Origin of the sequence: Terrilactibacillus tamarindi (genome assembly GCF_009718825.1) — a bacterium.
GTDB lineage: Bacteria > Bacillota > Bacilli > Bacillales > Sporolactobacillaceae > Terrilactibacillus > Terrilactibacillus tamarindi.
In genome coordinates, this window is the sequence record NZ_WNHB01000015.1 from 1 (window position 1) to 57671 (window position 57671).

Sequence of the window (57671 nt, forward strand, 5' to 3'; positions counted from 1 at the left end):
CCTCCTTTTTTATCATTTATTTTTGTCATGGAAAACGAATAATACCATAACTAAAATGAATACGTCAATTAATTTATCCCTATTGTGTCACTCCACTGATTATGACTCAATGCGAAAACTAGTATCGTTAAATGTTAGAAAATCCGTCCAATTAGACAAAAATATTAAAAGAAGCCGCACGAATTTCGTGGGGCTTTTATAAAAGCTTCATATAATAAAAAAACAAGCCCAATTAAGGACTTGAGAAAAAAGGGGGAGGAATTAATATTTGTAACTTATAGATACAATACCCTTTTTTCTTTCTATTAATCTATTAATTACGGGAAATTTTAGTAAATAATCAGATATTTAAAAGTGGAGCAACTCGGATTACAGGTGCAATCCGAGATATCACTGATGCAATTCTTACCTAAAGTAGTGCAATAGCGTCATAGGTTGGGGCAATTCTACTCGGTGGTGATGTTGTTGCGACCTGAAGCTGCGCAATTCACCTCTGAAGCAACGCAATCACGGTACGATCATGATATAAAACAATTGATCTAACAGTTTACTACATGATTAAAAACAATAAGTAATCTACCATTAATAATTAATACCTACATTACGACATGAAGGAGAGTGCGCTGTGAAGGAAATAAAAATGAAAGGATGGATACAGTTAAAGAACTTAATATAGAAAAACAGTAAAGAAACCCAGCTAATCTTCTCATGTGAAGGTAGCTGGGTTTTAAATTTGGATGTACAAATTATCACTTAAAATAAGCCAAATTATCTTTATTTATACTTTATTTGCGAATTCCTGTCTCCTTTGCTAACTTTTTATACGTTTCTGTTTCATTTTGTATTGATTTTGAAAAACCTGCAGAGTTTAAATAAGCGGGTTCTAGTTTGATTTTTTCTAAATGCTTGATAAACTCCTTATCTTTTTCCATTTTTGAGATTGCTTTATCCCACTTTTTAACGATTTCATCAGGAGTATCGGCTGGTAAAGACAAACCAGTCCACCAATTTACTGTTAATCCATCCAATCCTTCTTCTTTTGTGGTAGGAACATTCGGGAAAATAGGATTACGTTCTGATGATTGAACCGCAAGCAATTTAATTTTTCCTGCTTCAACAAGAGGTGCAAACTCTCCAACCGTATGGACCGACAATACGACGTGTCCTCCTGCTACCTTCGCTGCAGAGTCAGCTGCACCTTCAGATGAAACTATTCGTGTTTTGCTATAATCAACACCTATTGATTGTAGCCATTGAGCTACTGCAAATGCCGAAAATCCAGCGGGTCCCACAGATGTCCAAGTTAATTTATTAGGATTCGCTTTTACCCATTTTGAAAAATCTTTAAAGCTATTCCATTTAGCATCAGTCTTTACTGCATAAGCAGTTGTTCCTGCTGCAATCCGGGCAACAAATTTATTATCACTAATCTTTATAGTTGGATTTGAATTTCCTGCTTCATACATCGTTGTAGAGGAATTATTATTAACGAGTACAGTATAGCCATCCGGTTTAGCCTCTTTTAATGCATACTGTGCGCCAATGATTCCGCCACCGCCTGGTTTATTCGTTACAACAATAGGCTGACCCCACTCTTTGCTTAAATAGTCTGCAACCGAACGTGCTGCTAAATCTACGCCTCCACCTGCTCCAAATGGTACAACAAGCTCAATTTGCCTAGTCGGATAGTTTATATCTTTACTACCCTTATCACCGGTTTCCTTATTAGTAGTTTCAGTTTTTGTGGAGCATCCTGAAAGAATAATCCCAACAAGCATTAATAGAGTGAGCGATAACATGAACAATTTTTTCATCATAAACCTCCACTCGTTTTTTATGAGATTTCCATTTGTTCTCCTGTTTCTTGTAAAATTCTTCTTTTCGTTCTTTTCATTAGAATGATAGAAACGATCAAAATAATCACAGCCAATAGTAGTATGGTTAGCGAGATAGGCCGTTGAACAAAGATGGATAGTTTTCCTGATGACATTTCCAACGATTGTAAGAAATACGTTTCTATTTTTGGACCTAGAACCAGGCATAAGATAAACGGAACAATAGGCCAACGAAATTTGTTAAATAAATAGCCCAGTACGCCAAATATAATAGCAACGACAACATCGAACATACTATTTCTTACAGAATATGCACCAACAAAACTAATTAAGAGAATAATTGGAGCCATTATGCCAAATGGAACATCTGTGAGCTTTGCCCACAATCCTACCAAAGGCAGATTTAAAATTAATAGAATGACATTCCCTACAAACATACTCGCTATAATCGTCCATACGATTTGACCATTTTGTTCAAATAATATCGGTCCAGGTGTTAATCCATAGATCATTAGCGCAGCAAGTAATACAGCTAATGGTGGTGATGAAGGTAATCCCAATGACAGCAGTGGGATAAATCCTCCTGAGCTTGTTGCGTTATTGGCCGATTCGGGGCCTGCAACCCCTTCAATCGCACCTTTCCCAAACTTCTCTGGATTTTTTGAAACTTTTTTTTCTAAATCATAAGCCAAGAATGCAGTAATCGTCGCCGAAACTCCTGGCAGGATGCCAAGAAAAAAGCCAAGTACACTCCCTCTTAAAATCGGGAAGCTGCTTTGTTTTAAGTCGTTTTTACTCGGATAAATATTTCTAATTTGTACAGGTTTCTTAGGTACCTTTAAAGAACGATTTTCTTCAAGTCCTTTCAATACTTCGGCAATGGCAAATAAACCAATGATGATGCTAATCATCTCAAATCCGCCAGTCAGGAAACTGAAGCCAAAGTCGAATCTTGGTTGTCCTGTAGTCAAACCAATACCAACCAAGGAGAATAAAAAGCCAAGTAAGCCCATAATCGCTGATTTTTTCAGGGAAAAGCCTGTTAAATTAAAAAGTATCAATAAGGCAAATAACATTAATGTAAAGTACTCAGGTGGTCCAAATTTTAAAGCCTGGTTTGCTAGGAAAGGAGCAAAAAGGATAAGACCTACCAAGCCAATAATACCCGCTATAAAAGATCCAATCGCTGCAATTCCAAGAGCAGCACCTGCTCTTCCCTTTTTTGCAAGAGGATACCCATCCAGCGTGGTTGGCACAGACGACGATTCACCAGGGATATTCATCAGGATGGCAGTCGTTGAACCTCCATACATAGATCCATAGTAAATTCCAGCCATCATCATCAAGCCTTGAGCAGGGTTAAGAACAGTTGTCACTGGCAAGAGAATCGCAATCGCTGATGTTGGACCAAGCCCGGGAAGGACTCCGACTAAGGTTCCAAGCAAAGAACCAAGCAGGACAATGAGCAGGTTGGAAGGAGTTATGACTTCACCAAATCCATTTAACAGATATATGACCGATTCCATAAGAAACTTCCCTCCTTTTTTAAAAAGTAAAAATTCCACTTGGAAACGGTGTCTTAAGAAATACAATAAACAGCAAATAGAAAACACCAGTAATCGTCCCTGCTATCAAGATGGATTTGATCCAACGATATTTTCCAATAATTTTTATTAAACAAGCAGCTGCTATTAATGTGCTGACTACATAACCAGCGAACTGGATTAGCAAGCAGTAAAGAAACAGTATTACAATAGAAGAAACTAAGATGAGAAGAGTTTTTCCAGTCGGTAGCTCTGCTTTTTTCTCATCGGTTTTTCTTTCAAAAAACAACGCTAACCCGAATACCACAAGAAGAATACCAATTAAACCAGGAAAGACATGGTCACCTATCAATAAATCTTTACTATAAGGGAACAGCGTTTTAGCTTCATGTAGGGATAAGAGACCCAACAGTATCACGATGAATCCACTAATTTTTTTCTCGGTAAATAGCTTAAAGGTCATATCCTACCCCCTCTTTTATTTTTCTTAAGGCCTGTTTAACACTTTGTAATGGTTCTCAATACATTTCCTTAATTTGGAAGAGTCATGTTTTTGTAACATTCCGATTTGCCAAGTGTTCCATCCAGGAATCGTACAACCGATCAGGTTTTTGGATGTTTCCTCTCAGACATGATTAAAAAGACTAGTAAGATTTTCATTAAGGTATCGCTACTATTGGAGCTGGATTAATCTGGTTCTTTTTTTCGTTTTGTATAGATTCGCAATTTACTGATTCTGTGGCTGCTGCCTTCAAGATCAGCCTTGACTAAAGAAGCATCAATCACTTCGACATCGTACCGTTTAACATTTTGACTGATCAATACAATTTGAATAAAATTGTTTAAAAATTCAGCACTATGTACACTCAGACTTCGCTCCCCCTCTAAATCTATGTTACACAGAAAAAATAATTCATTTCCCTGAAGTATTTTTATGACCCTATCTGAAATAATATCAGCTAGTCTTTCTTGAGATTATTTGGTTTATCCAGCAATATGGGGAGTAATGGTATGTTCTGCCATGGTCGCCGAAGTGGTGCAATTCCTCTTCGAAGTGGCTTAATTCCTCTTCGAAGTGGCGCAATCCTTCTTTGTAGTGGTGCAATTCCTCTCGAAGTCGTGCAATCCTTCTTTGAAGTGGTGCAATTCCTCTTCGAAGTCGTGCAATCCTTCTTTGAAGTGGTGCAATCCTTCTTTGAAGTGGTGCAATTCCTCTTCGAAGTCGTGCAATCCTTCTTTGAAGTGGTGCAATCCCTCTTCGATGCGGCTCAATTCTTCTTCGATGCGGCTCAATTCCTCTCCGATGCGGCTCAATTCCTCTCCGATGCGGCTCAATTCCTCTCCGATGCGGCTCAATTCCTCTCCGATGCGGCTCAATTCCTCTCCGATGCGGCTCAATTCCTCTCCGATGCGGCGCAATTCCTCTCCGATGCGGCTCAATTCCTCTCCGATGCGGCTCAATTCCTCTCCGATGCGGCGCAATTCCTCTCTGAAGTGGCGCAATTCCTTACTGAAGTGGCGCAATTCCTTTCCTAAGCTTCTCAATTCCTTTCCGAAGCGGTGCAATTTCTCTCCGAGCACTAGCCCATCACACCCCAACCACGCTCAACTTCAATTTAAAATTCCTATACAGTCTCTATAAATTCCTCCATTACACGACTCCAACCACTGGCTTCTGATCTTACAGTATCCAAGAATTTTTGTAGGGCTGGTGATTTCCATTTATCCTTATGGTAGAGCATTTGTGTGACAAATGGTTTTTCCGATGGAGGGGTAATTTGTCCAGTTATTTTTCCGGAAATGAGCTCTTTTTTTACCGTCATTAATGGCAACATCGAAACCCCGAGTCCACTCATGACACATTGTTTGATTGCTTCCACACTCCAAAATTCAAGCGTATCATCTCCAACAATACCTTCCTTTTTAAGGATCTCTTCAAAGTATTGGCGATAGCTGCAGCCTCTTTCCGTATATAAGAAGGTATCTTCTTGACTAAATTTATGTTCCTTCCCTAAAGAGATATTAGCCGGAAAGAGAAAGACCATGGGTTCTTCCACTAAGATCTCTGCCTCTAAGTCCACCTCTTGTTTTTCTTGATCAACGATAAAAGCGAGATCGATATTCCCATTTCTGAGTTCATTTCTTAGCTCGTAACAAGAGCCTGTTTTTAGCATGATCTTCACGTGTCGATATTTTTGACGAAAAGTTTTTAAAATGGGGGGCAAACGATAAATCGTTAATGATTCTGATGCACCTATCACGATATTTCCTTTTGGTTCTTGTTCTGGTGCTGTTATTTGTGTTGCTAGTTTTTCTAGTTCGATCATTTTCTTGGCGTAAGGAAGCAAATGCTCTCCGACTTCTGTTAATTTTATTTTTTTACCAAGACGATTGAATAATGGCTGACCCAATTCTTGCTCAATGGATTGAATATGTGACGTAATGGTCGATTGTGCATAGCCCATAAAGTCAGCGGCTTTGGTGTAACCACCTTTTTCAACAATGGTTTTAAACGTTACTAAATGGCGAATTTCCAATGTCATGTTCACCTCGATCGTTATTTTCGATTGTTTTCATCATTACTATCTATTTTACTGATGACATCCTACTGATTACAATAGGAATAAGTTATCAAATAAACATAGTAGCGTCTAAAACGTAAGGGCCCTTTCAATAACAACAATATAGTGTTGACGCCGGTACTCTATGTTAGAGAAGGAGAAATTTTAATGAAGAAAAAATTAGGACCTTTATTATTAAGCGGATTATTAATCGGCCCCATTCTCGGTTCGGGGATTATTTTATTACCTCCACTGATATATAAAACGACTGGAGATTATGCCATTGTAGCTTGGATCATGATTCTCACCATTGGATTTCTATTTGCTATGCTTTTTGGTAAGTTAAGTGTCGCCTTTCCAAGTGAAAAAGGAATTGCGCATACAGCGGAACTGGCTTTTGGTCCTCTTGCCAGTAAGTTATCAGCTTGTTTTTTTATTGGAGCAACCTTTATTGGACCCATGGCTGTTTTAATGACGGCCAGTGTCTATATTCATCAACTGTTCCCAGGTTTTCCTTCATATATCTATGGATTCATGCTTCTTCCTATTTGTGTAGGGATTTTGCTCACGAATATTCGGTTTATTAGCAAAGTATCCTTTATCTTTGCAAGCGTTGCGGTCATTATTTTACTAAGTGGATCTATCGTAGCTTTGTTTCATGAAAAAAATGCCGCCGTTTTCGAAACGAATTTTCATCTAGGATCGTTTGGCTACGGCATTCTATTATTGTTTTGGGCATTAGTCGGTTGGGAAATGATCGGTAATTATAGCTTAGAAGTCAAAAAACCTCAATCGACCATACCTCGAGCCATTGTTCTAAGTTCTATTGTGGTTACTTTGGTTTCAGTGTTAGTTGCGCTAGCCATTCAGCGTGTCCCTGAATCAAATCATGTTGGAGATACAATTATTGGAATTTTAACGCCCCTCTACGGTAACTGGGCAGGACCACTCATTTCATTTATAACGATTGTTCTTTGTATCAGTACTTACTTACAGGTCATGGGAAGTGTAACAAGATTAATTGCTAGCATGACGCAAGATACCCGATGGATATCCCTCCTTGCCTATCGAAATAAACGGAATATCCCAATTACAGCCATTCTTGGATTGAGCTTGATCCATATATGTGTCTTGGTTCTTGTTTCACTTGATCTATTAAACATCCAAAAAATCGTCGCTGTCGCCAATGCCTTCTTTTTATGTAATGCCTGCTTTGGCATTGCTGCAGGCTGGAAACTCCTTGACGGATGGTTATATAAAGTCATCACCACTGGATTATTGGCTTGTTTTTTAGTCATTCTCGCTTTTTCATCGCTATGGGTAATTGGCATCATAGCTTTGATCTTAGCAAGTTTTACTTTAATTCATTTAAGAAAAAGGAGTTGTTTGACTTCGTGATTTAGTTGTTAATTCTGATGTCCTAACATCAATCAGCAGCATACTCTAAAAAGGAGTTGCTGCTTTCTTTTTGACTATCGTCAGATGCAGCTTTACTTTTATTCTTCTTAAACCAAATAACTTTACTCTCTTAATGTAAAAAAGAGCAGGAAATCTTGCCTGCTCAATTTCAATCCATTTATCACCTTCAAAACTACTTTTACTTGAAAATATGACTACATACAATCTATTCAATGAAATAAAATCTTTATTCCTTCACAATATTCAGAGGTATTTTACCTTCCAAAACGTCTATCACAGCATCTGCAGTTAATAAGCCCACGTCATGATATATTTGATAGGTTTCAGCTGCAGTGTGAGGTGTTGTTACAATATTAGGCAAAGAAAACAATGGATTGTCTTTAGCAACAGGCTCATCTTCAAACACATCAATAGCTGCAAAACTCAACTTTTCAGAGTTTAAAGCCCAGTACAGTGCCTGTTCATCTACCAAAGCACCTCTCGCCGTATTGATAAAATAAGCCTTATCTTTCATCTTTTTAAAATTTTCTTTATTCATGATATGATAGGTCTCTTTAATACTAGGTAAATGCATGCAAATGATATCACTTGAACGTAATGTCTCATCTAAAGATAACATTTGAACATGATACTCTTTGGCCTTTTCAAAATTTGGATATTTGTCATAGGCACATAGATTAACATCAAAACCTTGCATTTTTTTAGCTACCATTTGGGGGATGTTCCCAAATCCTAATAGACCTATAGTCTTCCCGGATATCTCATTTCCTACAAATCTCTCCCAGTATCCCTTTTTTGTCGATTCATTTAGATTGGGAATATTTCTTAAAGCAGAAAATATGAGACCGATGGTTAACTCTGCGACACCGTTAGCATTTAATCTTGGAGCATTAGTTACCGTGATACCCCGCAATCTAGCTTGATCTAAATTAATATTATCAATCCCTACACCGAATCTTGAAATAACTCTTAGCTTCGGTGCTATTTGAAAAATATTATCATCCCATGTGTCAACCCCAGCAATAACTGCATCAACATCAGGAACATATAGTTTTAATTCTTGATCAGTCATAGGTCTGCCGTACGGATTTTCGATAACTTCTAAACCATGTTGTCGTAATTTTTCTTTTGCTTCTTTACAAAGTACAGAATAATTTGTTGCCGTTACTAATACTTTTTTACTTGTGGACATGTTGTGTCCTCCTTTTTCTATTTAACTTTTATTGGTTTGACTTCACCGAGTAAGAATAAATAGTTTAGTGCACCCAATATGACTAGAACAGCTGTTAATAATAGAGCTGGAACAAAAGATCCTGTAAATTGCACAATAAATCCAGTAATGATCGGTCCTAGAAGTCCAGCCATATTTGAACATGTATTCTGTATGCCACCTAAAGTCGACGCCATATTTTTTGGAGCAATTTCAGCTGGCATAGCCCATACTTGGGATCCTGCAAACGTTAGTCCCGCATATGATAAAGACATCAAGGTAATAATTATCCAGTTTGTATCTATTAATGCTGCTACACCAATCGTTGTAGCTACTATTAATCCACTAACCAAAAAGGTCTTTCTTACACGAGTAACAGCCATGCCTTTTTCATACAATTTGTCTGAAAGCCACCCCGCGAAAAGTTGAGAAAAAATAGCAACCAAAGGTGGAATCATAGAGACAAATCCCATGGTCATCATTTTCATCCCTCTTTCTTGGATGAGATAGGATGGGAACCATGTGATAAAAAAGTAAGCTGTATAATTAATAGAAAAATGTCCGAGACACAAGGCCCACACATTACGGTATTTTAGTAACTGATACCACTTTAAAGAAGGTTTTTCCCCTTCTATATCATCCTTATCATGACTATGAGTCTGACCCTCTTTGATATAATCCAATTCTGCTTGGTTAATATACTTATGTTTTTCGGGATCACGATAATAGGCAAGCCAGATAACAATCCAAACGAAACCTAATAAACCAGATAGTAAAAAGGCAGCTTTCCAATCTAAAATCGTGACAATCCAAACGATGAATGGCATAGCTATGGCCGTTCCAAATTTAGAGCCGCTATCAAAAATAGATGCTACTCTAGCTCTCTCTTTATCTGGAAACCATTTTGCTGTAATTCCTGCGTTACAAGGATATGCCCCTGCTTCACCCATTCCTAGTAATATCCTTAATCCGAGTAATGATCCAAATCCTCGTGCGAGTCCCGTCAACATCATGGCTATCGACCACCATGCCACCGATATAGCTAAGCACAACCTTTGGCCCACTTTGTCTGCAAACCATCCAGATGGGATCTGTAATATTACATATGACCAAAAAAATGAAGATAATATAATTCCCATTTCTCCTTCTGATAGATGAAAATGACTAGATAATGATGGGGCTACTACGGAAAGAACCGTACGATCAATATAATTTATCGATATAACACCCCACATTAAGATAGCGATATTCCACCGTACCCTCGTTCTTTTAACTAGAGTATTTTTAGTAGACATAGGTTTACTTCCTTTCCTGTTGATGACATTTTGGTGTTAAAACCATTTTCTTGTATTGATTTGAAAGCGCATACAATTGATTGATTTCTAATTGATTTGTTAAAGAAAATTGACGATAATCTTGCGTTCTAGTATAAAGTCCACAGGTTAGCCCATCTAGAGTTAGGCTATATTTCGCATTGGCGGGATACATCTGCTTTTCGATTAGAGAGGATATGCTTAAGAAATTTTCTAGACTCTCCGCTAATTCAAGATTTGAATGCCAATTTTTTAATAACCAAACATATAACTCAGGGTGAAAATTAGCCATAATACCACTATAACCTGCAGCACCTAGTTTTATAGATTCTAATAATGTGGCCGAATTAGCATTATAGATTTTCAATTGTGTTCCTTCAACGGCCTCTAATTTGGCTTTAATATTTCCAATATCACAACTCGTATCTTTCAAGAAATAGAATCTCCCAGTCTCTGCACACCATTTTAATAATTCTGGAGACATGATTCTTTTGTATGGAAAGGGGCATTCATATAATCCAAGAGAGATATCTTCTGGGATATGTTTTAGTAAATTTTCAGTATTTCTTTTCCATACTTCATCTGATTCAGCTTCTTTCGCAAGGCGGTTTGTGATCAGAACAACAGCATCTACACCTTGTTTGGCCATGCCAACAACATCCTTCAATTGTTCACCGAAATCATCTGACACGTGACCTGAAGCAATAACAGGGATTTTTCCGTTAACCTGATTCTTTACAAAAGATGCGATTTTTTCTCTTTCTTCACGGGTAAGTTCAAACATTTCACTCGACTGACATACTGCAAATAATCCACTCACGCCTCTTTGCATATACCAATCGATAAGTCCCGATAATGTTTCATAATCAACCTCATTTTCTTTTGTAAATGGCGTTAACATCACTGGCCATACTCCATTTGGAAACGTATTAATCATCCCTAACACCTTCTCTATCTATTATTTTAATTCTTAAATTGTCGTAAAACTTTCATCAACGGATTATCTCTTTGACTAAAAAAGATACATAAATCTTTATAATGACTATATAGCTCATGATAAATATCAACATTCTCTTTGATAGGTCTATAACATATCTGGCTTGTTTTAGACATTCTTTTTGATGCCTCATAAATGGAGCCATAGCCTCCTTTTTCAATACCAGCGGCGGCTGCCCCATACATAGCAGAACCAAGTGCAGGTGTCTGCAGTGATCGACCTACAGTGATTTCCATATTTGTTACATCAGCATAAATTTGCATCAGCATATTATTTTTTAATGATAAACCGCCACATGCACGAAGTACCTTAATATCAATGCCGCCATTCTGAAAACTTTCAATGATATGCCTCGTGCCAAATGCCGTTGCCTCAATAAGAGAGCGGTAGACCGCTTCAGGTTTTGTTCCCAACGACAGGCCAATGATCGCACCGGATAAATCATCATTAGATAGCAGTCTGCTTCCATTCCACCAATCAAGCGCCAATAACCCACTTTCACCTGGTTGTAATTTTAAGGCTTTTTCTTCTAATAATTGGTGGATATTGATTCCTCGTGATCTGGCTTCTTTTTCATAGTGAGCAGGGACACATTCTCGCGCAAACCAATCAAACATATCTCCAGTAGCAGATTGACCGGCTTCGTAAGCATAGATACCTGGAAGAATCGCATCTTCAACAACAGAGGATATACCTGGGATGAACCGTTCTTTATCACTCAGTACAATATGACAGGTTGACGTTCCCATGATCATAACCATCTCATTTGGATGTGTGACATTGAGCGCTGGAACAGCTACGTGAGCGTCGATCATTCCAACGGCTACTGCGGTACCAGGCTCTAGACCCATAACTTTTGCAAATTTTGAAGTAAGGCCTCCAGCTTTAGTTCCAACAGGATGAATGACAGTACTCATTTTTTCTGTAACCACGTGTTCAAGACGAGGATCTAGCGCTTTAAAAAAAGACGTCGAAGGAAAACCTTCTTTTTTACTCCACATCGCCTTATAACCACTAGTACAACTGCTTCTTACCTCTTTTCCTGTCATCTTAAGAACAATCCAATCTGCTGCTTCAATAAATTTATAAGCGTCTTGGTAAATATCCGGTGCTTCATTTAGTATTTGCCAAACTTTTGGGATAAACCATTCCGAGGATACTCCGTTGTTAAAACGCTTAATAAATCTCTCTCCTCTTTTTCGTGCAATTTGATTTAATTTATCAGCTTCAGGCCATGCCGCATGGTGTTTCCATAGCTTCACCCATGCATGCGGATTATCTTGATATTTCTTTTTTTGGCAGAGGACATTTCCTTCCTTATCAATAGGCATCATAGTACAAGATGTGAAATCTATACCAATCCCAATCACTTGGCTTTTATCAACCCCTGATGTTTGCATGATGTCTTTGACCGTAGAGATGAGAACATCAAGATAATTATCAGGGTTCTGCAAAGCCCAGTCTTTTCCCAATGGTTGATTTGATCCTGGTAGATACTTATCTATAACGCCATCTTCATATTCTTTCACTGATGTTGCGATCTCATCACCATTAGATATGTCAACTAACACGGCTCGGCAAGATAAAGTTCCAAAGTCAAGTCCAATCGTATATCGAGTTGTCATAAAATATAATCCTCCACAAATTGTTATTTCCCATATAATGGCCCGAAATTAGCACATGCCCGAAAATCCGCACTTTCTAAATCACTTGTTCCAAATGAATTCCAAACACTTGGCCTAAAGATAAGTTTCTCATCTACGTTATGCATCGTTACAGGAATTCTCAATAGGGAAGCTAATGTAATCAAATCTTTTCCAATGTGTCCATAACTTATAGCACCATGATTGGCTCCCCAGTGATTCATAACTGAATAAACATCTTTAAATGCTCCTTCACCTGTTAATTTAGGGGCGAACCATGTTGTTGGCCATGTTACATCTGTACGTTCATCTAATATTTGGTGAATATCTTGAGATAATTGAATCGTATAACCTTCGACTAATTGAAGAACTGGTCCTAAGCCATCGATTAGATTAATCCGACTCATAGTAACTGGCATTTCCGCATCAGTAACAAATTTAGACGAAAACCCACCACCACGAAAATATTCTGTATTTCCTGGATACCATGTGGTTGCTTTTAAACACTTATCTACTTCCTCTTTTTGTATCTCCCAGAAAGGTTTTAATTGAGGTTTGCCTTCTTTTTCTAATTTCCCACATGCATCAAGTGCAGCTGAGCCAGAGTTAATTAGATGTATGATGCCTTCCTTCGCTTTTCCTTGTAGTGTCTTTCCTGTCACTCGCTTGACACTTTCAGGACTCCAAAATGTACGTACATCAGCAAAAAGTTGTGGCGTATTCGTTAGTAGATAGTTGAATAACATAGACACCGCATTTAGGCTGTCATTCTCTGTTGCAAAAATATAAGGAGCTCGGATTCCATTCCAGTCAAAAGAAGAATTTAAAATGGCTTCAGTAAAGTCTCCATTTGGAAAGTGATCAGTCCATTGTCTTTGTCCTTGGAACCCACCAGCTAATGCAAAGTGACCCTCAGCTTCTTCTTCAAAACCCAGATTAGCTAAACGAGGATTACCAACCATTAAATCACGTGCAATAAGCGTCATTTTTACGACCATTTCCCAATCATCATTCTTTTGCTCTCGAGTACGTTGATTTTGTAATTTATTCTTATCATCTCCCTCTTTACAATGTTCCTTTGTCCATTTCAGTGCCTTTTTATATTCTTCTTGATCATATATCTCTTCTTCGATACGGCGGATAAACTCAGACATATCAACATATTCATTTCTCATCCCTAAATATTTTTGAAAGAATGAAGGTTCAACAGCTGAACCAGCAATCCCCATGGATACACTCCCCATAGCTAGATAGGAGGTACCTTTCATCAAAGCCACTGCGAGACCGGCTTTAGCAAATTGTAATAATTTTTCTTGTACATCTTGCGGTATTCGATCATCACTTATATCCTGAACATCTTGACCGTAAATTCCAAAAGCCGGAAGCCCTTTCTGATTATGTGCTGCTAAAGCTGCGGCTAGATACACTGCCCCGGGTCTTTCCGTCCCATTAAAACCCCAAATCGCTTTTGGTATGGATGGATCCATATCAATGGTTTCTGCTCCATAACACCAACAGGGTGTTACGCTAATCGTTAACCCTACATTTTCTTTTTTGAATTTCTCTGCACATTCCGAAGCTTCACGAACACCACCTATGGTCGAATCAGAAATGATACACTCGACGGCTTCTCCATTTGGATAACGAAGATTGTTAGATAGTAATTCTTTTACTGACTGTGCCATGGTCATTGTTTTTTCTTCAAGGGACTCACGGATACCTCTCCTTCTACCATCAATAATCGGTCTGATACCAATACGTGGCATCATTCTGTTTAATGTATTTCCCATATATACTCCCCCATAGTTAAATTCAAGATTGAAACGTTTCATATTTAATTTGTATGCGCTTTCAAAATGATTATTATAAATTTTTTTAATTTGGAGTGGATATTGAATCTTTCATAATAAATTCCGCTTCTAATTTAATCACTTTTGTTGGTATCGTAGGATCATTCAATCGATCAATCACGAGTTTCGCCACGTAATCTCCTAGTTCTTTCATAGGTTGACTAACAATTGAGAGGGAAGGTTTTATGACTTTAAAAATAGGTAAATTATCAAAACCAACCACAGAAATATCACTTGGTATTTTTATATTTGCTTCATTTATGGCTTGAATGACACCTAATGTCATATCATAATTTGTCACAAAAATGGCTGATGGTCTATTCTCTAAACTAAGTAGATCTTTGCACAACATAAATCCACTGTGCATATAATAATCCCCAAATTTAATTAATTTCTCATCTACTTCCAAATGATATTTCTTGTGCATTTCTAAAAATCCATTCAATCTTTCCTTAGCTGTTGATACCTTTTTAGGCCCGCAAATAATAGCAATTCTTTTATGCCCTCTTTCAACTAACGTTTCAACTACTTTCTTTGAGATATCAAAATTATTGACTACAACAGCGTCACATTGCATATCAGGTAATATACGATCTACAAGAACAACGGGTATTTTTTTTAGTATGATTTCCTGAATTTCAGAGATGGTTTCTCCTGATGGTACGACAATTAGCCCATCCACTTGTTTTTTCATTAATAGGTTGATTTTTTCTCTTTCGACTTTTGGGTCTTCTCTATAATTACAGATGATGACACTGTATCCAAATTTCGATAAATACATTTCAGTATATGACATTAAATGTGTACAAAAATAATTCTTCATTGATGGAATAATAATCCCAATGGTTTTAGATTCGTTTGTTTTTAGTCCTCTTGCCATTTCATTTACTTTAAAATCTAATTCACGAATGGCTTTATCAATCAACTTGCGGTTTTTTTCGCGAACTTTGCCACCATTAATGTATTTTGAAATTGTTCCAAGTGACAAACCTGTATACTTTGCTATATCTTTAATAGTGGTGGCCATGACCATCCTCCTCTCTTAATAAGGTGAAACGTTTCATGTTGCTATGTATATTAAATAGTTCTAAAATGATGCTAACGAATTTAAAATCAACTATTCATTATTTAAAATTTGTCTACGTAAGTACAATTACAAAGTCTATTCTTAGTCGAAATTGACATCGTTTTCACCAATGAACCATAACCATATTCATCACGAGGAGGGAAAAACCATGTTTAACGAAAATCACATCATCCTACCCGCAGTTAATAAGATGAAAGACTTTGAAAAACTTATGCGTATGCCATTGAACTATATTATCATTCTCGATAGTCATATCGCCCAATTACAGGCGATGGTGAAGATGGCTAAGCAGTACAACAAAAAAGTCTTACTCCATGCCGACTTAGTGAATGGGTTAAAACATGATGAATATGCAGCTGAATTCATTTGTCAGTACATCCGTCCACACGGTGTCATTTCGACTAGAGGGACCATTCTTTCTGTGGCAAAAAAGAGAGGATTAATGACCGTTCAGCGCTTTTTTTTACTAGATTCATTGGCATTGAATACGAGTTACCGAACGTTTGAGAAAGTCAATCCCGATATGATTGAAGTATTACCTGGGCTCGTGCCTAAGATGATAAAATCGATCAAGCAAAAAACAGGGCGTCCGATCATTGCTGGAGGTTTAATGCATACAAAAGAAGACATTCAAAATGCCTTTGCCGCAGGTGCCACCGCTGTTTCAACATCCGATAAAACGTTATGGCTTCAAGATTAGATAAGATGATCATTGATGCCATCGTCTAAAGTGTCAACTCATTCCTTTAAACAAAATAAACATTCTCAAAAAGTCAAGTGACAATTTTTAAAACTTTTGTATTGACAACGCTTACATTACTAAGCTATCATGTAATTAAGTTAATAAAATGTGAATTTTGAGAAATGAGCTCACAGCAAGATATGTTTAAAGGTCTTTTCCCTTTAATCTGACTGTTGTGGGTTTTTTTCATGCTTTAGTAAGGTAAATGAAAGATACTGGGAAGAAAAATCAAAGTATCACAAGGAGGAACAACATGTCAGCCTATTTTGCAGAATGTGTAGGTACGATGATTCTCATTATTCTCGGAGGCGGCGTTTGTGCTGGTGTCTCTTTAAAACATTCTTTCTCTCAAGGTTCAGACTGGATTGTGATTGGATTTGGTTGGGGCCTCGCCGTAACAATGGGTGTTTATGCCGTGGGATCCATCAGTGGTGCTCATCTTAATCCTGCTGTTACCTTAAGTTTCGCGTTAATCGGGCAGTTTGCTTGGGGTCAAGTACCAGGCTATCTCCTAGCTCAATTGATCGGAGGGTTTCTCGGAGCATGCATTGTCTATCTTCATTATTTACCCCATTGGCGCGCGACGAAAGAACCTGAAGTGAAGCTCTCCGTCTTCTCCACTGGCCCTGCCATCCCGCAGACTTTTTCTAATTTGCTCAGTGAGATTATTGGAACTTTTGTCTTAATCCTAGGTTTATTGACGATCGGAGCGAATAAGTTTACGGAAGGTTTAAATCCTTTGATTGTTGGCTTTCTCATCATTAGTATTGGCTTATCTCTTGGAGGAACCACCGGTTATGCCATTAACCCAGCTCGTGATTTAGGGCCGAGACTCGCTCATGCTCTCCTACCTATCGCTGGGAAAGGTCGTTCAAATTGGCCTTATGCTTGGATTCCTATTGTAGGTCCACTACTTGGCGGGAGCTTTGGGGCCTTATTCTATCAAAGCGTTTTTTTAAAAAAGACTTCTAATCTATTTTGGGTTACCGGCGGCCTTCTTCTTATAATTATCATTGCAGCTTATGTTATAGAGAAAAAACGAGGTGCACGCGTGAATACAGCTGAAAACAGTCAGCCCCATTCTTTATAGATTTTAAATCATCTTTATTTCAAGGAGTGAATATACATGAAAAAGAAATATATTTTATCGATTGACCAAGGCACAACGAGTTCAAGAGCCATCATTTTTGATCACGAAGGGCATATCATTCAAGAAGCACAAAGAGAATTTACACAGTTTTTCCCAAAACCAGGATGGGTTGAACACGATGCCAATGAGATTTGGTCTTCCGTCATTGCTGTCATTGCCGAGGCCATATCGACAAGTGAGGTATCACCAAAAGATATTGCAGGTATTGGTATCACGAACCAACGTGAAACTGCCGTGGTTTGGGATAAAACGACAGGTCACCCTGTTTATCATGCGATTGTTTGGCAGTCTAGACAAACATCGGATATTTGCCAAGAATTAAAATCTCAAGGACACGAGGATCTTTTTAAAAAGAAAACAGGCTTAATTCTCGACGCCTATTTCTCTGGCACAAAGGTCAAATGGATTTTAGATCATGTCCCAGGCGTAAGGGATCGGGCAGAAAAAGGAGAACTCCTTTTTGGAACAATTGATACATGGCTTATATGGAAACTCTCGGGAGGCAAAGCGCATGTGACCGATTATTCCAATGCTTCAAGAACGTTAATGTACAATATTTATGACTTAGCGTGGGATGACGAGTTGCTCGACATTTTAACCGTTCCTAAACAGATGCTTCCAGAGGTTAAATCATCCTCGGAAGTCTATGCCAAAACGGTCGATTACCATTTCTTTGGAGAAGAGGTCCCTATCAGTGGGATTGCTGGTGATCAAAACTCTGCCCTCTTTGGTCAGGCCTGTTATGAAAAAGGGATGGCAAAAAATACGTATGGCACGGGATGCTTTATGCTTATGAATACGGGGGAAAACCCTGTTCAAAGCGAGAATGGCTTACTTACAACCATTGCCTGGGGCATTGATGGCAAGGTTGAGTATGCTCTAGAAGGAAGCATTTTTGTTGCGGGTTCAGCCATTCAGTGGTTAAGAGATGGTCTGCGTATGATTAAAACATCTCCTGAAAGTGAAGCTTACGCATCCAAAATCCAATCAACCGAAGGAGTTTACTTTGTTCCCGCCTTTGTCGGACTGGGTACACCTTATTGGGACACAGATGCACGAGGGGCCATTTTTGGTTTAACTCGGGGAACAACGAAGGAGCATTTTATTCGTGCGGCTCTCGAAGCACTTGCTTACCAAACAAAAGATGTATTGAATACGATGGAAAAAGATTCAGGCATTCAAGTCAAACAACTGCGAGTGGATGGCGGCGCCTCGCTTAACAATTTCCTAATGCAATTCCAAAGTGATATCTTGAATGTTCCCGTTGAAAGACCAGAGATAAATGAAACAACAGCTCTTGGTGCCGCCTATTTAGCCGGCCTTGCCGTTGGATTCTGGTCTGATCGAAAAGAAATTGCCGACCAATGGAAAATTGCGAAATCCTTCACAGCCACATTAACAGATGCTGAAAGAGAGCACTTATACACTGGGTGGCAAAAAGCCGTTCAGGCAACACGCGTGTTTAAGTAAAAGTTTTTATAAGCAAAACAGTTGTGACATTTTACACAATCAACTATACTTTAATTACAAGTTAATATCGGTCAAGGATACTGAGAGACCACAATACACGATGAAGAGTTTACACTTTTTCATGGCGTATTTGTGGTCTCTTTTTTCTTACTAAAATAAATTACGAGGTGACGAATCATGACATTTTCATCCCATGAACGTTCAAATATTTTAAAAGAAATGGCAAGCCAAGAATTAGACGTCTTAGTCATTGGTGGCGGCATTACAGGTGCAGGGATTGCTTTAGATGCCAGTGTTAGAGGTCTTCATACAGGCGTCATTGAAATGCAAGATTTTGCCGCAGGAACATCAAGTCGTTCGACCAAACTCGTTCACGGTGGTCTACGCTATTTGAAGCAATTCGAAGTCAAGCTTGTTGCAGAAGTCGGAAAAGAAAGAGCCATTGTCTATGAAAACGCCCCCCACGTAACAACACCAGAATGGATGCTCCTCCCTTTATATAAAGGTGGAACGTTTGGTAAATTCACAACATCTATTGGACTCAGAGTCTATGATTTTCTCGCTGGTGTCAAACACAGCGAACGCCGATCGATGTTAAGCAAAAAGCAAACGTTAGAGAAAGAACCTCTTCTCGACCCTAATGGTTTAAAAGGCGGCGGATACTATGTTGAATACCGAACGGATGACGCCAGATTAACCATCGAGGTTATGAAAGAAGCCGCCATCAAAGGCGCCAAAGCCGTCAATTATGCTAAAGCAGTAGATTTAATTTATAACGGTGACCATAAATTAATTGGTATGAAGGTCATTGATCAATTAACAAATAAAAGCTATCGTATTTACGCCAAAAAAATTGTCAATGCCACAGGTCCTTGGGTCGACACGTTGAGGGAAAAAGATCACTCAAAAAATAATAAATATTTACACCTAACAAAAGGCATCCACATTGTCATTGACGGCGAACGGTTTCCTATGAAACAAGCGATCTATTTTGATACAACCAATGGTGATAAACGGATGATCTTTGCGATCCCCCGTGATGGAAAAGTCTATATTGGGACGACAGACACAACATACACGGATGATCCCATCAATCCACGCATGACAGCTGAAGACCGGGATTATCTATTAGATGCGATAAATGGCATGTTTCCAAGTGCAAAATTAACACCATCGGACGTTGAATCAAGCTGGGCAGGCGTAAGACCACTCATTCATGAAGAAGGAAAATCACCTTCCGAAATTTCACGTAAAGATGAAATCTTCTTATCAGATTCAGGACTCATTACCATTGCTGGCGGAAAGTTAACGGGATACCGAAAAATGGCAGAACGTGTGGTTGATCTCGTTGTAAGTAAGCTCGAACAAGAAACAGGAACCCATTATCCAGCTAGTACAACAAAAAAAGTAAAGCTTTCCGGTGGACACGTCAATGGCTCTGCTCATTTCCCTAACTATATAGAAGAAAAAGTTAAAGAAGGTGTAAACCTGGGATTATCCTCGGACCAATCTGAGGCACTCGTAAGACGATATGGTTCAAATATCGAATCACTCTATGACATCATAAGAACAGACATTAATGAAGCTCAAAATTATCAACTACCTCTCGATATTTACGCCACTATTAAGTATAGTATTGAACATGAAATGGTAGCAAAACCCGTCGATTACTTCAATCGACGAACTGGATCCACCCTTTTCTCCATTGAATGGGCAAAAAAATGGAAATTGCCTATTATCGACTACATGGCTGATGTATTCAAATGGGATGACGACAAGAAACACTCCTATACACTTGAACTTGAAAAGGCCTTTGAAGAAGCTGTGGAACCAGAGGGAAAACAAACAAAGGAGGAGTTATTGAGTAAAGTGGAGTGAATATCAGAAATTTAAACCGATAGCAGCAGCCTCTCTCTAGAGGTAGGCTGCTTTTTTTTATTAATTTTTAAAAAACTTTTCCTCCCTCTCACCATTTCCCCCTCCTCCCTGCGACTTATAGTATAAAGGAGGTGATAAACATGGCCACAGCAGATGTACTAAATAGCACTCTTATCCTGTTGCTTGATGGTGGACTGGACGAAAAAGGCAAACAAATCTACAAAAGAAAAAGCTTCAGAAACATTAAACCTTCCGCCTCTCAAGATGCACTCTATGCGATCGCGCAAGCTCTTGCTCCACTCCAAACGCTCCCCTTAATCGACATCGAGCGTACGGACGTTTCCCAGCTTCACGAGTAAGATTTAATCACTAAAAAGAAAGGAGGTGGAACTCATGAAAACACTTCAACTCCAATTTGAAAATGCGACAGGCGGCACAGTAAGTATCACCCTTGATAATCCCACTGAACCTGTCAATCCGGCAGCCATCCAAGCTGCACAAGACACCATCATCGCACAAAACATCTTCACCTCAACAGGTGGTGACTATGTCAAAGTAAAAGGAGCCAAAATTATCGAACGTAATGTCACAGACATTGCTTTAAGCTAAATGAAGAAAGAGGGGTTCGCGGTCCCCTCTTCTTTCAATTTAAAGAAGGAGGTTAGAATAATGGATCAATGGATCGCTATGGCAAAGGATGTCGGTTTCCCCATCATGGTTACCCTATATCTGCTTTACCGGATCGAGGGAAAGCTTGATGAACTTAACCGTTCCATCCAAGAGCTCCCTGCCTCATTAGTCCAGAGACTACCAAACGATAAAATATCATGAATATAGCCTCCCATTAGATGGTCATAGACAATCTAATGGGAGGCTATTTAAATACTTCAATCAGTGGGGTTTTCTTCATTCCCAACTGTCCTTTCACCATGAACAAAAATATCAGATATGTCCTTTTTCGGTGCCTGACACCATTATGTCAGCCACTTTTTTCTTATCGTTATTTAAAAAGAAGATGGAGAAAATAGAAAAAGCAAAAACCACCAAACCAATTGTAACGAAAGTAAAATTAAAACCCGATTTATCGTATAGTGAGCCTATTAAGGAAGAAAATGCAATCACTCCGATTTGTCCTGATATCTGAAAACCAATGAGATAAATGGTTGCAGATAATCTTGAATCAAAGTTTTTGGCAATATATTTAAACACAGCAATGACCAATAGCGGAGTTTCAAATCCATGTAACAGTTTGATCATTGATAATCCAATGGTACTGTCAACCATAGCTGAACCAACAATACGTGATGCCATAATCATCCCAGCTAAGGTAAGCGTTCGCTTTGCACCAAGTTTATTGACAATAAATGGTGCAACAAACATCATGGCTGATTCAAGGAAAACTTGGAAGGAATTGAGATATCCATAAAAATGATAACCTGTTTCAGCATTAGGAAAATGTTTTGTAAAAAATATTGGAAATAGCTGTTGATCATAGATAGTGTAGATACAAGAAGTTCCAAATAAAAAGACAATTAAAAACCAAAACTTTTTAAGTTTAAACGTACTGGCAATGCTTTTTAAATCCAATTCTGATGTTTCCTTTTTCTCTTTTTCACTAATCTCTATTTTGTAGAAACAATTGATAATGAAAAAGACAACGCCGGCAGCCGAAGCTAGCCAGAAATTCAAATGTGGATTGATACCCAATGCGATCCCGGCAACCAACGCACCAATGGCATATCCGAGTGATCCCCACATTCTTGAGGTGCCGTATTCGAAATCAAATTTACGACTTAACTTTTCTGTGTAGGATTCAAGTAAACCTACCCCTCCAATGAAAGCTGCACCAAGATATATCGCGCCAAGTATAGCTCCAACAATAAAGGTTGAGTTTAACAAAGGTTCGTAGACATAAATTAGAAATGGTCCTGTGCCAATCAGAAGAATGTTCTGAAACCATATTAAATGTTTCCTAGTTCCAAGTTTGTCTTCAATCACACCATAAATAAGCATGAAGATTAAAGCTACCGTTGAATTTATTGAATAAAGGGTTCCTGTTTGAAGTCCAGATAAACCAAGCGTCTCATTAAGCCAAATGGCATAAAATGCCCACCAAACAGACCAGGATACAAAAAAGAAAAATAGATAGCCAGACGTAAACCAATAGTTTTTACTTCTCATCATATTCATAACCTCTTGCTCCTTCCGTTGATTAACCCCTAAGAGTATTAGAAAACAAAATTCAGCAGTATCAATGAATGCGGTTACAAAATTACGAAAATTGTAAAGTTAAACTTCAAACAGTATGGGTTTTCTTCATCCACCACTGATTGAAAGCCTAAACCAATCAAGCTCATGCGGGCAGTTATCCCTCATCTAGGAATGCTCGTTTACACTCATTACCTTAATGTGAGGGTCAAGCCTCGGCATTAAGGATAAATTCTTTTAAAACGCTTTTTGAAGATTAAAACGGTTGTAAGACAAACGGTATGGCAGCGCTTCCATATCACAAGAATACATTAGCTTTCTTAATATGTCAACGGGTTGACACGTTATTACAAGAAAATTTTTGAGACAAGTACTGCCGTTCTCTCAGACATACAAATAGCAAGATACATTTGAACTGTTTTAAAATGCGGTACCATAGCACAAGTACATTCTCAATCCCTTGCAATTTATCATAAAAAAGAATGAAATTAGGAAGGAAATGATTATTCGGCAATAAAACTAGACTCCTAATTTAACTGGAGTCTAGTCAAAGATATTTATTCATTTCTATTTCAACCTTTTGTCCCCGTTTTCCTGCGATAAAGATACTGCTGCCATTGAAACCGAATAAAACACCCAATACAAAAACCTAAAATAGCGATAAAAGCTGCTAAACCAACCATGGCTGTAAAGACAATAGCTACGATATTCCAATGGAATAAATAACTAAGATATCCAATGGTCAAACACGAAACCGCAATAACTTGATTAAATTGTAGTTGGTCCCGATCCTCAGGAATGTATTCATTCAACGGGCGCTTTAGAAACACTTTCGACCATTTCATAATGGGATTGTAATGAAACAGAAGTCCAAGCAAACCACATATTAACGGAATAAGTAAAATCCATGACTGCCCTGTTACCCATGTTGCAACGACACTTAACACAATAAACCATTGATTCGTTCTCACCAGTGGTCTTGGAATTGATGTTGAATTGTGACTCATTTTAAATCACATCTTTCTTATTGGATTAATCATATTTTACTTTATATTTCTGCATTTGTGAAATATGAGATCCGATTTATAGTGTTCCAACATGATGTCTTTTCTGTGTGAACATGTTAAAGAAAATGTCTTTTTGCGGTGCCTGACACCACCGTTAGCCAGATATAGATATCCTGTCTATTTTTAATTGAATAAGTAATTGATCCAACGCAGGATTCAAACGTTTAACCGTATGTGCGTCTATTTCAAAACCCTTGCCGTCTTTTCGTTTGATATGACTATCCAGTACAAACACCCCATGGATGATATGCTGGGCTCCTAATTCTGAAAGAACAGGTTCCAATGCATATTTAAGAACAAGTAAATGTGCTGGTGACCCCCCGATAGCCAAAGGTAAGACCACCTTATTATCAAAAACATGCTGAGGTAACAGATCTAAGTAGGTTTTTAAAATACCGGAATAAGCAGCTTTAAAAGTTGGTGTTGCAACGATAATACCTTGACTTTCCTCCACAAGTTTATTTGCTTGTAAAATGGATGGATCTTTATAATCCGCCGTAATTAATGCTTTCGATGATAATTGGTGAACATGAATAATATTTAGGTTTATCCTCTCGTTATAATAAGACTCAATAAATTCAATCAAACCATTTAGACGTGATGACAAAGCATAAGAACCAGATATGATCGTTATTGTTTTCATATTCCCTTACCTCCTATTATTCTTATAAGTTTAGTTGCATTTAAGTTGTACTCATTGTATATCATTTCTATCTGCCCGACTAATTGAAAATTATTAATAATTTTAATTTAAAAAGTTATTTATTCTTTATAATTCACATAAAACATAGTAGAATAGTTGGTAATAATCTCCTTCGTTCACAAATGTTTTCTTAAAGGATTTAACTCATTAATAAAAGAGGTGGAGCATTCATGGAAATCCGAACGATACAAACCTTTCATTCTGTTGTCGATTTTGGGAATTTTCAAAAGGCGGCTGAAAAACTTAACTACTCACAACCAACGATTACATTTCGGATTAAACAACTTGAAAGAGATTTAGGTATTAAACTCTTTGAGCGTGGAAAAGTTTTGAAACTCACTCATGATGGAAGATTGTTCTATCACCGTTCAAAAAAATTACTCCAAGATTATCAAAAATTAGATTCAGAGATTGAACAATTACGTTTGGGAACAATAGGCTCCATTCGAATTGGTATTTCAGAACCTACTGCAAGCCTTAAATTTCCAGAAGTTTTATCCAATTTCATTGATATATATCCAAATATTTTAGTAGATGTCTTCATTGAAGATGCCAATACATGCAGCCAAATGCTTGAAAAAGGTGAAATTGATTTTGCTATTTGTGGTGAACCAGAAATTAAATTAGAGAACTATTATGAAGCTTTTTTTCATGATAAATTAGTGCTTCTTGTAAGTGAAAACAATCCACTAGCTGAGCAACAAGAAGTTTCACTCGTTGATTTAAAAGAAGAACGCTTTATTTTCACTCCGGTGAATTGCCCCATTCGTATTCAAATTGAACAAACTCTACAAAAGAAGATTGGTAGCTCCTATAAGAAAATGATTGTTACAAAAAGTGCCGCTCATAAATATTACGTGCAGCAAAACATAGGCGTATCGATTTTTACAGAAACAGCCAATTTACATTCGATAGAACATACCAAAGTCATACCTATTACTGATATTGATATCCATCCACCCGTTGGCATTCTTACAAGTGAAAAGCACCAAGTTTGCTCAAATGCTGCTCAAGAACTCATCTTAAAAATTAAAGATTCTTTTTTGAAGCAATAAACTTCTACATTCGTCCAGAACCTTCGGAAGGTTTGAATTCCAATTATTCTTCTCTCTCTAAATGATGAAAATAGAAGGGACATAAAATGCCCCATCACCTCCTATTTATTGAACTTATGGATCATACTTTTATAAAAGCAGGTGAGATATCATTTCCTATAATTTCACCTCTTGTAAAAGCTTGATCCTTTTTCAAACCGTCTAAAGGTAATAAAGGGAATAGTAATTCAGCGACTCGGTAGGCTTCTTCTAAATGTGGATAGCCCGATAGAACAAAATGCTCGAAACCTAATTCTTTATATTCCAAAATTCTTTGGGCAACTGTTTCAGGATCACCGACAAGTGCCGTACCTGCACCGCCTCGAACTAAACCTACGCCAGCCCAGAGATTTGGACTTATTTCAAGTTTTTCCCTACTTTTATTTCCATCAGCACGTAACTGACTCATTCGTTGTTGTCCAACCGAATCATAACGAGATAGCACGCTACTTGCTTTTTCAATGGCTTTCTCATCAATGTGTTCAATCAATTTTTCAGCAGCTTCCCAGGCTTCTTTATCTGTTTCTCTCACGATAACGTGTAGTCGAATTCCGAATTCTACTGTTCGACCTTCTTTTTCTGCGAGTTTTTTGACTTCATTAATTTTCTTTGCCGCTTCTTGAGGTGCTTCCCCCCACGTTAAATATACATTAGAATGCTTCGCCGCTACTATTTTTCCTGCTTCCGATGATCCCCCAAAATAAATAGGCGGATGAGGTTTTTGTATAGGCGGGAAAAGGAGGTTTGCGCCCTCAACATGAATATGTTTACCTTTAAGATCAACCGCCTCCCCTTGCAATAATTTTTCCCAGACATGTAGAAACTCGTCTGTTGCCTCATATCTCTCATCATGTTTTAAAAAAAGACCGTCTCCCGCGAGTTCCGTTGGATCACCGCCAGCAACGACATTAATCAAGACACGACCGCCTGAAATACGATCAAGAGTCGCCGTCATTCTCGCTGCTAACGTAGGGGACATTAAGCCTGGTCTTACAGCGACAAGAAAACGTAAATCTCTTGTTTCTGAGGCCAATGCCGATGCTAATAACCAAGGATCTTCACATGATTTTCCTGTAGGAATGAGTACCCCTTTGAACCCTAGATTATCTGCAGCTTGAGCGATTTGTTTAAAGTAGCGATATTCCCCTGTTCGCCCGCCTTTTGTAGTACCAAGATATCGTCCGTCACCGTGAGAGGGAATAAACCATAATATTTCCATATTTAACACTCCTTGTATGTTAGATTTTTGTTAAACGTTCAACCTTTATAAGTGTCCTGCCATTTTAAAGAATGCTTTTCTATCCATTTAACAAGTGAATCGGTTAACTTACCAACAATGGCAAATATAATAATTCCTACAAAAACAATATCTGTGTTACTGAATTGTCTAGCATCTAACATCATATAACCAATCCCTGCCGTAGATCCCATCAATTCAGCCACAACTAAAGATAACCAAGCAGCACCTAATGACAAACGTAAGCCCAATAGTATGTTTGGTAATGCTGCAGGTATAATAAGGAGCTTCAATTGCTTAAACTTACTAAACTCAAGAACTTGAGATACAGCAAATAATTTTGCATCTACACGGCGAATGCCTAAGAACGTATTTACATACAAAGGAAAAAAGGCTCCCAAAGCAATTAACAATACTTTCGATTCCTCACCGATGCCAAACCATAAAATAAAAAGTGGGGATATGGCTAAGTGTGGGATTGTACGTAACATTTGTAGACTTGGATCTAGTAATTTTTCGGATCTTGAGGATAAACCAACAAACGAGCCTAATGCTAGCCCTAATCCACCTCCAATGATGAAACCAAAAACCGCACGAACTAAACTTATTTTTAAATTTGTAAATAGTACCCCCGATAATATAAGTTCCTTAGCAGCTAGAATAATAGCAAGGGGTGAAGGTAAGACAATTTTAGTCACCCACCCTAATGAACTTACCGTTTGCCATAAGATCACCACTACAATCGGTAGAATAAGACCTGAGATAAATCTAGTGTTTCTCTTACTCTTCCTTTTAAAGGATGTCGATACTCGATCTTTAACTAAATCAGGTTGTAGTGGCACACTTGCTACAGCTTCACTTTTTTCCATCACGTATCACCTACTCCTTAGTTTTTAGTGCTTTTTCAATGAATTGATTATCAACAACTTCACTTGTTTTAATCTTTTTATTAATGATTTTTTGATCGTATGAGAAGTCTGCTGTTTTTTGTTGGGCTTGATTAATGCTGCTTGATATTGGTTTTGTAATGGTTGGATTATTGATTATCGCCGTTTTAACGACTTCTTTATCTAAATGTTTAGCTTGACTGTAAATAGAGACCGCTTCATCAAAGTGATCTTTTTCCCACTTTAATGCCTCTTCAAAAACTTTCAAAAATTTAACTGTTAGATCTGGATGGTCTTTTGTGAATTGTGTTCGAGCTAATAGAAAACTTGGTGCATATGTCCCCAAATGTTCTTCATCGGTCAGCACTCTTGATTTATTTTTAATTGTTTGATACGAAATGAATGGCTCCCATATTGACCACGCATCTACTTTCTTTGAATTAAAAGCAGATTGGGCTTCATCGGGTTGAAGTTGAATAATTTGAACATCAGAATCTTTGAGCCCAGCCTTTTGTAGTGCTTTATAAAGTAGGTAATAACCACTGCTCCCTTTGGCTACAGCAATCTTTTTTCCTTTTAGATCATTTAGGGTTTTAATTGCACTATTCTTGGGCACAAGGATAGCATCACCTTTTAGCCCTTGTTTTGTATTCGCAATTTCTTTAAAGTCAACACCAGCCGCTTGCGCTGTAATAACGGGTGCATTTCCCACACCAGCAAAGTCAAGATGATTAGCTGACATGGCTTCTATTTGTGGTGGACCACTTTGAAATTCAGTCCATTTCACTTTGACACCATCTTTTTTAAAAGCTTTCTCGAATAAACCTTGTTGTTTCGCCAAAAGAAGTGGCCCCACATCTTGTTGAATTCCAATATTAATCGTTAAATCTTCAGAATTTCCATTGCTATTGGACTTACCGCATCCCGTTAATGCCAAAATAATTGTCATCATTGAAAGTAATAAAATTATTTTTTTCACATTTCTCTCTCCCATTATTTCTAGTCTCTCTACCCTTCAACAGCAGAATATTGATCGAGCTGTTCAAAGTGTTTTAAAACATGATTTCTTACTTCCTGAAAGGTTTGATCTGTCCTCTGTCTTGGAAATGGTAGTTCAATCGGAATAACATGACCGACTTTACCAGGCTTTGATTTCATGACGACCACTTTTGTTCCCAAATAGACAGATTCATCTACATCATGCGTAACAAGGATCATCGTTGTTTTTGTTTCTAACCATATATCAATAAGAACATCTTGCAGATGTTGTCTTGTAAAAGCATCTAAAGCTCCAAACGGTTCATCTAATAACAGTACTTTCGGTTCTCTGAGCAAGGCTCTTGCAATCGCAACACGCTGTGACATCCCGCCTGATAGTTCTTTTGGATAGGCTTTTTCAAAACCATTTAAACGTACAATATTGATGAGTTGATTAACTTGCTCGCGTAGTTCAGGTTTTTTTAGAGGGAGATTAGCAGCAATGTTTTGTTCGACCGTTAACCACGGAAAAAGCCGATGTTCTTGAAAGATAAACCCTTTGTCAATGCTCGGTTTCTTTACTTCATTACTCCCGATGACCACGCTACCTTCATAATCAACATCTAATCCCGCTATAATCTTCAATAATGTGCTTTTTCCACATCCACTTGGTCCGATGACAGTAATAAAATCACCGCTATTAAACGTTAAGTGAATATCATCAAGCACTTGGACTGACTTTTGATCCTTCATAAATGCTTTTTCCTTTATTTCTACCTTTATCTCCATCATTTCGCCTCCTCTTTGAGATCCATCGCATAATTATAACTAATCCTATAAAAAAACTTTGTTTTAGAGAAAAAAATAAGACACTTTTTTTAAAATCTGGCCAATTTAGAAATGAAACGTATATAATCTTAAATCGACAAGACAATGATTTGAAAAGTGACTTGAATAACTAAATAACGATGCACATCCATTACCTCAATACGCTCATACTCCTGAAATTTAGTTGATGTAGTCTCTCCCTCCTTCTCTGCATGAGTCGTTGTATTTAAATTAAAGTTATTTTAACTCATTATCTCAGCTCTGGCTAATTAAAAATTTTTGGGTTATTGATTAATATTTTTAAATGAGAAGTTAGATGCTTACTCATGGGGCATCTATGATGACGAAGAAACACATCACTAGGCATGAACTATTTAATTCAGTGGGTCACCCTCCATCTAAAATATATGTACACAAAAATCACTGTGTTAGTAATCCTTTTTCTTCATCTAATCTGAGCTGTTGAAGCATCCAATCATCATAATGCACATTTAAAACTCCCCTCGTATAATGACCGGAGTCTGTTCAAGAAAATGAATATAATCTTCTAATCCTGTTGATTTTCGGACATAAAACACCCTGCCTCCGCGTGGGTCACCAACTCGCTTGAGTGGTGAAATTCGGCTGTATTTACGGCCGCCCACGTATCCTGTCACATATTCTGGATCATCCGACCAACATAATTCCGCTACACTCCCTGCGAGTGTCACTTTCGTGGCCAGTGCAATGGCTTCACGTATTTTTAATGAATCCTTGCTTTTTGTCCTCATCTGCCATTGATTCCAGAAAGGTTCATCCCAATCCATATGAGAGACGCGAACGCCACGGTCGCCTCGATGATCTAATCGCTCGCCGCTATCCGCGTCCATGATAATCGCTCCACGAGTTGCCACGTCATTTTTAATAAAATGAACCCCCGCCTTTGCAGCTGTTTCACTTACACCTTCTTGTATAAGCTGTTGAATTGCCATTTGATGTGCCTTGTTAATCGACTCTGCTTCTTTACATTCAATTGAAAGAGGAGCAGCATAATGAATGGTTTCAAGAGGTACATGATCAATACGGATATTAATAAAATCTGCCGTCCCTCTACTATGATGAAGAGCTCGATCAATCAAGTTTTGAGCAAACTTGTCAAGGTCTTCTTCGGTAACCAATCGTTCACCACCAGAAATATGACGCCCCCCTTCTTCATGAGCACCTCCTTGCGCTGCACGCATTCGAACACTATAAATCCCCGTCATTTTTTAATCCTTCCTTTAAAGATACGGAATGAGTGCATCGATATTTAAATGTTCATGAAATAACGAGATGACATGAGCACGGTCACACTTTCGATCCGTCCATGGGATTGAACCTAAAAGCGGTACATCTGTCATTTGTTTGAGCAGACCAGGATTAGTTTGTTCCGCTAACCCCACTTTCTTTAACCCATTAAAGATAATGCCTGCGACTTGTAATCCGTTCGCTTTCGCATAATGTATCGTTAATAAAATATGATTGACGGTCCCTAAATTTGGCCGAGCTACAATGAGAAGAGGTAATTGAATACGCTTGGCTACATCTACTACGTTAAAATGAGGTCCATAAGGGACTGTAATACCGCCTGCTCCTTCAACAAGCATACTTTTGTGTTTTGCTGAAAGATGGTCCCATGCATCCATCACGTCATCGAGCCGATAGTCTGTTCCTGCACGCTCTTGCGCTAATGCTGGGGCAAGCGGTTCATCAAATTGAAACGGATTAATCTCTTCTAAGGCATCGTCAACTTGTGACATCCATTTCAATAAGTAGGCATCACTTGTTTTGCTTTCACGGCGTTCACCGCTCATCAAGGGTTTAAAGAGGCCTACATCATATCCTTTGTTCCGTAGTACTGCCGCTAACCCCGCCGTAACAAATGTTTTTCCGATCTCTGTATCCGTCCCTGTGATAAAAAAACCTTTCGTCATCGAATCGACACTTCCTTCGTAACTTGATAAATCCCTTTTTTTATTCGTGAGACCATTTGTTTGATATCTTCTTCAGTTGAAGCAAGCGGCGGCATAAACACAATTACATCACCAATCGGACGTGTCATCAAACCTAACTTCCGCATTTCAAGAGTGGCTTTCCATCCGATTCTTTCTTGCCAAGGATAAGGTTCTTTTGTTTGTTTATTTTTGACAAGTTCAATCCCAGACATGAAGCCGACTTGGCGAACATCACCGACATGGTCCAGCTCATAGAGGGTCTCGAGCTGCTTTTTCATAAAGGGCGTTTTTTCTGCCACACCTTCAACGGTTCGCTCTTTCTCATAGAGCCTTAGGTTCTCAAGGGCAACAGCGCATCCCAATTGATTTCCTGTGTATGAATGTCCGTGGAACAATGTTTTCATTTTTTCATAGTCATCATAAAAGGCTTGATAAATCCCTTCACTGACCATCGTTATGGCAACGGGCAAATAGCCCCCTGTTAACATTTTTCCCGCTGTCAAGATATCCGGCACGACGGATTCATGCATACAAGCAAACAATTTACCGGTCCGTCCAAAGCCCACTGCCACTTCATCAGCAATCATTAGAACATTATACTGTGTACAAAGCTCACGCACGCCTTTTAAAAATCCAGGTGGCATATTCACCATACCTCCAGCTCCTTGCATCATCGGCTCAACCATCACCGCACAGACTTCATCATGATGTTCCTCAAGCACTTTTTTCAGTTGCTCAAGACAATCTTTCTTTGTTTCCTCAGGATCCCCGGATTGGTGTCGATAGGTATAGGGATATGGCGCCACAAAACTTTGAAACATCAAAGGTTGATAGATTTGATGATAAATATCAATGTCGCCGACACTAATAGATCCAATCGTGTCTCCATGGTACCCATTATGCATCGTAATAAATCTTTTCCGTATTGTTACACCAATATTTAACCAATATTGAAAGGCCATCTTCAATGCAATTTCGACCGCTGTAGCCCCACTGTCTGAATAAAACACACGGTCCAAACCCTTTGGTGTAAGATCAACTAACTTTGCGGCTAATTCCACTGCTGGCACATTCGCCATACCAAGCATCGTCGAATGAGCAATTTTCCCAAGTTGTTTCACAAGCGCCTCATTCAACTCTTGTTTACGATGCCCATGGGGATTTAACCAAACGGAAGAATTGGCATCATAATATTCATTCCCCTCTGTATCTTTAATTTTTATTCCTTGTCCGCTCTCAATCACAAGTGGGTTAAGGTCGTATTCTTTCATTTGGGTAAAAGGTAACCAAAGAACTTCTTTACTTTTCTGTATGTAATCCAAATTTCATCCTCCTATGTTCAATAAGTTAATTAACAGCCACAGCAAAACTATTATTTTTGGCTCATTCTTGTAAAACTATGATACATCAAAAAGTTCTTTTTGTTAACCGTATTTTATTTTTAGTTAACAAAAAGACTATTTTGATAGAATAGGGGATTCAAACGGATAAAAAACTAGGGACACAAATCTTTGCCTGACGGTACCTGGCACCCTAAAATGAACTTTATATAATTCTCAACTTTTGGCTCAGGAAAAAAAGATAAAATCCGATCAGTAGTAACCATCGACCCTGATTTAGAGCCAATATAAAAGCCGTAACTACTCCATGGGTAATCAGATAAGTCAAACACCATCTTTGCTCGAACTGGATTGAGATGGATATATTTATTGACATCCAGCTCATAATCGATTGAATCTATTAACTCAGCACCATAACGACTCTCAAATACGTGGCCAGTATAGTCATATTTTTTATTGAAATATTTTGCATATTTAAAATGAAGATGTTTAATGATGTGACCTGTTGGATGATCGAGGGTTTCAATTTGAAGATGAATGTGGTTTGTCATAAGGCAATAAGCATGAAGATAAAATGGGATTCGGTATTTCGTTTCCTCTAATAGACGCAAGTACTCTTCCCTATCTTCCTCGTCATAAAACAAGGGCATTTTACGAATACCGCGACTAGTAATATGGTACTTAGCTCCGGGAAACCAAATGCGCTTCTTTCTAGCCAATTAAGCACCTCCTTGATTTGGTTTGATAGATCATGAGGGAAATTCAAAAGAAGCTGTCGAAGTATTAGACTTTAGATAATAATAAATTCTTGAATGAACTAAGAAACTCCTTCAAACTTTTTGAAAAAAATTTGGATTCCCCACTGTCCTTTTGAGGTGGACGGATCTATTATAGTGTCTTTTTGCGGTGCCTGACCCCTTAATTTCGCCACTTACAATCCCCATCCCCTTCCTTTATAATTTGAATTAACGACACAAACAGGGATGGGAATTTAAAATGACCTTACAAAATACGAAAACTTTGAGGAAACAAGTAGCTCCATTTGAAAAATCAACGACAAAAGAAAGTATATGGCAGCTCATCAACACAGTCGTGCCATTTATTACATTATGTTACCTTGCCTATATAAGCCTGTCCGTTTCTTATTGGGTAGCATTAGTTCCCATTGTGATAGCTGCAGGATTTTTGACAAGAATTTTCATTATATTTCATGATTGCACCCATCATTCCTTTTTTAAAAACCGCCGTGCCAATCGAATAGTTGGGACAGCCATGGGTGTTTTAACTCTATTCCCATTTAATAAATGGGGGCATGAGCACTCCATTCATCACGCGACAAGTGGGAACTTGGATAAACGTGGCACAGGAGATATTTGGACGCTTACAGTAGATGAATATTTAGCAGCACCACTTAGACTTCGTTTTGCCTACCGTTTTTACCGTAATCCATTGGTTATGTTCGGACTAGGACCAATTTATGAATTCGTTCTTAAAAATAGATTTAACCATAAAGGTGCCAAAAAGAAGGAACGTATGAACACTTATTTGACGAATGTTCTTATCGTTGCTTTGATTGGATTGCTCTCTTCGGTAGTCGGATGGCAGTCATTTCTTCTAGTACAAGGATCTATTTTCTTACTATCAGGTGCATCAGGCATTTGGCTGTTTTATGTACAGCACACTTTTGAAGATTCTTATTTTGAAGAAAATAAAGATTGGGAATTTGTGAAAGCAGCTGTGGAAGGAAGTTCCTTCTATAAGCTTCCAAAACTTATGCAGTTCTTAACTGGAAATATTAGGTTTCACCATATTCACCATTTAAGCCCAAGGGTTCCTAACTATAAACTAGAAGAGGCATACAAAAATATACCTCCATTGCAAAACGTACCAACTATTTCCCTTGCTATAAGTTTGAAGTCGCTCCGCTTCCGTCTATGGGATGAGAAAAGCAAGAATTTCGTGGGTTTTAAAGAAGTCAAAGCATTAGCTAAAAATAGAATTTCCCGTTCAAGTAAAACTTGAACTGTAACTTCACCATCTATGGCTGGCTCTCCTTTATTTATGGGGAGTCTCTGTTTAATAGTAGACTCCACATAAGGAGAGAGAACTTAAATGATTCTAGAGCCTGAAGACATAGGTACTACCGCAAGCCCCTAACAGCTGCATCCGGTATACATTGAGTTGCTGCCGTTTAATATCTTCTTCCCCCCATAAAGATTTTGCACTCTTTTTATAAAATCATAACCACCTTCCTGAACTGCACCTCAAAAGTTAGAGTAAAAGTCTAACTCTGGGGTTCAGTACATTTTTTCAGTGTCTTTTTTATTTTGCAACACAAGACATACTTGATTATCTTTTTCCTATCCAGAAAAAATCTTAAAAAAATTTCCCTCCCTCTCACCATTTCCCCCTCCTCCCTGCGACTTATAGTGTGAAGGAGGTGATAAACATGGCCACAGCAGATGTACTAAATAGCACTCTAATCCTTTTGCTTGATGGCGGGATGGATGAAAAAGGAAAACAAATCTATAAAAGAAAAAGCTTCCGAAACATCAAACCTTCCGCTTCCCAGGATGCACTTTATGCAATCGCACAAGCTCTTGCCCCACTCCAAACGCTCCCCTTAATCGACATCGAGCGTACGGACGTTTCCCAGCTTCACGAGTAAGATTTAATCTCTAAAAAGAAAGGAGGTGAAACTCATGAAAACACTTCAACTCCAATTTGAAAATACGACAGGCGGCACAGTGAGCCTCACCCTTGATAATCCCGTTGAACCTGTCAATCCAGCAGCCATCCAAGCTGCACAAGCTGCCATCATCTCACAAAACGTCTTTACCTCAACAGGTGGTGATTATGTGAAAGTTAAAGGAGCCAAAATTATCGAACGTAATGTGACAGATATTGCTTTAAGCTAAAGATTAAAGAGGGGTTCGCGGTCCCCTCTTTTTTCAATCTATAAGAGGAGGTTAGAATAATGGATCAATGGATCGCTATGGCAAAGGATGTCGGTTTCCCCATCATGGTAACCTTATATTTGCTATACCGGATTGAAGGAAAGCTTGATGAACTTAACCGTTCCATCCAAGAGCTCCCTGCCTCATTAGTCCAGAGATTATCAAAAGATAAAGCATCATAAACATAGCCCCACGTTTGAAATCAATTTCATTTCAAACGTGGGGCTAAAAAAATTTTTCTATTTATTCACCATTTTAGGTTGCTCAATGCGATTTATAGATTGAGAGGAAAACTGATTGATCCTTTATCATGTACAACTATCCAAATGTCTTTCTGAAGTGGACTTATCTAACGAAATGTCTTTTTACGGTGCCTGACACCTAAAAACCAAAAAACCATGTCAGATAATTTAACATATTACGATAATTATATTGACACATTTAATCGAATAATGTATCTTTTTAGATAAATAGTTTGTTTATACTCCGAACAAACAAACTTCTTAAAAATAAGGAGATGATGTATCCTATCTATAGATATTCAAGAAAAATGTGAAGGTAGCGTGTTCTGTGATGAAGAAAGGTAATTTAGATCTCATTAAGAAAATGAATAGAACTCTAGTTCTTGAAACAATTCGCCGGGACCAACCCATAAGTAGAGCAAGTATTTCAAAAAAATTAGGGCTCAGTCGATCGACCGTCACTCTCGTTGTAAATGAACTTTTGGAGAAAAAATTTGTTTTTGAACTAGGATTAGGTGATTCGACCGTTGGTGGTGGGCGAAAAGGGATGAAACTTGGTTTTAATCCAAAGTCTGGTTACGGCGTTGGTGTGGATATTGGTCGATCTAATATCATCATTATTATTACAGATATGGATAGCGACATTGTGTTCAAGGAAATATATCCTTCGACAAATAATGTTGAAACAATTGCAAATTATATTTCAACATCAATGAGTAAATCTGGAGTCGACACTAAGAGAATTTTTGGGATCGGGATAGGTGTTCCAGGTCTCGTTAACACAAGGTCAGGGGAAATCATTGAATTATCTGCTTTAGGTTGGAAGAATTTTAACTTACTGGAACAAATACAGCCCTACTTTAAATATCCTATTTTTGTAAATAATGATGTCAATTGTGCAGCACTTGGCGAAAGATGGGTTGATAAGACCGATAATATGATATTTATTGCTATAGGTTCCGGGATTGGGAGTGCCATCATTGCAAACGGTGATTTGGTTGAAGGACATCATTTCTCTGCTGGTGAAATCAACTTATTTATTGATAGAGAAGATATCAAACATGGCAAAGAAAATAATTCCGAAAGTATCGGTGTTTTTGAACAACAAGTTTCAGGTTTGGCATTTGAAAAACTGGGTTATTCTGCAGAATTTGTTCTTTCAAATTATAAAAAAGGTCAGAAAGAAATTGATCAGATCATTGATCAATTTGTCAACTACCTATCTATCACCCTTGCAAACATGACAAGTTTTTTAAATCCTGAAAAAATTGTTATTGGTGGCGGCGTTTCAAAATCTTTAAATGTTGTTATAGAAGATATCAAACAAAAAGTAGCTTCTTTCACAAATATTCCGGTAGAAATAGAACTAGCTTGTTTGGGAAGCGACGCAGGTGCATTAGGGGCTATTGCTTACGCTTTTGACAAAATACAGAATGAAGACTTTATGTAATTTATCCGTTTAAAAATATAAATACGAGGAGAATGACTATGAAAAAGCTTTTAAGCTTACTCTTTGTTTTGGTCCTAATATTCGTAACAACGGGATGTTCGTCTGGAAACGGCTCTGATGGAAATGGAAAAGTCACAATACGAGTCCTATCAAGCGATGATTTTGCTGATTTTCGAAAAGAAGCCGTAAAAGAATTTGAAAAAGAAAATCCAAACATAAAGGTTAATTTTGAAAGTGTTGCTTATGATCAACTACACGATAAAGAACTTGCCTCATTCAATGCTTCTGGCGATGCTAGCTATGATGTAGTAGATGTTGACGAAATGTGGACTGCAGAATATGCGGATTCCGCTTTTATCCAACCAGTAACGGATAAGATTACTGATTCTATGAAAAAGGAATTAGTTCCAGCAAGTTTAAATATCACAAAATATAAAAACGATTACTATGGTTTCCCAATGTTCAATGACACTTACTTCTTTTACTACAACGAAGACATGCTAAAGAAAGCTGGATATAATGCACCACCATCAACATGGAATGAATTTACTGAAATGTCCAAAAAGTTACAAAGTAAAGGGATAACTAAAGGTCCAGCAAGTGCTTGGGGCTGGGGTGCAAGCGAAGGATTAGTAGGTTATTTTGGTGAATTTCTTGGATCCTTTGGTGGCCAATTCCTTGATAATAACGGCAAACCCGTTTTCAACAGTAAAGAAGGTGTCCAAGCCCTCCAATATATGAGAGATTCTATTCTAAAAGACAAAATTATTGCAGATGCATCTACGGGATATAATGATCGACAAATCTTAGATGCCTTTAAAAATGGAAAAACTGCTTTCGTATCAGGTTGGTCATTCTACTGGAATGAACTAAATGCGGATGATTCACCTGTAAAAGGAAAAGTCAAAGTTGGTCTTGTACCATCAGCAAATGGATCTGAGCATAAAACTGCGACGGGGTCGATGTATTTAGCGGTAACTCCTCAATCTGAACATCAAGACGCTGCATGGAAGTTCATTAAATTTCTCGGTAGCAAAAAAATACAAAAAGAACAATCTTTAAAAGCAGGTGCCTTACCTGTATGGCAAGATCTCTATAAAGACCCAGAGTTAAAGAAAAATCACCCAGCCTTAGAAGATATGGGGAAACAATTACAGTACACGATATCTCGCCCATCTCTTATTGGCTACAATGAATTTTCAAAAGACTTTCAAATTATTCTGCAACAAGTTCTTTTAGGTAAAAAAGATCCAAAAAAGGCTCTTGATGAAGCTGTAAAAAAAGCAAAATCAGCATCAAAACCAACTAACCAGTAAATCATTATTTTAATCACTCGGAGGATGAAGATGATCAAAAAAATAAGACCCTATGTCTATCTAGTTCCTGCATTCTTAGTGATCCTCTGTGTAACACTTGCACCTATTCTCTACTCTATCTTTATTAGTTTTATTGATCTTACTAAAAATGTTCATAAGTTGGATAACCCTAACTTATGGAGTTTTATCGGTTTTACCAATTATATCAACGTTCTAAAAGATAGTGTTTTTTGGAGTAGTTTAGTGAGAACCATTATCTTTACTGTTGTAACAGTTGGATTTGAATTTATTTTAGGGCTTGCCATTGCCCTTATCTTGAACGAAAAATTTAGAGCAAGAGGTTTAGTTAGAGGATTAATGCTTATCCCATGGGCTCTTCCAACCATTGTTAACGCGGTATTATGGAAATGGTTTTATGATGCAGATCATGGCACGATTACAGGTTTGCTTGCCCGCTTAGGATTTACTGATGGGTATAGTAATATTTTGAGTCACACAACTTCAGCCTTGATCGCCATTATGACGGCTGACATCTGGAAAAACACAGCCTTTGTTGCTTTAATACTGTTAGCTGCTCTTCAAAGTCTTCCAAAAGATATTTATGAAGCAGCTAAAGTCGATGGAGTAAAGCCTTTCCAAAGATTATTTAGTATTACAATTCCTCTTTTGGCACCAGCTATTCTAGTTGCTTTAATCATAAGAACAATGGAAGCATTTAAGGCATTTGATATTATTTACATTATGACAGGTGGCGGTCCAGGCGGGGGAACACAATTATTATCTTTTCTTGCTTATCAACAATCTATGGTATTCGGCAATTTTAGTTATGGAGCAGCCCTTGCTCAGATCATGTCCATATTCACCATGATCTTTGCCGTTATCTATATTCGAATTTTTTACAAGGACAGGGGGTAGGCAGGTGGAAAGAACAAAAAATCAGCAGTTTTTTATCTATCTCGGCGTTATAGCTGTGATGATATTCACTCTTGCACCTATTATTCTTTTAATCATTGCCACTCTATCTTCGGGACAAGATCTAAATTCTAAAACACTACACTTTCTTCCAAGTCATTGGACTTTGAAAAACTTTACAGATATATTTACAGCTGAAAGCAATGATGCAAGCGTACCGCCTTTTATGCAGGCATTGAAAAATAGTATTATTGTATCTCTCTCAACAACTTTTTTAACTTTAATTATTGCTATATTAGCGTCATATGCTATCTCGCGTTTTCGTTTTAAAGGTCAAAATGGACTATTGATGTCAACTCTTGGCTTTAGAATGGTTCCAGAAATTGCCCTTCTCATTCCGTTGTTCGTCATCTTTGCACGGTTTGGAGCGATTAACAACTTATCATCCCTTATATTGATTTACACAGCTTTTAATCTACCATTTGCGATTTGGATGTTACAAGGATTTTTTCGCTCAATTCCTAAATCAATGGAAGAATCAGCCTATCTTGATGGCGTCTCTTCTTTCGGGGTTCTCATCCGTTTTATCTTGCCTATTTCCCTTTCGGGGATTATCGCAACTGGAATTTTTGTTCTTCTGGCATCATGGGATGAATTTATGTTTGCAAGTATCTTTACATCAACATATGACTCAAAAACCATAACTGTAGCCATATCGGAATTCTCAAAACGTGGTATGGTAAACTTCGGTATGCAAATCACCGGTGGTCTCATTGCTTCATTACCACCAATTATATTAGCTTTAATTTTCCAAAAATTCATAGTAAGCGGACTAAGTGAAGGTTCAGAAAAGGGGTAATTTATCATGAGTAAATTTTATCAAGAAGTGTGTGAACAACCAAAAGCAATAAGAGAAACAATCCAAAATAATCAAAGTATGGGCATCGAAAAAGACAAACCTTTTCTATTTACGGGAATGGGTAGTTCTCTAGTTGCCTCAAAGTTAGCAGCTGAATATCTAAATGCCAATGGTATAGATGCCATAGCAGTGGATAATTCTGAACTCTTATACTATTATCCAACAAAATTTCTTGAACAATTTCATGTCTTTGTTATCTCACAAAGCGGAGAAAGTTATGAAGCGGTTGAACTAGCAAAAAAATATGACTCTGTGACAGCAGTAACAAGTTCTCCTGATACCACGTTAGCAAGTTTGGCCGGGAGAAGCCTATATATTCACTCTCATAAGGAAGAAGCCATCGCTTCATCAAAATCATTCACGTCGACAGCAGCTCTCCTTCTTCTATTAGCCTCAAAGATAGCAGGCACAGACTTAACAAAACAACTCTATGATGCTGCGGATATCTTAGACCAGCAATTTAAAAATGCAGATGAATATAAAAGAAAAATCGGCCAATTCCTTGACGCTAATAAACCCCTCATACTTATTGGCCGCGGTCCGAGTGTTTGTACTGCTCAGCAAGGGGCCCTAACATTAAAAGAAACAGCAAGAATGTTCACTGAAGGAACATCAGCACCACAGTTCCGTCACGGACCTTTTGAACTTATTAAAGAAAACTTGCAAAGTATTTTCTTTAATCCAAAGGGGATCACCTATGAAATTAATAAAAACTTTGTCTTAGAAATGGCAGATTTAGGCGCTAAAGTGCTCTATATTTCAGAAGAAGAATTAGTCCATGACAATATACTTTCCATCGTCATACCGTCATCTGATGAGTATGCGAGTGTCACTATTTATTCATACATCACTCAGCTAGCAGCTGTCGAACTCTCCTCACAAAAGGGTTTGGTCGCAGGAGAAGCAGAAATCATTAGTAAAGTCACTGGTAGGGAATAATCATGATTAATTTAATTGGTAATATTAATATAGATTTAATAATGGCTCAGGTCTCACACCGTCCGGATTTCAATGAAGAACATATGGTAGATGAAATGATCATAAGACCAGGGGGATTAGCCAATGTCGTCTATCCGTTAGCTAAGTTAAATGAAAGACCTAGACTGATCTCAGCAATAGGAAATGATCAATTTGGTGATATGATTGTAAAAGAAATGGGCCCTTTAATTGAAGACAGTCTTGTCAGGATTAATACGCCTTCTGCTGTCTCCGTCTCGGTTGTTGATCAACTAGGATCCAGATATTTTGTGACTTATAGTGGTCATTTTTATGGAATGACTGATGACATTGTGAAACGATGCATAGATTTTGAGAAAGCCGATGCTTGTTTTTTATATGGTTACTTTCTTATGCCCAACTTCGGCGTTGAGGAAACTCAAGGATGTCTCATGCGTGCTAAAGAAAATAGACAGCTTATCTTTTTTGATGCGAACTCAGCTATTGATGGTTGGAGTGAAAAAAGCTGTAATGAAATTTTCTCTCTATTACCTTACATTGATTATTTCATGCCAAACGATGAAGAATTACTCCACTTAACAGGAGCTTCCTCCATAGAAGAAGGTGTAGAGATACTTTTTAATAAAGGGGCAAATCAAATCGTTGTCAAATGCGGAGATAAAGGAGCCACTGCATATTTAAAAAATGATGTTATCCATCATTCCGGATATCCTACTAAAGCTTACGATACGACAGGAGCCGGTGACAGTTTCAATGCTGGCTTCATGTATAAACTTGTTAATGGCTCGGATATGAAAACAGCCCTAGCATTTGGTAATGCACTAGCAAGTATTGTTGTTTCTCGGAAGGACAATCGATATCCTGATATAACAGAAATTGAAGAAGTACTCAATATTAAGTGTTAAAAAACATTGTTCAACTTTGGTATAACCTTTGCAAGGTCTGTTCCAAACACTTTGCAAAGGTTCCAAAATCATTTTTTATGAATTAAACTAACCTATCCACTTTACATGTAGGAGGTAACCGATGGCTAAAATCGTGATGAAAAATATCAAAAAACGTTATAAAAATAGTGATTCATTAACTGTAAAGGATTTTAATTTGAGCATTGATCACAAGGAATTCATTGTATTAGTTGGCCCTTCTGGTTGTGGTAAATCTACAACTCTAAGAATGATTGCAGGTCTTGAAGATATTTCAGAAGGCGACTTACTCATCGAAGAAAAAAGAATGAACGATGTAGCTCCTAAAAACCGAGATATCGCCATGGTTTTTCAAAACTACGCCCTTTACCCTCACATGACGGTCTATGATAATATGGCTTTTGCCTTGAAAATAAAAAAAATGAATAAATCCGAGATTGATTTACGCGTGAAAGAAGCAGCTAAGATTCTCGGCCTAGAAGAATATCTTAAGCGTAAACCCAAGGCCCTCTCTGGTGGACAAAGACAAAGGGTTGCTTTAGGTCGAGCCATGGTTCGGAATCCGAAAGTATTTCTCATGGATGAGCCTCTATCCAATCTAGATGCTAAACTTCGTTCGCATATGAGAGCAGAAATTTCAAAACTACACAGAAAATTAGGAGCCACCACCATCTACGTTACCCATGATCAAACTGAAGCCATGACAATGGCATCCAGAATCGTTATTATGAAAGACGGAATAATCCAACAAATAGGGACTCCTAAAGAGGTTTACGACCGTCCAGTCAATCGGTTTGTAGCTGGATTCATCGGGTCACCATCTATGAACTTTATCAGTGCGACTTGTTCAGATACAGCACTCAAAATTGGTGACTTCACATTTACCATACCCGAAGAAAAAATCGAGATACTTAAATCCCAAGGTTACTTAAATAAAAAAATTACTTTAGGAATAAGACCCGAAGATATCCATCATGAACCAAAAAAAGAAAAAAATAATTCAAATACTTTTCAAGCAACCATTGATGTATCTGAACTTATGGGTTCAGAAAGTCTCTTATATACCTCTCTAGGCGACTCTACTCTTATAGCAAAAGTAAAGTCTACTAACATTGCAAACGGAGAGAAAGTCACGCTTTCAATTGATTTTAATAAAATTCATTTCTTTGATAAAGATACTGAAGAAGTCATCCAATCTACTAATCAATCTAGACTTATTGCAATATCATAATATTTACGAAATAAACCTTGTTTATATGACCTAGATCTTAAATTCATCAATAAGAAAACCCGCTTTTCTCATATGAGTAGAGAACAGCGAGGATTTGTTGATACTTCATAACCCATTTTCTTTATTTCAACCCAAATTTCTGCTTAGCTAACGTGATTGATAAAGAGGAAAAATCAAACCATAAAATTTATGCCAAATAGCCCCGCATCTCTCCTGTTCAAGAGAGACGTAGGGCTATTCTTTGGCACCAATGTTCTTTCTGTGTGGAATATGCGAGCAAAGTGTCTTTTTGCGGTACCTGACACCCAATATCTTCTCATATATCAACTATTCAAATGTCTTTCTAAAGTGGACTCTTCTAACAAAATGTCTTTTTGCGGTGCCTGACCCCATTAGGATTCATTTATTTTACTTTTACATATTTGTATTTGCTTTTATTCCCAGATTTATCTTTTGCATAGATTTTGAGGGTTGAGTTTTTCTTTTGTCTCTTTATCTTAATACTGTAGGTGCCTTTTGAGTTGACTGTTGCTTTACCTAGATATTTACTTCCATTATAAAGATAAACAGTGGCGCCTTTTTCTGCTTTTCCTGTCACATGTGTCGATTTATAGGTTATTTTATTTACGCTTGGTATACCTGGAGCAGTTTTGTCAGCGACTTTAAATGTTGCACCTAGACTTTGATTTTTGGACTTATCTGTCGCATAAGCGATTAACGTTATGCCCGCTTTTTGTTTGGATTTAATCTTAACTGTAAATGTCCCTTTGCTACTCGTCGTCACGTAGCCTAACACTGTTTTCCCTGATTTAATCGTAATACGAGACCCTGACTCAGCTTTTCCTGAAATAGTCGTTTGATTATCTGCAAAAGTATAAACTTTTGGTTTGGCCGGTGCCGTTTTGTCAACAACCCTAAAAGATGTTCCGGAACTCTGATTTTTGGCCTTGTCTGTTGCATAAGCGATTAACGTTATGCCCGCTTTTTGTTTGGATTTAATTCTAACTGTAAAAGTCCCTTTGCTACTCGTCGTCGCGTAGCCTAACACTGTTTTCCCTGATTTAATCGTAATACGAGACCCTGCCTCAGCTTTTCCTGAAATAGTCGTTTGATTGTCACCAAAGCTATAGACAGTTGGTTTTGATGGTACTGTATTATCAACCACTTTTATTATCGTTGCTGAACTTGTATTTCCTGTTGTATCGGTGACATAGACAGCGACAGTAACACCTGCTTTTTGTTTGGCTACTTTTACTTTGTAGGAACCCTTTGAATCTGCTTTCGCTGATCCAATGACTTTATTTCCAACTTTCACCGTAATTTTGCCATAGGCTTCCGTTTTACCCGAAAGATACGTATCTTTATTGCCAAAGCGATAAACGGTTGGTTTCGTTGGTGCCGTTTTGTCGATTACTTGGACTGACGCTTCTTCGCTTTTATTACCACTCGCATCCTCGGCATATACAGTTAGCGTGCTACCTGCTTTTTGTTTTGCAATAGTCACTTTAAATGCGCCATGTTCATCGGCTGTGCTGCTTCCAAGATTATTACTTCCATTTTTCACGGTTACTTTTGCGCCAGCTTCGGTGGTTCCACTTACTAAAGTATCTCGATCACTCACGCTGTTTACCGTTGGTTTCGATGGTGCCGTTTTGTCGCTTACCTGGACTGACGCTTCTTCGCTTTTATTCCTACTTGCATCCTCGGCATACACAGTTAGCGTGCTACCTGCTTTTTGTTTTGCAATAGTCACTTTAAATGCGCCATGTTGATCAGCTGTGCTGCTTCCGAGTACATTACTACCATTTTTCACGGTTACTTTTGCGTCCGTTTCAGCGGTTCCACTTACTAAAGTATCTTGATCACTCACGCTATTTACCGTTGGTTTCGATGGTCCCGTTTTGTCGCTTACCTGAACTGACGCTCCTTCGCTTTTATTACCACTTGCATCTTCGGCATAGACATTTAGTACTGTTCCTGCGGACTGACTTGGAATAGAAACATGAAAATAACCATCCCCATCTGCAGAACTAGAACCAATCTCACTTCCATTTATAGAAACAGTGATTTTATCATTAGCATCAGCTGTTCCAGTAACAACTGTATCACTATCGCCAACAGGGTTTACATTAGGCTTGTTTGGTACAGGTGTGTCAGGATTGTCCTGATTTGTTGAAAGTAACGTATACGTTACGTTTGGACCTTTATCGGCAGGTATTGTAAAATCGTCTGGTGAATTTATAGATTTAACATAAGCCCCTCCGCCCCTGAGTTGGGTTGAAGTGCCACTGTACAGTCTAGCCTTTAATTGATTAAACGCTTGGTCCCCTTTAAATCCATATAACCCTGAATTTTGTTTCAAGAGTAAGGCAGCTCTAAAATCGGTCATAAATTTTCCAAATGTCAAAGTTGGATCAATATATTTTTTTATGAGATCTTCTATTGCTACGTAATCACTATTTGGATCATTGATAAGATCTCTAAAAAAACGATTCCCTTGGCCACTTTGAATTTTTAAATACTGCATAAATAAGTAGGATAAAGAATAATTAGCCAAAGTATCTCCGCTATAGTCCCAATAGAGTAGAGAATGTCCTGCGGCAATTGATGAATCATAATTGTAGTAATCAATTCGATCATCGAGAGCTTGTCCTGAGTATATTTGTTCGGCTGCCATAGATAGCCCTTCATTCATCCATGTATCCATGTCACTATGACCTTGGACAAAAACTTTTTGATTGTAATTAATCATATGTTGAAATTCATGGGCAAGCGTTGAATAGGCAGCAGATACATCTTTTGATGAAGTCATTCCCATCAATGGGTTCGTATCAATGTAAAAAATTTCTGATTGATTAGAGTGAGTGGTCGCATATAAATCTCCTGAATAAAAATAACCTGCCACATAGCCACCGTTCCCGCTAAATCCATCTTGGATGTCATAACAAAGAATGTTGACTTTACCGTTTCCGTCAACGTCAGATTCATTCCCAAAGTTATCAACATCTGAAGGATGAATTTTATCATCAAATTCTTTACCTAATATATCAGCTTCTTGGGTCGTAAGTTGATTGTTATTGACCCAAACATTCGCTTTTTCCCCGCTATAAAGGAGTGTCGCATTAATTTGATAATCTGTATTTGTTTCAAGATTAGAAACCCAGAAGTCTTTACTATCTCCTAAAACACTTTGCGATCTAATAGACTTTGTGTTTTTATTTCGCACTTTACTTTTATCTTTAGCATCAAAAGGTTTAATGTAATCTAATTTATACGCATCTTTATCTATCTTTTTGTTAAAGGCATAGTTGTTATTATTTATTTCAAATGAACCCGAATTCTCACTTTGACCTCCATCTGTTGATTCATTGCTGACAAGAACATAATTACTCGAAGTATCCGTTTCCGCGCTCCCTTTATAAAAAGGATTCGATACCTTAAAATATGTTACATCTGAATAGTAACTATCATAATAGCTCGCTAATGTTCCAACCCGCATATAAATATAAGGATCATTTTTATAAATTGATTTATCAATCATGGTACCTAAAGTCGCATTGGAGGAATCACTGACGTTAAATGTCGATCTACCTAAATATTCCATAGATCCATTATTATTAGTGTAAAATTCGATATATAAGTATGGATCTTTATAATATGTAGTATTCTGATACCCAAGAAGCACCTTCATTTGATCAGTTGAATACTCAATGGTGGAATTATATGTAATATAATGATTACTTCCATAACTATCATTCAATGTCCCTGCACTTCCTCCAGGATTTATCAAAGGATAGTCGCTTGGATTATGGTAATCCATCTCCCCCTTTTTTTCTTTTAATGGCACAGTCCTTTGATTTAAGTTTGACTGTAAATTTGATTGTTTTGTAGATTTGTAGACTGAATTGCTATTAGCATAAACACCCATTGGAAATGAAAAAATCAATAATGTAGCTAAGAAAATATAGACTATCTTTCTAATAGTAACCAAAACTATTCTCCCCCTTCTAAAATCTCCTTTATTTTACTCCAAGCGGGCTATATTCACCATCTATTTTTGCATTATTGAGATACTAATTTGGTGTTAAATGGAACCATCCTTATCGATAATAGGGAAAAACCAGCTATATAAACCAAGCCAAACAGCCCTACATCACTCCTTCTCTAGAGTGATATAGGGCTATTTAATTCTGGTATTTACAATGTCCTTCTGGCGTGTACTTTGGTGGAAAAATGTCTTTTTGTGGTGCCTGACACCGTCGCCTACACCCTACAACATCAATATCTCCCGAATATCTTCCTCAGTAAGAGAATAAGTTGTCTTTTCCTTAGAATCAATGATTTCCTCAATGAGGTGTCTTTTTTTCTCCTGAAGCTCATTCATTTTTTCTTCGATTGTGCCGTGAGCGACCAGTTTAATGACCTGAACGACATTTTCCTGACCCATGCGGTGGGCACGGTCTGCTGCTTGTGATTCAACTGCCGGATTCCACCAAGTGTCATATAAAATCACGGTATCGGCACCGGTCAGATTAAGTCCTGTTCCCCCTGCTTTCAAAGAAATGAGGAATAGATCCCGTTCGCCCTGGTTGAACCGATGACATAGGTTGACTCTTTCTTCAGATGGCGTTTGTCCATCTAGGTAGAAAAAAAGAAGTCCTTCGCTCACGAACTCTCGGCTGATCAACTCGAGCATTTTAGTAAATTGTGAGAAAATCAACACACGTCTTCCGGCAAGTCTTGCTTCTTTTATGAGCTGTTTTAATTGCTCAAATTTAGCAGATTTTCCTTTATAGTCCTGCACAAATAAAGCAGGATGACAACAAATCTGACGCAGGCGAGTTAAGCCTGCAAGGATTCTTATTCTGTTCTTCCTCAAGGTGTCTCTGTCTAGATGTTTCAATGTGTCATGACGTAGTTTCGCTAAGTACGCCGCATATAGCTTTTTCTGATCAGGCAGCAGTTCCACCGACTCCATCAATTCGATTTTTTTAGGGAGTTCCGCAATAACATCCTTTTTTAATCGTCTGAGTAGGAACGGTCGTATTCGTCGAGTGATCTTCTTCCTAGTGAGTTGACTGTACTCTTGTAACCCTTGAAATAATTCAGGAAAGACGACGTGAAAAATAGACCATAACTCTTCAAGTGAATTCTCGACCGGTGTTCCCGTGAGAGCGAAGCGATGATCAGCTTGGATCTTCTTTACGGCTTTCGCTGTTTTGGTCACCGGGTTTTTAAATGCTTGGGCTTCGTCAAAAAACACGGTATGAAAAATTTGCTTTTCAAACCAGTGGACATCACTCCGTAACATCGTATAGGAAACAATCACAACATCCTTAGTCATAACAAATTTCTGTACGTGCCTTCGTTTGGCTTTATTACCATCCACGATGGCAGCTTGGATGCCAGGTGTAAATTTTTTCAATTCATTCAGCCAGTTATACGTGAGCGATGAGGGACAGACAATAAGAACTGGTCTTTTCTTTTCACGAATAACGGAAAGCTCGGACAAAATGAACGTGATACTTTGGAGTGTTTTACCAAGCCCCATATCATCAGCAAGAATCCCGCCAAATCCGAAACTTGAAAGTCTCTTCATCCACTTGTAACCCTGTTTTTGATAGTCCCGTAAAACGCTCTCTAAGCTTTTAGGCACGGTAAATGTCTGATTGTCCGGATTATAAATCCCATCTAAAAATTCACGGAACGATTGTTCAAAACTGAAAGCTTGATCGGCTGTGGAGTCCAGAAGCTGAAGACCCTTCGTGATGGGGACCACAAATCCACTTTCCAAATCTTCATTCTGAATAGGTGCTGCATTCAGAAACTGTTGAATGTATTCAAATTCCTTGGATTCTAATGACATCAATGAGCCATTACGCAAGCGATAATATTTCCGTTTTTCTTCTAAAGCCGATAATACCTCACGGATCTGTTCGTCAGGAATACCATCTAGTTGAAACTTGAATTCCAGCCAGTTGGTTCTTTCCTTTTGGACCTTCACTTTGATCCGTGGCTGCGAATTTCCTTTGAAAATACGGTTTCTTACTGCCGTCGTGGCATAAATTTGCACCAGATCTTGAAGCCTTGGAAGTCTGTGATAGAGAAACTCATATTCCAACGCCTCATTTTGCATAAAGTACCCACCATCTGTTTTGGCAAATAAACTTTCCTCCATCAGTTTTAATATCATCGCTTCTTTTTCTACATCTCTAACTATCAGGCCACTTGAATCCCTATCATGACTTTCAGATGGATTAATTACACTTTTCCCATAATTAAATTCCAGACTTGCAAGCAGACGATTCTTTATGCGATCCAAATATAATTTAGCAACGAGCGGTGTCTTCTCAAACTGATCGGAATTGATGTCAGATAAATGAACCTCTCCCAACCTTTTCAACCCAGGGAATACTTTTTCCATAAAAAAGGGTATTTGATTTGGAGAAAGGGGGATCTGATAAGTACCAGAAGCCTCCAGCATTTCTTTTATATCAGAAAGGTATTGACAATCCTCTTTTTTAAGCTGAAAAATTGTCCCATCAATTAAAACGGAATGATAAGAATCAAGCATAAGGATCTCATCCAATCCATTGATATCAAGTTGGTAGCCTTTCCCTTTTGTTTTTGAAAGGTTAAATTGTAAAGGGAGCTTTGCATTCGATAAATGAAGACCTTGATAGGTTTTCCCATTATGGACCAAGTTCACGTCTGGTGTTTTCGTTAGTAGAGATTTCAACTGTTCCCATGAAGAAGGTGGAATAAGTAAAAAGTCATGACCAAGGTCAAATGATTCAGATAAACCATCTAGATAAATTCTTTCATCCTCGATCACCTGAATAAGCTGATGAATAACAGCATCTGTTTCCTTTTGAAAACAATGTCGTTCTGGATCATACATGAATGAATCAGACAGGCAACTTGGTTTCCCGTCTTTTACCTGATTCAGAAATTCTCGGATATTGTGCACGTTCGTTTTACAAATCTTCATCTTGATGCTTAACATATACTTTTTATTAAAAACAACGGGTTTACATGAAAAAGTTAACGGAAGAACGTCTCGGTTTTCAAAGTGTAACTGGTGACCACTTGAACGGATTGGCCGATGTGTGAAAATACGCATGACTCCTTCGGCTAAATTCGGCTCTTCCAGTGAGTGTTCTCCATTTTTCTGCTGCCCGCTTATCCATAGTAAAACAGCCGCAATATGCTGACAGTCCTTTTTAACAGAAGCAAGTTTAGGGCAGCTGCAAGTTGTATGCAAGCCCCCATGCCCATCCGTTTCAACCACCACATGAAAATGTTCTTTACCAACAACAATCGCTTCACAACGATCCGGAGTATACGTCTCACATGTTACCTTATTAGCACGATAAAAAGAGTCCCCTCTCTTCAAGGAGACCTTTCCGCATCGATCTTCAATTACTTTTTGGTTTAATTTGATATTCAACATGCTTCTCCCGTTTCTCATGGTAAATTCACTTTTGATATAATGGTCTCAGCAAATCTCTATCTTTATATTATAATCAAAATAAAGGGAAGAACCCAGTCTTATGATGATTTTAATAAATATAACTTAACCTAAAACTACTATTCAAGGATCTTACCGGTGATGGGCTGCCAGGATTGTTACTGCTGCGGAAAAAATTGATGACAAGCGACTGCATTAACTTGATGGCGCAACTCCTTCTGAAAAAATGATCAGTGGTGACAGGATTAAATATACATATGGTTCGACTCTGCCTATATGTGAACGCCAACGCGCGCGGGAGAGCACGCGTTGCTAATAAAACACAAAAAAATACTATATATTAATCACTTACACTATCTGAGGTTTCTTCTTCCCCCACTGATTGAAAGTCTGAATCTATCGGGCTCATGTGGGCCGTTATCCCACCTAGGAATGCTCGTTTACACTCATTACCTTAAGGTGAGGTCAAGACTCCCGTTAATGCGGAGTAAATAAAAATAAAGCTGGCCAAATCATCATTAGTGGCCAACTTTTTCCTATTGTGTATTTCTTTCACACTAATCTCCCTGCAATCACACCCATTATACTTTCCGAAGCTCAATACCCTTTCTTAAAATCTACCAAATTAAGGCTAGGTTTCTTGCCTTGAAGATAATCTCTTAAATTCGGTATAAAGATATCTTTTATTACACGCTTCGCATAATGCTCGGTGGCCCCTGCGGTATGAGGTGTAACAATAACATTCTCCATCTCCCAAAGTGGGCTTTCTTCAGGTAATGGTTCAGTTTCAAAAACATCAAGTCCGGCCCCTGCTATTTCCTTCTGTTGTAAAGCTTTGATTAAGTCTTCTTCCTGAACAATCGGACCGCGGCCAATATTAATTAAGAAGGCACTTTTTTTCATTTGACGGAATTCCTTGGCTGCAAACATATGCTTTGTCGCCTCTGTTAGTGGTAGTGTGATAACAACAAAATCACATTGAGGAAGCACGTCGGCTAATTGATCAGATTTATACATTTTGTCTACAAAATCCGTCGGTTTACCAGAATGACGAACCCCAAGCACCTTCATGCCGAACGCTTTTGCAATTTTTGCGGTTTCAAGCCCAATAGCTCCGACACCAATAATGCCGATCGTCTTCTCATGGATTTCCAGCTTAAGATCCGATTCATCCCACCGCTTTTCTTTTTGCTGACGAACATACGTATGAATTTTCCGTGTTAATCCGAGCAGATGGGCAAAGATCGTCTCGGAAATCGGATAAGTATGTACCCCATTGGCACTTGTTAGTGAAACATCTTTTTTCTGAAGAGCTTGAAGAGGAAGATCATTCACCCCAGCACTCCATGTTTGCACCCATTTGAGGTTTGTATTTTGTTCAAGAAGGATCGGCTCAATGGCTTTTTTCCAATGAAGCACAATTTCTGCTTTCTTAAGTTGCTCCTCCATCTTTTCCGGATCTTCTCCTGCTACAATCTCCCAATCAGAGGCTACTTCTTTAATATCATTTAAGTACGTTTCATCAAGATCACGATTGATCACTAATGTTCTTTTTGACATAAGTTCCCCTTTCTTCAGCCGTAAAGCGCTGACATTTAATCTATATTTAATTGTATCATTTACAGAAATATCATACCCGTTTTGGGATTGGATTGAGCATGTAACACCTCTCTTTAGGATTTTAAGATTAATATTAAATGGATTAGGTGATTTAAATATTTTTGAAAAAAAGATATTTTTTCATTCTTACTTCTACCAAAGCTTTAAATAAAAATATGTAATCACGGTATATCAATTCGATGTCATTTTAAATTGGTGATTTAAAACTTGAATAAAATCAAAATATCTTATTTAATAATGTACCTAACCCCAACACACACCAAATACCCAACCAAAGCACCGAACGTATTCAAAATAATATCATCAATATCCGTACAGCGATTGGCCATAAATAACTGAATGCACTCAATTGTAATGGATAATAAACAACCAAACAGGACAACTTTAGATAGTTTTAAATGTGGAAATCTCATCGTTAAAAGGAAACCAAACGGGACAAATAATAGAATATTACCAAGGTCATTTACGACGAGGCTTGAGTAAGTTAAATCTTGCTTAAAAATCAGAAAAGGATTGAGGTTGATAAATCCTTTACTTACACCGATCCCTAATTCAGAATGAGGAAGGATAGTCATATAGAAAATAAACAATATTGAAAAAATAGTTAAGATATTTAAAAACCATCTATTGTTATTCACATTTATCATTTAATCAAACCTTTGTTTAATAGTTTCTTTACATTACTATAACATAAGATGGTTGACGATATGATTAGAAAAACATTAATATAGCTATCTCGCCACATGCTCTTATTTTAGTAAATACAGGCTTTGACAAATTCAGGTGGTAGCACCATCCGATACCCGACCATAAATCTCGCTGGAGTTTACAATATGTTTAACAGAACCCACCACGCATCTTAGCAATGCGGACCTAGGTGGAGCATATTTTATTTTACATTACTACACTAGATACGCGCTCTCCTACAAACTGAATGTACTTTACTTTTTTCTGGTCAAATGTCCCGTGAAATTGATTAAGCACTGTATCTGTACGTAAAAATGGATAGGTTATAAAAACTTCATTTTGATAAGATGAGTAACTACTCCAAGGATAATCTCCAGGTAATTGAACCATATCGGCTCGAACAGGATTTAGATGAATATAACGGCTGACTTCCAGCATTCCCATTCCAGAATCGATAATTTTATCAAAGTATCGTTTTTCAAATACGTGACCAGTTAGATGGTAGCGGGTATTATAATAGTTCGCATATCGCTTATTTATAAGTGACATGATTTTTGAAATGGGGTACTCTTGTGATCTTATTTGAAGGTGAAAATGATTATTCATCAAACAGTATGCAGCTAATTCAAAAGGGGTTTTTTCATACACTTTTCTGAGGATATACATGAAGGTAAGAAAATCTCCATTATCTATGAACAGTGGATCTCTCCGATTACCACGACAGACAACATGATAGAAATATTGCGGTAGCCAAATGCGCTTTTTTCTACCCATCGCTTCACCTTTCCTTTATTTTGTTAGATTTCATTTGTAAAAAAACACTGTATCTAGAAGAATTTCCCCCTTTCTACATCACTTTGAAGAACTTCATCCTTGTGTTCCCATCAGATTTTCACAACCAAATGGAACATATGTTCTTATCCTTATATTAGGTAGGATCTATTCTCTTGTCAATATGAAATTTTCGATATAATTCGACAAAATGCGGGTGGTGACAGGCACCGCCGCACCAAGGCACCCCCACGCACCACCGACACGCCCCCCACAACGGGAACGCAGGAACAACAGGCACACCTCTACACAACAGCACAAGCACCCAGACACCCCACCCCACACAACCAAAAAAACCAAAAAAAAGTTATGTAAGCGTTGCCAAATTGATTTATTTATCGTATACTATACGTACAAACTAGTTTACCGGTTAACTAAACCGGTTTATACTAAAGGTGGGATAATCATGAAAGAGCAAACAAATAGGAAATCAATTAAGCAGACGCTTTATGATGATTTAATGAGTGGTATTCGATCCATGATCCCTTTTGTCGCTGGTGGCGGTATTTTAATTGCCGTGTCTTTCTTATTCGGTATTAACGCTACAAAACCTGGTAGCTCAGAATTTAATCAATTTGCAAAAATGTTATACGATATTGGTCATGAACATGCCTTTTTACTTATGCTTCCGGTCTTTGCAGGTTTTATCGCAAGCGCTATTGCAGGAAAAACAGCTTTAGCACCAGGTATGATTGGTGGATTAATTGCTCATTCAACAGGGAGTAGTTTTTTCGGAGGAATTATTGCAGGATTCCTTGCTGGTTACAGCATTAGGGGTCTAGACATTCTCTTCAAAAAATTCCCTTCTAGTTTGGAAAGCCTTAAAAATGTCTTGATTTTTCCGGTTATTAGTACCTTTTTCGTTGGAGCTATCATGTTCACTGTTGTTGCAGGACCCATGAGTTGGTTAAATTCGACACTAACAAGTGGATTAAATAGTCTTGGAACCAGTAATCTAGCTCTAGTTGGTGCCGTGCTTGGTCTGATGATGGCCGTTGACCTTGGTGGTCCAGTTAATAAAATCGCTTATACATTTGGTCTTGCCATGATTGCACAAGGAAACTATTACCCTATGGCCGCCATAATGGCTGCTGGTCTCGTACCACCACTTGCTGTTGCACTATCAACAACACTCTTTAAATCAAAATTTACGATTGATGAACGAACACAAGGAAAAACGTATTATTTGCTTGGTGCAAGTTTTATCACAGAAAGCTGTATGCCAGTTGCTTTAGCAGATCCGCTTCGCATTATTCCGTCAGTCATGATTGGATCAGGTATCACCGGAGCTTTAACCATGCTGTTCCAAATTAAACTGCCTGCTCCTCACGGGGGACTCTTTGTTATTCCTGTCATTGACGGTGGTCTTATGCCGAAGCTATTATTCTTATCAACTATTTTAATTGGAACTATTGTAAGCGCTATTTTAATTGGTCTATTAAAAAAAGCCAAACAGACTGAAAAAGCTGTGGCAAAAGATGATTTAATTTTAAAAAAAGCATAACTGAAACGCGGTGGATCATATGAAGAAAAAAGAAGACCATATCACCATTGCAGACATTGCTAAAAAAGCAAATGTCTCTAAAACAACCATTTCAAGATATTTGAACGATAAATATGAATATATGTCTAATGAGACACGAGAGAAGATTTCAGCCATTATTAAAAAAACGAATTACCGTCCCAACAAATTTGCTCAAGGCTTGAAATCAAAGAAAAGTCATTTTATAGGGATATCCTTAGCAGATATCGGGAATCCCTACTCCGCTCTCATGTTAAAAGGCGTCAATGATTATTGTAAAAAAAATCATTTTCATATGGTCATAACAAATGCAGATAACGATCAAGTAACTGAGAAACAGAACATTGAATCTCTTATTGACACAAATGTCGAGGGTCTACTTATTAATGCTACGGGTTATAACCAGTCCCTTCTCGACCAATTAATAGATCAAGGAGTCCCTGTTGTATTACTAGACCGTTCAACCGAAAATAAAGTTTGTGATGCAGTAACAACAAATGATGCGGTCGTTATGCAATCACTTCTTGAGCATCTTATCACAAATGGCTTTAAATCATTTATTTATATCACCGAAAACATCCAAAAAATCAGTACCCGTTTCATTAGACAGTCATGCTTTCATCACTTTATATCTCACAATGACGAAATTCATGGTAAGTCTTATACCGTTGATATCAATAAGAAAGCAGACATCAAAACAATCATTGAACGGGAATATAAAGATCATAAAAATGAACAACCCGTGATTATTGCTGCGAACGGTGAAGTCCTTCAGGTAATCTTTGAATGTTTATATACGTTAGACTTAGCCATTCCAAATCAAATGGGTCTGTGTGGTTTTGGCGACCCCAACTGGACTAAATTGACCCATCCTAGCATTACTGTCATAGATCAAAATGCCTTTGCCATTGGCCAAAAAGCGATTGAATGCCTCGCCCTTCGATTAACGGGTGATAGACATCTACCAGAACATTTTGAGATACCAGGTACATTATTGATACGTCAATCAACGAAACGAATGTAATCATGTGTAACAACTGTTTCTTTATATTTGCGATACCCAATATTCCAAGGAGAAGGGAAATGAGCAATCATGAGTGAAATTATTACAATGGGTGAAGCGATGGCTATGTTTGTGGCTGATGATGAAGCACCATTAAGTCAAGTTAATCATTTTACAAAATATCTAGCCGGTGCAGAAGTCAATGTCGCGATCGGGGTCTCAAGACTCGGTCATACCATATCCTACCTCAGTCAAGTCGGCCGCGATCCTTTTGGTGAGTATATTCAATACATGTTAGAAAAAGAGCATATCTCGACAGACTTCATTAAGGTCAACGATGAGCGCCCAACTGGATTTCAAATGAAAAATAAAACAAGTACTACAGATCCAGAGGTTGTTTATTTTAGAAAAAATACAGCCGCATCAACGATTGATCCAGCATTTATAAACCAAATGGACTTCTCTGATGCAAAAATACTTCACGTCACGGGTATTTTTCCTGCATTAAGTGATGAAACGTTTGAAGCAACTCTTCAAGCCATTCAAAAAGCAATAGAAAATCAGATGCTTGTGACTTTTGATCCCAATCTTCGACCTACTTTATGGAAAAGTGAAG

Annotated in this window: 51 protein-coding genes (1 of these 51 running past the window's edge); 24 read left to right on the forward strand and 27 right to left on the reverse strand. The window is 37.9% G+C overall.

Features of this window, described 5'->3' with window-relative positions:
* Positions 1-785: 785 nt before the first annotated feature.
* From GMB86_RS09955 to GMB86_RS16010, 4 genes are all read right to left on the reverse strand, one after another.
* On the reverse strand, positions 786-1814 hold the full coding sequence (locus GMB86_RS09955; RefSeq protein WP_155219234.1) for a tripartite tricarboxylate transporter substrate binding protein: 1029 nt from the start codon (positions 1812-1814) through the stop codon (positions 786-788).
* A gap of 20 nt (positions 1815-1834) precedes the next feature.
* Positions 1835-3361 carry a tripartite tricarboxylate transporter permease gene (locus GMB86_RS09960; protein WP_155219236.1) on the reverse strand — a complete coding sequence of 509 codons (1527 nt, stop codon included), beginning with the start codon at positions 3359-3361 and terminating at the stop codon, positions 1835-1837.
* A gap of 19 nt (positions 3362-3380) precedes the next feature.
* Positions 3381-3842 (reverse strand): tripartite tricarboxylate transporter TctB family protein, encoded by a 462-nt coding sequence (locus GMB86_RS09965; protein ID WP_155219240.1) that lies wholly within the window; start codon positions 3840-3842, stop codon positions 3381-3383.
* A 224-nt stretch (positions 3843-4066) separates the two neighbouring features.
* The gene (locus tag GMB86_RS16010; RefSeq protein ID WP_268987310.1) at positions 4067-4201 is read right to left on the reverse strand and encodes a hypothetical protein; all 135 of its coding nucleotides are present in this window, start codon (positions 4199-4201) and stop codon (positions 4067-4069) included.
* 189 nt (positions 4202-4390) lie between these two features.
* On the opposite strand from GMB86_RS16010, the gene GMB86_RS15535 reads away from it, so the two are divergent.
* Entirely contained in the window at positions 4391-4915 is a 525-nt protein-coding gene (locus GMB86_RS15535) for a soluble NSF attachment family protein (protein ID WP_196220184.1), read from the forward strand.
* A gap of 89 nt (positions 4916-5004) precedes the next feature.
* Here the strand turns inward: GMB86_RS15535 and GMB86_RS09975 are convergent, their stop codons facing one another.
* On the reverse strand, positions 5005-5916 hold the full coding sequence (locus tag GMB86_RS09975; protein WP_155219245.1) for a LysR family transcriptional regulator: 912 nt from the start codon (positions 5914-5916) through the stop codon (positions 5005-5007).
* Between the two features lie 192 nt (positions 5917-6108).
* Here GMB86_RS09975 and GMB86_RS09980 point away from each other — a divergent pair, with 192 nt between their 5' ends.
* Positions 6109-7338, forward strand: coding sequence for an APC family permease (locus tag GMB86_RS09980; RefSeq protein WP_155219248.1), 1230 nt, complete (start codon positions 6109-6111; stop codon positions 7336-7338).
* Positions 7339-7585: 247 nt separating this feature from the next.
* Here GMB86_RS09980 and GMB86_RS09985 read toward each other — a convergent pair whose 3' ends face one another.
* The 6 genes from GMB86_RS09985 to GMB86_RS10010 form a co-directional block, all read right to left on the reverse strand.
* Positions 7586-8551, reverse strand: a complete 966-nt coding sequence (locus GMB86_RS09985) for a phosphoglycerate dehydrogenase (RefSeq protein WP_155219251.1) — start codon at positions 8549-8551, stop codon at positions 7586-7588.
* Positions 8552-8568: 17 nt separating this feature from the next.
* Positions 8569-9864, reverse strand: a complete 1296-nt coding sequence (locus GMB86_RS09990; protein ID WP_155219254.1) for an MFS transporter — start codon at positions 9862-9864, stop codon at positions 8569-8571.
* A gap of 4 nt (positions 9865-9868) precedes the next feature.
* Complete coding sequence (locus GMB86_RS09995) at positions 9869-10819, reverse strand: dihydrodipicolinate synthase family protein (protein WP_155219257.1); 951 nt, start codon at positions 10817-10819, stop codon at positions 9869-9871.
* A 26-nt stretch (positions 10820-10845) separates the two neighbouring features.
* Positions 10846-12504, reverse strand: coding sequence for a ribulokinase (locus GMB86_RS10000; protein WP_155219259.1), 1659 nt, complete (start codon positions 12502-12504; stop codon positions 10846-10848).
* 23 nt (positions 12505-12527) lie between these two features.
* Positions 12528-14312: an L-fucose isomerase gene (locus GMB86_RS10005; protein ID WP_155219261.1), complete on the reverse strand. Its 1785-nt coding sequence runs from the start codon at positions 14310-14312 to the stop codon at positions 12528-12530.
* Between the two features lie 85 nt (positions 14313-14397).
* Complete coding sequence (locus tag GMB86_RS10010; protein ID WP_155219264.1) at positions 14398-15399, reverse strand: LacI family DNA-binding transcriptional regulator; 1002 nt, start codon at positions 15397-15399, stop codon at positions 14398-14400.
* A gap of 208 nt (positions 15400-15607) precedes the next feature.
* On the opposite strand from GMB86_RS10010, the gene GMB86_RS10015 reads away from it, so the two are divergent.
* The 7 genes from GMB86_RS10015 (at position 15608) to GMB86_RS10045 (ending at position 21530) form a co-directional block, all read left to right on the forward strand.
* Positions 15608-16159, forward strand: coding sequence for a glycerol-3-phosphate responsive antiterminator (locus GMB86_RS10015; RefSeq protein WP_155219267.1), 552 nt, complete (start codon positions 15608-15610; stop codon positions 16157-16159).
* 295 nt (positions 16160-16454) lie between these two features.
* Positions 16455-17291: an MIP/aquaporin family protein gene (locus GMB86_RS10020; protein ID WP_155219270.1), complete on the forward strand. Its 837-nt coding sequence runs from the start codon at positions 16455-16457 to the stop codon at positions 17289-17291.
* Between the two features lie 36 nt (positions 17292-17327).
* Complete coding sequence (glpK, locus tag GMB86_RS10025; RefSeq protein ID WP_155219273.1) at positions 17328-18821, forward strand: glycerol kinase GlpK; 1494 nt, start codon at positions 17328-17330, stop codon at positions 18819-18821.
* 177 nt (positions 18822-18998) lie between these two features.
* Positions 18999-20699 (forward strand): glycerol-3-phosphate dehydrogenase/oxidase, encoded by a 1701-nt coding sequence (locus GMB86_RS10030; RefSeq protein ID WP_155219276.1) that lies wholly within the window; start codon positions 18999-19001, stop codon positions 20697-20699.
* Positions 20700-20839: 140 nt separating this feature from the next.
* Positions 20840-21058 (forward strand): DUF1659 domain-containing protein, encoded by a 219-nt coding sequence (locus tag GMB86_RS10035; RefSeq protein ID WP_155219279.1) that lies wholly within the window; start codon positions 20840-20842, stop codon positions 21056-21058.
* Between the two features lie 34 nt (positions 21059-21092).
* Positions 21093-21308, forward strand: a complete 216-nt coding sequence (locus tag GMB86_RS10040) for a DUF2922 domain-containing protein (protein ID WP_155219282.1) — start codon at positions 21093-21095, stop codon at positions 21306-21308.
* 60 nt (positions 21309-21368) lie between these two features.
* Positions 21369-21530 (forward strand): YvrJ family protein, encoded by a 162-nt coding sequence (locus GMB86_RS10045; RefSeq protein ID WP_155219285.1) that lies wholly within the window; start codon positions 21369-21371, stop codon positions 21528-21530.
* Positions 21531-21641: 111 nt separating this feature from the next.
* Here GMB86_RS10045 and GMB86_RS10050 read toward each other — a convergent pair whose 3' ends face one another.
* The 3 genes from GMB86_RS10050 to ssuE form a co-directional block, all read right to left on the reverse strand.
* Positions 21642-22883: an MFS transporter gene (locus GMB86_RS10050; protein WP_155219288.1), complete on the reverse strand. Its 1242-nt coding sequence runs from the start codon at positions 22881-22883 to the stop codon at positions 21642-21644.
* Positions 22884-23479: 596 nt separating this feature from the next.
* Entirely contained in the window at positions 23480-23914 is a 435-nt protein-coding gene (locus tag GMB86_RS10055) for a DUF4395 domain-containing protein (RefSeq protein ID WP_155219291.1), read from the reverse strand.
* A gap of 154 nt (positions 23915-24068) precedes the next feature.
* The gene (ssuE, locus tag GMB86_RS10060) at positions 24069-24617 is read right to left on the reverse strand and encodes an NADPH-dependent FMN reductase (RefSeq protein WP_155219294.1); all 549 of its coding nucleotides are present in this window, start codon (positions 24615-24617) and stop codon (positions 24069-24071) included.
* Between the two features lie 230 nt (positions 24618-24847).
* On the opposite strand from ssuE, the gene GMB86_RS10065 reads away from it, so the two are divergent.
* Positions 24848-25732: a LysR family transcriptional regulator gene (locus GMB86_RS10065; protein WP_155219297.1), complete on the forward strand. Its 885-nt coding sequence runs from the start codon at positions 24848-24850 to the stop codon at positions 25730-25732.
* Positions 25733-25853: 121 nt separating this feature from the next.
* On the opposite strand, the gene ssuD is transcribed toward GMB86_RS10065, so the two are convergent.
* From ssuD to GMB86_RS10105, 8 genes are all read right to left on the reverse strand, one after another.
* Complete coding sequence (gene ssuD, locus GMB86_RS10070; protein WP_155219300.1) at positions 25854-26990, reverse strand: FMNH2-dependent alkanesulfonate monooxygenase; 1137 nt, start codon at positions 26988-26990, stop codon at positions 25854-25856.
* A gap of 38 nt (positions 26991-27028) precedes the next feature.
* Positions 27029-27877 (reverse strand): ABC transporter permease, encoded by an 849-nt coding sequence (locus tag GMB86_RS10075; protein ID WP_155219475.1) that lies wholly within the window; start codon positions 27875-27877, stop codon positions 27029-27031.
* A gap of 10 nt (positions 27878-27887) precedes the next feature.
* Positions 27888-28874 (reverse strand): aliphatic sulfonate ABC transporter substrate-binding protein, encoded by a 987-nt coding sequence (locus GMB86_RS10080; RefSeq protein WP_329602865.1) that lies wholly within the window; start codon positions 28872-28874, stop codon positions 27888-27890.
* Between the two features lie 29 nt (positions 28875-28903).
* A complete protein-coding gene (locus tag GMB86_RS10085) occupies positions 28904-29662 on the reverse strand; it encodes an ABC transporter ATP-binding protein (protein WP_155219306.1) in 759 nt (252 codons plus the stop codon).
* Between the two features lie 530 nt (positions 29663-30192).
* Entirely contained in the window at positions 30193-30945 is a 753-nt protein-coding gene (locus GMB86_RS10090; RefSeq protein WP_155219309.1) for a 6-carboxyhexanoate--CoA ligase, read from the reverse strand.
* 15 nt (positions 30946-30960) lie between these two features.
* On the reverse strand, positions 30961-31653 hold the full coding sequence (bioD, locus tag GMB86_RS10095) for a dethiobiotin synthase (RefSeq protein ID WP_155219312.1): 693 nt from the start codon (positions 31651-31653) through the stop codon (positions 30961-30963).
* Positions 31650-32996 (reverse strand): adenosylmethionine--8-amino-7-oxononanoate transaminase, encoded by a 1347-nt coding sequence (gene bioA, locus GMB86_RS10100; RefSeq protein ID WP_155219314.1) that lies wholly within the window; start codon positions 32994-32996, stop codon positions 31650-31652. Before bioA ends, bioD begins: the two co-directional genes overlap by 4 nt.
* A gap of 173 nt (positions 32997-33169) precedes the next feature.
* Positions 33170-33733, reverse strand: coding sequence for a transposase (locus GMB86_RS10105; RefSeq protein ID WP_155219317.1), 564 nt, complete (start codon positions 33731-33733; stop codon positions 33170-33172).
* Between the two features lie 277 nt (positions 33734-34010).
* Here GMB86_RS10105 and GMB86_RS10110 point away from each other — a divergent pair, with 277 nt between their 5' ends.
* The 11 genes from GMB86_RS10110 (at position 34011) to GMB86_RS10160 (ending at position 43921) form a co-directional block, all read left to right on the forward strand.
* A complete protein-coding gene (locus tag GMB86_RS10110; protein ID WP_155219319.1) occupies positions 34011-35036 on the forward strand; it encodes a fatty acid desaturase in 1026 nt (341 codons plus the stop codon).
* A gap of 427 nt (positions 35037-35463) precedes the next feature.
* On the forward strand, positions 35464-35682 hold the full coding sequence (locus tag GMB86_RS10115; protein ID WP_155219322.1) for a DUF1659 domain-containing protein: 219 nt from the start codon (positions 35464-35466) through the stop codon (positions 35680-35682).
* A gap of 34 nt (positions 35683-35716) precedes the next feature.
* Positions 35717-35932 carry a DUF2922 domain-containing protein gene (locus GMB86_RS10120; RefSeq protein WP_155219325.1) on the forward strand — a complete coding sequence of 72 codons (216 nt, stop codon included), beginning with the start codon at positions 35717-35719 and terminating at the stop codon, positions 35930-35932.
* 59 nt (positions 35933-35991) lie between these two features.
* Positions 35992-36153 (forward strand): YvrJ family protein, encoded by a 162-nt coding sequence (locus tag GMB86_RS10125; protein WP_155219328.1) that lies wholly within the window; start codon positions 35992-35994, stop codon positions 36151-36153.
* Between the two features lie 370 nt (positions 36154-36523).
* On the forward strand, positions 36524-37663 hold the full coding sequence (locus GMB86_RS10130) for an ROK family transcriptional regulator (RefSeq protein WP_196220185.1): 1140 nt from the start codon (positions 36524-36526) through the stop codon (positions 37661-37663).
* A 38-nt stretch (positions 37664-37701) separates the two neighbouring features.
* Entirely contained in the window at positions 37702-38979 is a 1278-nt protein-coding gene (locus GMB86_RS10135; RefSeq protein WP_196220186.1) for an extracellular solute-binding protein, read from the forward strand.
* Between the two features lie 30 nt (positions 38980-39009).
* On the forward strand, positions 39010-39894 hold the full coding sequence (locus GMB86_RS10140; RefSeq protein WP_196220187.1) for a carbohydrate ABC transporter permease: 885 nt from the start codon (positions 39010-39012) through the stop codon (positions 39892-39894).
* A gap of 4 nt (positions 39895-39898) precedes the next feature.
* The gene (locus GMB86_RS10145; RefSeq protein ID WP_155219338.1) at positions 39899-40750 is read left to right on the forward strand and encodes a carbohydrate ABC transporter permease; all 852 of its coding nucleotides are present in this window, start codon (positions 39899-39901) and stop codon (positions 40748-40750) included.
* Positions 40751-40756: 6 nt separating this feature from the next.
* Positions 40757-41749 (forward strand): SIS domain-containing protein, encoded by a 993-nt coding sequence (locus GMB86_RS10150; RefSeq protein ID WP_155219342.1) that lies wholly within the window; start codon positions 40757-40759, stop codon positions 41747-41749.
* Positions 41750-41751: 2 nt separating this feature from the next.
* A complete protein-coding gene (locus GMB86_RS10155; protein ID WP_155219345.1) occupies positions 41752-42672 on the forward strand; it encodes a carbohydrate kinase family protein in 921 nt (306 codons plus the stop codon).
* A 121-nt stretch (positions 42673-42793) separates the two neighbouring features.
* Positions 42794-43921 carry an ABC transporter ATP-binding protein gene (locus GMB86_RS10160; RefSeq protein ID WP_155219348.1) on the forward strand — a complete coding sequence of 376 codons (1128 nt, stop codon included), beginning with the start codon at positions 42794-42796 and terminating at the stop codon, positions 43919-43921.
* A 403-nt stretch (positions 43922-44324) separates the two neighbouring features.
* On the opposite strand, the gene GMB86_RS10165 is transcribed toward GMB86_RS10160, so the two are convergent.
* The 5 genes from GMB86_RS10165 to GMB86_RS10185 all read right to left on the reverse strand — a co-directional run bounded on the left by GMB86_RS10165 (position 44325) and on the right by GMB86_RS10185 (position 54473).
* A complete protein-coding gene (locus GMB86_RS10165) occupies positions 44325-47912 on the reverse strand; it encodes an Ig-like domain-containing protein (RefSeq protein WP_230459077.1) in 3588 nt (1195 codons plus the stop codon).
* Between the two features lie 279 nt (positions 47913-48191).
* On the reverse strand, positions 48192-51371 hold the full coding sequence (locus GMB86_RS10170) for a DEAD/DEAH box helicase (RefSeq protein WP_155219351.1): 3180 nt from the start codon (positions 51369-51371) through the stop codon (positions 48192-48194).
* Positions 51372-51989: 618 nt separating this feature from the next.
* Positions 51990-52952 carry a D-2-hydroxyacid dehydrogenase gene (locus tag GMB86_RS10175; protein ID WP_155219354.1) on the reverse strand — a complete coding sequence of 321 codons (963 nt, stop codon included), beginning with the start codon at positions 52950-52952 and terminating at the stop codon, positions 51990-51992.
* A gap of 287 nt (positions 52953-53239) precedes the next feature.
* On the reverse strand, positions 53240-53650 hold the full coding sequence (locus GMB86_RS10180; RefSeq protein ID WP_329602867.1) for a VanZ family protein: 411 nt from the start codon (positions 53648-53650) through the stop codon (positions 53240-53242).
* Between the two features lie 256 nt (positions 53651-53906).
* A complete protein-coding gene (locus tag GMB86_RS10185; RefSeq protein WP_155219360.1) occupies positions 53907-54473 on the reverse strand; it encodes a transposase in 567 nt (188 codons plus the stop codon).
* A 463-nt stretch (positions 54474-54936) separates the two neighbouring features.
* Here GMB86_RS10185 and GMB86_RS10190 point away from each other — a divergent pair, with 463 nt between their 5' ends.
* The 3 genes from GMB86_RS10190 to GMB86_RS10200 all read left to right on the forward strand — a co-directional run.
* Positions 54937-56034 (forward strand): PTS fructose transporter subunit IIC, encoded by a 1098-nt coding sequence (locus GMB86_RS10190; RefSeq protein ID WP_196220188.1) that lies wholly within the window; start codon positions 54937-54939, stop codon positions 56032-56034.
* A gap of 19 nt (positions 56035-56053) precedes the next feature.
* Positions 56054-57076 carry a LacI family DNA-binding transcriptional regulator gene (locus GMB86_RS10195; protein ID WP_155219366.1) on the forward strand — a complete coding sequence of 341 codons (1023 nt, stop codon included), beginning with the start codon at positions 56054-56056 and terminating at the stop codon, positions 57074-57076.
* 69 nt (positions 57077-57145) lie between these two features.
* A protein-coding gene (locus GMB86_RS10200; protein ID WP_155219369.1) for a sugar kinase crosses the window boundary here: on the forward strand, positions 57146-57671 show its 5' portion. It continues 431 nt past the right edge of the window; the window shows 526 of its 957 coding nt (coding positions 1-526); it begins with the start codon at positions 57146-57148; the stop codon falls past the right edge of the window.

Coding starts and splice junctions, on each gene's coding strand:
- GMB86_RS10195 (WP_155219366.1), top strand. CDS start 56,054: ATGAAGAAAAAAGAAGACCATATCACCATTGCAGACATTGCTAAAAAA.
- GMB86_RS10160 (WP_155219348.1), top strand. CDS start 42,794: ATGGCTAAAATCGTGATGAAAAATATCAAAAAACGTTATAAAAATAGT.
- GMB86_RS10010 (WP_155219264.1), bottom strand. CDS start 15,399: ATGGCCACCACTATTAAAGATATAGCAAAGTATACAGGTTTGTCACTT.
- GMB86_RS10185 (WP_155219360.1), bottom strand. CDS start 54,473: ATGGGTAGAAAAAAGCGCATTTGGCTACCGCAATATTTCTATCATGTT.
- GMB86_RS09955 (WP_155219234.1), bottom strand. CDS start 1,814: ATGAAAAAATTGTTCATGTTATCGCTCACTCTATTAATGCTTGTTGGG.
- GMB86_RS10020 (WP_155219270.1), top strand. CDS start 16,455: ATGTCAGCCTATTTTGCAGAATGTGTAGGTACGATGATTCTCATTATT.
- GMB86_RS10015 (WP_155219267.1), top strand. CDS start 15,608: ATGTTTAACGAAAATCACATCATCCTACCCGCAGTTAATAAGATGAAA.
- GMB86_RS10050 (WP_155219288.1), bottom strand. CDS start 22,883: ATGATGAGAAGTAAAAACTATTGGTTTACGTCTGGCTATCTATTTTTC.
- ssuD (WP_155219300.1), bottom strand. CDS start 26,990: ATGGAAATATTATGGTTTATTCCCTCTCACGGTGACGGACGATATCTT.
- GMB86_RS10135 (WP_196220186.1), top strand. CDS start 37,702: ATGAAAAAGCTTTTAAGCTTACTCTTTGTTTTGGTCCTAATATTCGTA.
- glpK (WP_155219273.1), top strand. CDS start 17,328: ATGAAAAAGAAATATATTTTATCGATTGACCAAGGCACAACGAGTTCA.
- GMB86_RS10000 (WP_155219259.1), bottom strand. CDS start 12,504: ATGACAACTCGATATACGATTGGACTTGACTTTGGAACTTTATCTTGC.
- GMB86_RS10125 (WP_155219328.1), top strand. CDS start 35,992: ATGGATCAATGGATCGCTATGGCAAAGGATGTCGGTTTCCCCATCATG.
- GMB86_RS15535 (WP_196220184.1), top strand. CDS start 4,391: ATGTTCTGCCATGGTCGCCGAAGTGGTGCAATTCCTCTTCGAAGTGGC.
- GMB86_RS10035 (WP_155219279.1), top strand. CDS start 20,840: ATGGCCACAGCAGATGTACTAAATAGCACTCTTATCCTGTTGCTTGAT.
- GMB86_RS10115 (WP_155219322.1), top strand. CDS start 35,464: ATGGCCACAGCAGATGTACTAAATAGCACTCTAATCCTTTTGCTTGAT.
- GMB86_RS09985 (WP_155219251.1), bottom strand. CDS start 8,551: ATGTCCACAAGTAAAAAAGTATTAGTAACGGCAACAAATTATTCTGTA.
- GMB86_RS10005 (WP_155219261.1), bottom strand. CDS start 14,312: ATGGGAAATACATTAAACAGAATGATGCCACGTATTGGTATCAGACCG.
- GMB86_RS10090 (WP_155219309.1), bottom strand. CDS start 30,945: ATGACGGGGATTTATAGTGTTCGAATGCGTGCAGCGCAAGGAGGTGCT.
- bioD (WP_155219312.1), bottom strand. CDS start 31,653: ATGACGAAAGGTTTTTTTATCACAGGGACGGATACAGAGATCGGAAAA.
- GMB86_RS10040 (WP_155219282.1), top strand. CDS start 21,093: ATGAAAACACTTCAACTCCAATTTGAAAATGCGACAGGCGGCACAGTA.
- GMB86_RS10150 (WP_155219342.1), top strand. CDS start 40,757: ATGAGTAAATTTTATCAAGAAGTGTGTGAACAACCAAAAGCAATAAGA.
- GMB86_RS09965 (WP_155219240.1), bottom strand. CDS start 3,842: ATGACCTTTAAGCTATTTACCGAGAAAAAAATTAGTGGATTCATCGTG.
- ssuE (WP_155219294.1), bottom strand. CDS start 24,617: ATGAAAACAATAACGATCATATCTGGTTCTTATGCTTTGTCATCACGT.
- GMB86_RS10045 (WP_155219285.1), top strand. CDS start 21,369: ATGGATCAATGGATCGCTATGGCAAAGGATGTCGGTTTCCCCATCATG.
- GMB86_RS10085 (WP_155219306.1), bottom strand. CDS start 29,662: ATGGAGATAAAGGTAGAAATAAAGGAAAAAGCATTTATGAAGGATCAA.
- GMB86_RS10140 (WP_196220187.1), top strand. CDS start 39,010: ATGATCAAAAAAATAAGACCCTATGTCTATCTAGTTCCTGCATTCTTA.
- GMB86_RS10075 (WP_155219475.1), bottom strand. CDS start 27,877: ATGGAAAAAAGTGAAGCTGTAGCAAGTGTGCCACTACAACCTGATTTA.
- GMB86_RS10055 (WP_155219291.1), bottom strand. CDS start 23,914: ATGAGTCACAATTCAACATCAATTCCAAGACCACTGGTGAGAACGAAT.
- GMB86_RS10030 (WP_155219276.1), top strand. CDS start 18,999: ATGACATTTTCATCCCATGAACGTTCAAATATTTTAAAAGAAATGGCA.
- GMB86_RS09995 (WP_155219257.1), bottom strand. CDS start 10,819: ATGATTAATACGTTTCCAAATGGAGTATGGCCAGTGATGTTAACGCCA.
- GMB86_RS09960 (WP_155219236.1), bottom strand. CDS start 3,361: ATGGAATCGGTCATATATCTGTTAAATGGATTTGGTGAAGTCATAACT.
- GMB86_RS09990 (WP_155219254.1), bottom strand. CDS start 9,864: ATGTCTACTAAAAATACTCTAGTTAAAAGAACGAGGGTACGGTGGAAT.
- GMB86_RS10155 (WP_155219345.1), top strand. CDS start 41,752: ATGATTAATTTAATTGGTAATATTAATATAGATTTAATAATGGCTCAG.
- GMB86_RS10065 (WP_155219297.1), top strand. CDS start 24,848: ATGGAAATCCGAACGATACAAACCTTTCATTCTGTTGTCGATTTTGGG.
- GMB86_RS10175 (WP_155219354.1), bottom strand. CDS start 52,952: ATGTCAAAAAGAACATTAGTGATCAATCGTGATCTTGATGAAACGTAC.
- GMB86_RS10120 (WP_155219325.1), top strand. CDS start 35,717: ATGAAAACACTTCAACTCCAATTTGAAAATACGACAGGCGGCACAGTG.
- GMB86_RS10110 (WP_155219319.1), top strand. CDS start 34,011: ATGACCTTACAAAATACGAAAACTTTGAGGAAACAAGTAGCTCCATTT.
- GMB86_RS10190 (WP_196220188.1), top strand. CDS start 54,937: ATGAAAGAGCAAACAAATAGGAAATCAATTAAGCAGACGCTTTATGAT.
- GMB86_RS09980 (WP_155219248.1), top strand. CDS start 6,109: ATGAAGAAAAAATTAGGACCTTTATTATTAAGCGGATTATTAATCGGC.